This is a genomic window from Paraburkholderia sp. BR10936 (assembly GCF_040965735.1).
GTDB classification, from domain to species: domain Bacteria; phylum Pseudomonadota; class Gammaproteobacteria; order Burkholderiales; family Burkholderiaceae; genus Paraburkholderia; species Paraburkholderia nodosa_A.
Genome location: NZ_JBFRCM010000015.1, coordinates 56920 through 113460 on the forward strand (window position 1 = coordinate 56920; position 56541 = coordinate 113460).

Here is a 56541-nt window from a genome sequence, read left to right on the forward strand (position 1 = left end):
TGCCGCGGATGTGGGCGCCTCGACGGCCCAACTCTTTCCGAGCCTCTCGCTGACGGGCTCAATGGGCCGCGGCGGGTTCAGCTGGCCGATGTTGCTTTCCGGCGCGGGCGGACTGTGGGCTATCGGCGCCAGCCTGTCACAGCCCATCTTTCATGGTGGCGCGCTGTTCGCGCAGCGCCGCGCATCGATCGACGCGTACGACGCCGCCGTGCTGCACTACAAGGCGACCGTGCTGTCTGCGTTCCAGGACGTGGCGAATTCGCTCGCTGCACTGGATAACGACGCGCAGACATTGGCCTCGACGGACGAAGCCGCAGACGCCGCTCGCACGGCATTCGACGATACTGCGTCGCGCCATCGCCTGGGTGCGCTGCCTTCGGCTGCGACACATGCCAGTGAATCACGGTATCTCGACGCGCAGATCGCCGCCACGCGCGCCACAGGTCAGCGCATGAGCGATACGGCAGCGCTGTTCCAGTCGATGGGTGAACTGCCAGCCGCCCAGCAGACGGCAGCGATTACGCAATGAACGCGTGTTCGTGATATCGGCCAGTCGATCGTTCCCGTTGGGGCAAGCGCCGCAAGCAGGCGTTGCACCAGCGGAGGCAACCGCATTTCCCGCTAGATTCTCCATGGAATATCAGAGACTGATTGTCTGCCACGAATGCGATCTTCTGTTTCGCAAACCTCGCAGTGTCAGCGGCTACCGCGCTATCTGTTCGCGCTGTGGCGCGAACCTGACAGCGCTACCTGGCGCCGGACTGTCGCTTGACTGGATCTGCGCTGTGACGCTCGCCGCGTTGATCACCTTTTGCATAGCGCAGTCTTTTCCCGTGATCGAACTGCACGCCAACGGCATGACGTCGGAGGCGACGCTGTTTGGCGCAGTGCATACGCTTTGGACGGGCAACATGCGTGTCGTCGCGACGGTGGTGTTCTGTGCGTCGATGCTCTTTCCGTTGGTCGAACTGCTCGCACTCCTATATGTACTGGTGCCGCTTCGGCTCGGCAAGCTTGCGCCGCGGTTCGACGGGATGTTGCGCGTCGTGCAACTCGTCCGCCCATGGGGCATGGTTGAAGTTTTCATGCTCGGCGTGCTGGTGACGATCGTAAAAATGGTCACCGTCGCCCAGGTGGTCCCTGGGCCTGGACTGTTCGCATGGGGCGCGCTCACCGTCATGCTGGGCATAGTCGCCTCGTTTGACCCGAGCGGGCTCTGGGCCGTCCGTGACGAAATTTCGCTTTCTCGAATGGCCCGGGTTCGCTGGTCACGAGTGAGTTCAGGCCGTGGGCGTTTCACGCGTCCAGTGCGAATGCGCAAGGCCGGTGCGTCGTCCGCCATCACGGCACAACGTGCTGGACTCGTCGGCTGTCATGCCTGCGGTCTCGTTCAGACGCGTGGCGAAAGTCAGATCCACCAGCACTGCGCGCGATGCCGGCACTTGCTGCATGAACGCCGGCCGGAAAGCCTGACACGGACGGTCAGCCTGCTTCTTGCCGCCGCGCTTGCCTATATTCCGGCGAACCTGCTGCCCATCATGCACGCGACGTCACTGGGCCGTCAGGAAGACGACACCATCCTGGGTGGTGTCGCGTACTTCTGGACGTCTGGAGACTGGCCACTCGCCATCGTCATTTTTGTCGCCAGCGTTCTGGTGCCGATGCTCAAACTGGTGGTTCTCACGCTACTCACGGTTGCCGCCCATCGAGGTTCCGGACGGCGCGCCCGGGAAAGGGCAGGTCTGTACCGGATTGTCGAGCGCATTGGCCGATGGTCGATGCTCGATGTCTTTGTCGTTGCCCTGACGGTAACGCTGGTGCATTTCGGCTCGTTCGCCGTCGTCACTGCGGGGCCCGCCGCGCTCGCTTTCGCCGCGGTGGTCATCCTCACCATGCTCGCGTCGCATCAGTTCGATCCGCGGCTCATCTGGGACAACGCGGATGCCGCGCTGTCTCCCGTCTCGACGATGAACGATGAAGCGCTGGCTGCGCCTCTCCTCACACACCGGAATTCCTGAAACCGATTTCGAACGATGCATCTTTCCAATCTATCTCCTCCTGAACTCAAGCCGCGCAAACGTTGGCTGCCATCCCTCATCTGGCTGGTGCCACTCATCTCCGCATTGATCGGTGTCGCGCTGGTGGCCAGGTCCATTGCCGACAAGGGACCCGTCGTAACCGTCACTTTCAATAGCGCAGAGGGCATGGAAGCCGGCAAGACGAAGGTCAAGTACAAGGACGTCGAGATCGGTACGGTGCAAGGCATCAGGCTGTCCGGCGATTTGCGGCGCGTCCTCGTGAGCGTCCAGCTGGACAAGGACGCCGGGAAATTCGCGACGCAAGGCACGCGGTTCTGGGTGGTGCGCCCGCGCATCGGCGCAAACGGCATCTCGGGCCTCGGCACGTTGCTCTCGGGCGCGTATATCGGCGTGGACATCGGGCGCTCGACCACAAGCCAGACCGCGTTTCTGGGTCTCGAGAACCCGCCCATCGTCACGACCGGACAGCCGGGGCATCAGTACACGCTACGGGGCGAGTCGCTGGGCTCGATCGATATCGGCGCCCCCATCTTCTACCATCGTATCCAGGCCGGTCAGGTGGTCGGATTCTCGCTCGATCCCGGCGGTGCAGGGGTCATCGTGAATGTCTTCGTCAATGCGCCGTTTGACCGCTACGTCAGTGCCAATACGCGGTGGTGGCATGCGAGCGGCGTCGATCTGCGTCTCGATTCGAGCGGTCTGAAGCTCAATACGCAGTCGCTGGCGACGGTCGTTGTCGGCGGCCTGGCGTTTCGGTCTCCGGCAGGGCAGGACGCCGGCGAGCCCGCTGCCGACAAGGCCGTGTTCCGGCTTGCCGCGGACGAAGCCGACGCCATGCGCGAGCCAGACGGCCAGCCGCTCAATGTGGTGATGCGCTTCGATCAGTCGCTGCGCGGGTTGTCCGTCGGGGCACCCGTCGATCTGCGCGGGATCGTGCTGGGGCAGGTGACCGACATTGGCATCGAGTACAACGACGCGCAAAAGAGCTTCAGCATGAAGGTGTCGATGGCACTTTATCCGGACCGGCTCAGCCGGCGCTCCAGTGACGCGCTGCCCGCACCGGACACGCCAGGCGGTCACGAATTGCTGGAGCACCTGGTGATGGAGGGCCTGCGCGGGCAGCTACGGACCGGGAGCCTGATAACGGGCCAGCTTTACGTCGCCCTTGACATGTTCCCGAAGGCGCCTCGCGCGAGCGTCGATGTGCGTCGCAGTCCCATCGAACTTCCGACAGTACCGAATACGCTCGACGAACTCCAGGTGCAGGTGGCGGACATCGCCAGAAAGCTGGACCAGGTACCGTTCGACCGGATCGGCGCCAACCTGAATGGCGCACTGGAAAACGCCAACCGGCTGTTCGGGCACATGGACACGGAAGTCGTACCGCAAGCCCGTGACACGCTGGCTGCGGCCCAGAAGACATTCAGCACCGCGGAATCGACGCTGCGCGACGCCGCGCCGATGCAGTCGGATGTTCAGGATGCGATGCAGCAGCTAACGCGCACGCTGCAGTCGCTCAATGCGCTCGCCGATTACCTGGAGCGTCATCCGCAGGCACTGCTGTTCGGCAAGAAGGGAGACACGCCATGAACCTGATGCAACCCGCCTCGTGGCGCGCGATGGCGCGGACCGTGAGCACCATTGGCCTGGCCGTTCTGACGGCGTGTGCTTCGCCGGCTACGCGCTATTACACGCTCGGAACGGACGCGCAACAGACGATGGCGAGCAGCAAAGCAAGCCCTTCGTTGCGGATAGATATACGCCCGGTTCGGGTGCCGGCCGCCGTCGCGCGAAGTCAGCTCGTGGTGCAGGTCGACGCGACACAGGTCAAGGTGCTGGAGGATGATCGCTGGGCGTCGTCCCTGCCGGACGAGCTCCGCTATGCGCTGATTGCGGGCGTGAGCCAGCAGGCCGGCGGTGCGGGTGCACAGACGGTCATGCGCGATGAGGACAGCCCCGTGTATCAGGTTGCCGTCGACGTCCAGCGCTTCGAATCCTGGCCTGGCTCACATGTGCTGGTTGACGTCGTATGGACTGTGCGCACGTCGCCAGGCGCCGATACATTGACCTGTCACAGCGTCGTGAGCGAGCCCGTGGCGGATGGATATCAGGCGATTGTGGTCGGCCATCGTCATGCGATAGGCGCCGTCGCCGGGCAAATTGCCGAGGTCGTGCGCGGCCTCGCTGCGAGGCCGACTGGCAGTCGATTGCTGACTGCGGGGGCATCGCGCGGAGCGGAGAAGACGCCGCTCGCTTGCCCGCAATCCGGGGACAGCCCGCAAACGGCAGCCAACGGGGCAGCTGCGCGCTTCGAGCGCTAGCTGTTCGGCTTACCGATCTCAGTTTTCGTCGACAGCTTCGTCCACGACGGGCAATGGGCGCGCGGCGATCTTTTCCGCCTCCGCGCGTTTTAGCCCGAGCGTTTGCAGCAACATCGCGGCCGTGCGCTCCGGAAAGTGCTCGCCGCTGAAGCCGAGCTCCTTCAGCACGCCCGCGGCGCTTGCGCCCGGCACAACGAAGTTCAGTTCGGCCGCGATGGCGCAGAGAACCGTTCCGCCCACGGCAAGAAAGCCGATAAAGGGGTCGGCAACGGCGAACCGCTTGGCCGCAATGCCACTGCCGATGTCGCGCAGCAGCCGCTGGCCGAGGCCGCGACTCATCGCGCGGGCAGAAAAACCCTCGCGTATCAGAAAACGTCCCCAGACAGGATCAGTGCGCGCGCGCAGAACCGTATGGCGCACGGAGACCGCGACCACCTCGGCGGGGTCGGAAATGCCCACCGAAAGGCGGTCAAGCATGTTCGCGAACTCTTCGAAAACGTTGTCGACGAGCGTCGCGTAGATCGCTTCCTTCGATTCGAAGTGGTTGTAGAACGAGCCGAAGCCCACGTCGGCGGCCTCGGTGATTTCGTTGATCGCCACGCCCTCCATGCCTTTTTCCGCCATCAGCCTCAGGGCGGCGTCGAGCAGACGGGCACGCGTCTCACGCTTGCGGCGTGCACCGCGCGGCTCCCGTTCTTCGACAAGGGGGGGAGGGGCGACGGATGCTGCAACCGTGGCACGTTTGACTGCCCGGCGATTTGTCGTGGTCGTCATGATGGATCCTGATCTGGTCATATTCCGCAGTATAGATTCGAACGTCTATATTGACAAAACGATCAGTCATGAGTTTAATGTCATCAACGGCCTCGTAGACCGATCTAACTAGAACTGATGGAGTGACTGTGGAGACAGCAATCAGACATGGCGCCGCGCCAGGCGGCCTGCATCACGTTATCCGTCTGCCCATCCCGGCACCGGGACCCGCTATCCATTGCGCGTCGGTGAATTGCCGCCCGTGGAAGGCCGCCAGCGATCCAGCGGCTGGCGTTCCGCTCTATCGCACCGTCGGCGCGACATCTCTCGAATCCGCATCGGCCACCGCAACCGCCTGATTACGTTCCGCCATGAAACTGACTACTTCACAACCGGCTCGTCACCCCCATCCGACGGCGAAGGCGACCGCATTGGCCTATCTGGTATTCGATCGGTCAGATCTCGAGCAAGCCGAGCGTTTTCTCAATGACTTTGGGCTTCAAACCGTATCGCGGGACGAGGCGATGCTGCTTTTGCGCGGCACCGGACCTTCGCATTTTTGTTATGTAGTGCGTAGGGCATCGAAAGCGCGGTTTGTCGGATTTGGCTTGCAAGTCGGCGGCCGGGCGGAGCTCGATGCGCTCGCAAAGCTGCCTGATGCATCGGAGGTCGAACGCTCTGCGCTGCCGGGCGGCGGCTACGTGGTGCGACTCACGGACCCGTCCGGGTTCGCTATCGAAGCGGTATGGGGCCAGGCGCCAGCGTCAAGCTTGCCGCATCGGCTACCGCTGCCCTTCAATTCCGTCGATGCCACCGTCCGGGTCAACGGTACGCAGCGACCGCCCGAAAATGCCCCGGAAGTCATCCGGCTGGGGCATGTCGTGCTCGAACTCGCCGACTATCAGGAGACTTGTGCGTGGTACACGCGCCATTTCGGTTTTATCCCGAGCGATGTCCAGGTGCTTCCCGACGGGTCGCCGGCTGTCGCGTTCATGCGCCTGGATCTCGGCGACAGGCCGGCCGATCATCACACACTTGCGCTTGCCCAGGGCTTTGCGGCGACGTACAGCCACAGCGCGTACGAGCTCATCGACGCGGACGCGGTCGGTATGGGGCAGCGCGTACTGCGCGATAAGGGCTGGACGCACGCCTGGGGTATCGGCCGACATATCCTCGGCAGCCAGATTTTCGACTACTGGCAGGACCCGTGGGGCGACAAGCACGAACACTACTGCGACGGCGACCTGTTCACCGCCAACGAGCCGACCGGCATTCACGCCGTAAGCCGCGAGGCGATGGCTCAATGGGGGCCAACCATGCCGCGCAGTTTCACGAAACCCAGGTTCACGTTCGCGAGCATGGTGGCGCTTGTCAGAAATCTACGCCGCAGCCCTGACCTGACGCTGAGCAAGTTGCGGACGCTGGCAAAGCTTTTTGCCTGAATCACACCCTATTCACAGACTCCGGAGCATTCTGCAATGGCAATTCACGTCCTGCATTACCTTCATGACGGGCGCGCCCAGTGGGGTGTCGTCGCGGATGGCGTCATCACGCCGATTCCCGGCGAGTTCAGCTCGACAGGCGCATTTATCGCAGCCAATCCGGTAGAGCGGCTTATGACGCTCAACGGACCGTCGATTCCCGAAGCAAAAGTAGAGTGGCTATCGCCTGTGACCACCGACCAGCAGTTCATATGTCAAGGCGCGAACTATCGCCAACATATGATCGAGTCGGGCATGGACCCGGACGTGAAGAAATTCAACATGATCTTCACGAAGGCAACGAGCTGCATCGTTGCGGCCAACTCGGCCGTCGTGAAACCAGACGCGGTGCGCTTCCTCGACTATGAGATCGAGCTCGGACTCGTCCTCAAACGCGATATCACGTCCCGTGAAACGATCACCGACGAAAACCTGCATGAGTACATTGCCGGGGCGGTGATCGTCAACGACTACTCCGCGCGCGATATCCAGATTCCGCAGATGCAGTTCTACAAGGGCAAAAGCTACCGGACCTTTGGTCCTGTCGGTCCTTATCTTTGCCTGCTCGAGAAGCAAGACATGCCAAAGTTGAAAGAGCTCGTGCTGACGCTGACAGTCAACGGAACCGTGCGCCAGAATGACACGACTGCCGGACTGGTCTATGGCCCCGCAGAGACACTGTCTGAGCTGTCTGGCGTACAGGACCTGCGCACCGGGGACCTGCTCGCAACGGGTACGCCCTCCGGTTGTGCACTGAGCATTCCTTCACCTGAGAAGCAACGCGCTGCCGCGCAGTTGCCTGAAGCGGAGAAGTGGCGGCTTTTCCTGAAGATGCAGGAGGACAGGCCGCAGTACCTTCAGATCGGGGACGTTGTCGAGGCACAGATCGTCAGCTACGACCGCTCCATCAATCTGGGCACGCAACGTAACCTCGTTGTCGAAGAGGCAGCATGAAAGACGTCGCGAACGCGCAGGACGTCCTTGCTGTCGAAGCACAGGGGCAACTGGCTGACTTTCCGTCGAGTACCTACGAAATGATCCGCCGGGGCGCCGCCATCAATCCATCGGCGCCCGCGCTCTCTTTCTTCCTGACAGCCGACGACTATGCCAGCCCCGAGTGCTGGACGTACGGCGAACTGGTGCGAGATATCACGCGCACTGCCAACATGTTTTCGCGACTGGGCGTGCAAAAGGACACGGTCATTGCCTATTTGCTGCCGAATCTCCCGGAAACGCATTTCGTGATCTGGGGAGGAGAAGCAGCGGGGATTGTCTGCGCGATCAATCCGCTGCTCGAAAGCGATGCAATAGGCGAACTGCTCAATGCCTCCGGCGCCAGTGTGCTCGTCACCCTCGCGCCATTTCCTGGGGCTGGGACTGAACTGTGGCAAAAAGTGCAACCGGTATTGCATTGCGTCCCCGCATTGCGGGACCTGGTGCTCGTCAACCTGGCCGACCGGATTCCTGGCGAAAGGGGATTTGCGTCACGGATGCTGCAGCGTGGTGAGAACGCCAGGCTGCATGGCGAGGGTGGTATGCGAAGCGTGGTTCCAGCGCAGCTTCGGATTCACGATTTCGCGTCCGCTCACTCGAGCGAGTCCGGGGTCGTGCTCAACGGCTCACGTCGACCGAGCATCGATGATGTTTCGTCCTGCTTCTGCACGGGCGGCACCACCGGACTACCGAAAATTGCCATGCGCCGGCATCACAACGAAGTGGCCAATGCATGGAATGCGGGGCAATTCTTTGGCGAAACCATCGGCCCGGGTAAGACAATATTTTGCGGGCTGCCACTTTTTCACGTCAACGCTGTGATGGTGACAGGACTGCTGGCGTTTTCGCGTGGTGCCCACGTCGTCCTCGGCACGCCGCAAGGCTATCGGGGTGAGGGCGTTGTGAAGCGCTTCTGGGAAATAGTCGAGCATTACCGCATTAACTTCTTCAGCGCTGTTCCGACGCTCTATGGTTCGCTGCTGGAGGTTCCAGTTGGAGAGAACGATATCAGCTCGCTCGAGTATGGCCTGTGCGGCGCCGCGCCGATGCCGGTCGAGCTGTTTCGCAGTTTCGAGCTTCGTACAGGGATTCGCATCCTGGAAGGTTACGGGCTTACTGAAGGCGCCTGCGTCAGCAGCGTCAATCCGCCATTTGGAGAGCGCAGGGTGGGCTCGATTGGTCTGTGCCTGCCTGGCCAGGCAATGAAGGCCGTGATGGTGGACGAAGCGGGACGGTATGTACGGGACTGCGCGGGCGATGAAGTCGGCCAGTTGGTGATTTCCGGGCCAAATGTGTTTGTTGGTTATTCCAGGCCCGAGCAGGACAGCGGAATCTGGACAGACCTCGGCGACGGCGAACGTTGGCTCAATACTGGAGACCTGGGGCGCTGTGATGCCGACGGATACTTCTGGCTCACTGGGCGGAAGAAGGAACTGATTATCCGGGGTGGACACAATATCGACCCTGTGGCAATCGAGGAAGCACTGCATCGTCATCCGGCAGTCCAGATTGCCGCTGCGGTGGGGCGTCCCGATATGCACGCGGGCGAGCTGCCTGTCGCCTATGTCCAGCTCAAGCCCGGCGTCGCCGCAACCGAAGCGGAGCTTGCCGAGTTTCTGCGTGCCGGGATCAACGAGCGCGCTGCGCTTCCGAAAGGCATACGGGTCGTCGATTCGATGCCGCTGACGGCCGTCGGCAAGATATTCAAGCCGGCGCTGAAGCGCAGAGAAGTGGCAGACGCGTTACGGTCGGCACTCGTCGAGGCTGGCGTCGGTAATGCGACCGTGAACGTTGCAGATGACACGTCACGTGGGATTGCAGTTCACGTCGATCTCCCCGGTGCTGAATCAGAAGAGCTAGCGCGCACTACGCTAGGGCGTTTTCCTTTCTCCTTTTCGCTGTCTGTGTCGGCAGGTTTGGCAGGCGACAGTAAGAGCACTGAGCGGATCGAGACACGCTAAGCGCGCGTTCACGTGTATACGCTGCGCGTTTACTGAGGGGGCCTGACGATCATAAGGCAACGCTAACAGCAAGAAAGACCGCGGACCCTGCAACTGGACGATTTCTGTTTCGGTTCAGAAGGCAGCGCTAAGGAGGGAAAGATCGGAGAGGTCAGAGAATGGTCCCATTTAACTTAGCAGGACTACATAACACACTGGCCGGACATTACCGGTTGTGATTAAAACAGATGAATGCCGACACAACGCAGTGCCGTTCATTGAGCGGAACGTGACAACTGTGCGAGCAAAAAATCCCGGCCTAAGAGACAGGAGAAGACACGTGAGGAATGACAGGAGAACGATTCGCTGCGCCGGTCTGGCGGTTTGTATCTGCTCGGCTGCGCTTGCCGTTACTGCAAACGCCCAGACCGCTGGGAGCTTTACCGTGGCGACAGGGTGGCTTCACGTCGCGCCGCAAAGCAGCGCAACGCCGCTCACCGTGGAAAGCGTGGGCGGAATGACGGTGAATCAGCAGCTACCGGGTTCCGGAGCGCACGCGACGCCCACGGATACGCTGGGGATCACGACCGAGTACTACGTCACCGATCACATTGGCGTTGCCACGTTGATCGGGCTCCCGCTGACAGTGAATCTGGACGGTGATGGCGCGCTCGCGAAGTATGGCACCCTGGGCTCGACGCGGCCGATGCCGCCCGCTATCGTTCTTCGTTACCACCTGCTCGACGCCCAATCGAAATTCCGACCTTTTGTCGGGGTAGGCGTGAACTACACCTGGTTCACACAGGTTCGCACGACCAACAGTCAGTTTGTCACTGACAGCCTCGGTCCAGGCGGGTCTGCGCACGCATCACTCAGTTCGTCATGGAATCCGGTATTCGAACTCGGGGCGTACTACGCAATTTCAAACCACTGGTCCGTTGGAGCCAGTGTCGGTTACGTTCCCGTAAAGACTCACTTGACACTGGACGGGACGACGGCGAACGGGACGCAAATCGTTTCCCGGTCAACGATCCGGATCAATCCCGTGAATGTCTTCCTGAATGTCGCCTACACGTTCTAACCCAACACGAGCGACGTCCCAGGCGGACGCCTGCGAGGGTGGCAGCGTTTCACCATTAGAGATTTCAATGCACAGCACAGAGGTTGAAAGCGACCCTTCGGTTCAAGCAGTTGACGCGTGTCTGGACGTAGCTACGGTCAAGCATGCGTTTGTTTTTTCTCCCTGCAGCGATGTGTCATTCCGGATGAAACGATGAAGCGACAAGTACTCAAATCGATTCTGTTCGCGCTGCCGAAGGTACTCGCTCTGACGGCGCGCCGCTTCCCCGACTATCGTGAACGCCTCAAGGAGCGAGACCTGGTTGCCTGGATCGGGTTGATGGATCGGAGCCTCGGTCGCCTCATTGAGATCAGGAACGGTCGCATCCGGTCGCGAGCATGCTCGTATCAGGATGCGGAAGTGAGCATGCTGTTCAAGGACGTCGCCACGGCCCTCGAGTTCCTTTCTCCGCGCCAGGATCATGCCGACATTATTCATGCGGCGAAGAACTTCAAAGTCGTGACGGAGGGCGACGATGAACTGCTGGTGTGGTTCATGCAGACGCTCAGCATGATGCAAACCATCGGCCTGCCGATGGGCACGCCGATGCGAGATGGCACGCGCCGGTACACCACCTGTACGAACGGCGGGCCGCTGTTCGTCTACGTCAAGGAGGATCGCATCGTTCGGGTGACGCCTGTCGATCTGGACGACAAGGATGCTGCCAGTTGGGAGATAGAGGCACGCGGGCGCCGCTTCAGCCCGCCACGGCGAGGCCTCGTTGCGCCGCACGCGCTGGCGATCAAGTCGCTTGTCTATTCGGACAAGCGCATTCTTCGTCCATTGAAGCGGGTCGATTTCGATCCCGACGGGGAACGCAATCCGCAGAACCGCGGCAAGTCGGGCTATGTACCCGTTAGCTGGGACGAGGCCCTTGACATCGTCGCCAAAGAAATTAACCGGCAAAAACGCGTTCACGGTCCCGGTTCGATTACGTTCCCGATGTCGTCTCATCACCAGTGGGGCAATGTCGGCTACTACCTGAGCGCGCTAACGCGCTTTGCCAACCTGATTGGCTTCACCCGGGTGGCTGCGAACCCGGATAGCTGGGAAGGATGGTACTGGGGCGCGATGCATCACTTTGGCAATTCGATGCGCGTGGGCGTTCCGTCAGGCTATGGCGGCATCGAAGACTGCCTGAGGGAAGCGGAAATGATTGTCTTCTGGTCGTGCGACCCGGAAAGCACCAACGGGGCATATGCGGGATTCGAGGGCACGCCGCGGCGGCTATGGGCCAAGGAACTGGGTATCGAGTTTGTTCACATCGATCCGCACTGCAATCCGACCGCACAGTTGCTGGGTGGGCGCTGGATTCCCGTGCGTCCGCAAACCGACGCGGCCCTCGCGACCGCCATCATGCACGTCTGGGTCGTGGAGGGTCTGTACGACGAGGATTACGTTGCGACCCGCACGACCGGCTTCGATGAGTGGCGCGCCTATCTGCTGGGGGAATCCGATGGGGTCCCGAAGACTCCCGAATGGCAGCAGTCCGAGACTGGCGTGCCGGCGAAAGATGTGCGGGCGCTCGCGCGCCTTTGGGGAAAGAAGAAGGTCTATCTCGCGGTCGGTATGACAGGTGCGGGGTTCGGCGGCGCAGGACGCGGCGCGACCGGGGCGCAGTGGGCGCGCTGCATGATCATGATGATGGCCATGCAGGGATGGGGCAAACCGGGCGTCAATTTCGGGTGTCTGGAGCTCGGCGCTCCGCACGACCTGCACTTCTATTTCCCGGGCTACGCGGACGGCGGCATGTCCGGTGATCTCGCGTGGACCGCCAATGCGGTGAACAACTATCAGCGAATGCCGCACATTCTGACCATGAATCCCGTCAAGCAGATGGTTCCGCGGCAGCAGCTACCCGACGCCATCATCAACGGTCATGCAACGGGGTACCTGTGGGACGGTATGTCTCAGGAAGCGCAGTTCGCGCCGTTTACTTATCCAATGCCCGGCTATTCGCCGATCCACATGATTTATCGCTATGGCGGATCTGCTTTCAGCACGGTCACGAAATCCGGACGCTGGGCCGACGCCTACCGGCACCCCAGCATCGAGTTCGTGGTCAATCAGTCGATCTGGATGGAGGGCGAGGCGCAGTTCGCCGATATCATTCTGCCGGCGTGCACGTCCCTGGAACGATGGGATATTGGCGAATGGTCGAATTCGGGCGGGTATGCGCATCACGGCTTCAACACCGTCAATCACCGCATGGTGATGATGCAACACAAATGCATCGAGCCGCTGGGCCAGTCCCGCTCCGACTATGACATTTTCACAGCGATTCTGACCCGCCTCGGGCTCGGCGGCGTGTTCACCGAAGGATGCGGCGAACTCGACTGGGTCAAGAGGGTATTCGAATCGTCGGATCTGCCGGATCACATTTCATGGCGCAGCTTCTGCCGCAAAGGCTATTTTGTCGTCCCGCCCGAAAAGCCTGAACTGCGCCATCCGGTGGACATGCGCTGGTTCGCGGAAGGTCGTCGCAAGGATCTGCAGGAACCGCATCCGATGCCCTCGCAATACGCCGAAAAGTTCGGCATGGGGTTGCAGACGCCTAGCGGCAAGCTCGAGTTCGTGCCGGAGTTGCTGAAGCGGCACACCGCCGACAACCCCGAGCGGCCGCCGCTGAACCGGTATATCCCGTCGTGGGAGGGGCTGCGCAGCGAGCTGGCCCAGCGCTATCCGCTGCAACTGATTGCGACTCATAGCCGGTACAGCTTCCACACTCATTGCGACGGCAAGAATTCGTCGGTCAACAGCGTCGACGATCATCGCGCGTTGATCGGTGGGCATCGCTTCTGGCTGCTGCGGCTCGGCCCCGCCGACGCGGCGGCCCGGGGCATTGCCCATCGCGATCTCGTCAAGGTCTTCAACGACCGCGGCGCGGTTATTTGTGCGGCTGACGTGTCGCCACTGGTGGCCGTCGGCGTCGTGAAGTCATACGAGGCGAGCGCTGAATTCCAGCTCATCGAAATCGCCGGTGAGCGTGTCGAGATCGGCGGCTGCATGAACATGCTGACGCCTGACCGGCCCCAGACGGCCGGGACAAGCAGTATGAGCCCGAATTCATGCCTCGTGCAGGTCGAAAAGTGGAAAGGCGCCGACGCGTTCATGCTCGGCCGCGCAGCATGAGGAGCACACGGTGAGCAAGTGGAATCTGGTTATCAACGTCGGGCAATGTGAGAACTGCCAGAACTGCGTGATCGCTGCGAGAGACGAGCACGTGGGCAACGACTTTCCCGGGTACGCGGCACCCGCAGCGGTCGATGCCGAAAGCCCCATCCGCATCATGCGCCGGGTCCAGGGCGACTCGCACATGGTCGAGACGACGTACCTGCCGGTCATGTGCAATCACTGTGACGACGCGCCATGCATGCGAGTGGGTGGCGATGCGATCCGCAAACGCGCCGACGGTATCGTCATCATCGATCCAGAGAAGGCCAGGGGCAGAAAGGACATCGTGAAAGCCTGTCCGTACAGGGCGATCGTCTGGAACGAGGCACTGCAACTGCCACAGATCTGGATCTTCGACGCGCATCTGCTGGACGAGGGTTGGCAACAGCCGCGATGCGGGCAGTCATGTCCTACCGGTGTTTTCGAAACCATCAGGCTCGATGACGCTGCAATGGCACACAAAGCGCGACGCGAAGGGCTCAGGGTTCTGGAGCCCAAACTCAAGACAAAGCCCCGGGTGTGGTATCGCGGCCTCGAACGCTGGGATACCTGCTTTATTGGCGGCAGCGTCAGCGCACGGGTGGGGCAGGTAGACGAGTGCGTGGCTTCGGCCGCAGTCGCGTTGTATACGGGCGGCCAGAAGGTTGCCGATACCGTCACCGACGCGTTTGGCGACTTTCGGTTCGCAGGACTGGCCAAAGACAGCGGGCGCTATCGAATCGAGGTACGCCATGACCTCGGCGATGCGTCGCGTGACTGTCAGCTGGGCGAAAGCGTCTATCTGGGCGAGATCGAACTCGCCCGGTCGACCAATGAAGTCGAGGCCGCCTGACGCCACTATCTCTTTCGCTCACGCCCTCAATTTTATAATTGACTAAAAAATCAGAAGTGAGTGTAATATGCAAATAGAGCGATCCGAACGTGTGTTGACTCATTGAGAACCCGCCGCTGGCGCGCCTCGGTTCCGGTGAACGCAGAAGGCGTCGCTCGCCAGCGCTACATCATGAAGCACGAACGTTTGACACACGCACAAAGGAAGCGGCAGACCCGCGAGCGCCTCTTTGACGCTGCAAGAACCGTTTTCCTTGAGAAGGGCGTGGCCGCTACGAGCGTGGAGGACATTGCCGGGGCGGCGGGTTACACACGCGGAGCCTTCTACTCGAACTTCCGCGGCAAACGGGACGTGCTGGTTGAGCTGTTGCAGCGCGACGCAGTTCTGGCCCGCGAGAACATGCAGGCCTTCATTGAAATGGGCGGCACGCCCAAAGAGATGCTGGCACGCGCGATCGCCTGCTACGGCAATGGGGAATTTGACAGCGATTGCTTCCCCCTTTGGATCGAAGCGCAACTTCTCGCGCGTCAAGATAATTTGTTCGGGGAGCGTCTTGATGTATTGCGGCATGAGACGCTATTCCATATCAGCAACTGCTTGCGGACGTTCGTGCCTGATGCCGACAGGCTATGGTCTGGAGGCGCTGATGCGCTCGCGGTCGCTCTGATGAGCCTGTCTGAGGGACTTCAGTTCGTCAGGATGTGCAACACGCAGACGGTCAAAGGCCAGGTTCGCGGTCCGTAGTCATCGGTTCGCGATTCAGACGTCACAAGACGATGTCCTCAGCGCGACCGGCAATGCCGTAACAGAGACACCTGGTTTATCTCAACGATGGAATATATCGAAAGTTTGCGCCTTTTCCGCACCATCGTCGAAGTCAAAAACTTTCGGCGAGCTGGCGAAATGATGGGCCTGTCACCCTCGGTCGTCTCCCGTGCGATTGCGTCGTTGGAAGAGCGCCTCGGGGCGCGACTGTTTCACCGGTCGACTCGACAATTTTCGTTGACGGAAGCTGCGGAGTGCTTCTACGACGGGTGTTGCCGCGTCCTCGACGATCTGGATTGCATGGAAGCGAGCGCCGCGGACCACGGCCGGCTACCGACGGGAGTGTTACGACTGGTTGCGCACACGACGGCCGCCCTGACGTGGCTGCCGCCGTTGATTGCGTCGTTCAGACGGAAACACGCAAATGTCACGCTCGATATCACGCTGACTGAGCGGCCAGTTGACCTGACGGCCGACGGTTACGATCTGGGTATCGTGCTGCCATTCATGCTGGCGACGGATCTGGCAGTGACACGGCTTCTGCAGCGGTTACCGCTCGTCATCGTGACAACGGAAGCTTACCTTGGCACGCATCCTCGGCCACGGCATCCTGCTGATCTCGAGCAACATGCATTCGTGACGGTTCCGCCTTCAATGCACAAGCCGTTTGTCACGTTTCGGACAGGAGAGGAGAAGATCGCCGTCCCGATCAACTACGAGATATCGTCGAACAATCCGATCTTTAACCGCGACGTCATTCTGGAGGGATTGGGCATCGGTTTGCTTCCCATCGCGCTCGTGGAAGAAGACATCAAGTCGGGACGACTCATTCGACTGCTGGAAGACTTCGAGATCGCGGATACCGCGGCGGAGGTCCGGCTGGCATATATAGGGCGCGCGATGTTGCCAGCGAAGGTTAGAGCGTTTATCGATCACGCCGCGGCGTTCTTCGAGGTTAGTGAAGGCAGTGCCACTCGCCCACAGGTTGTCCGGGAACACCAATGATGCAGCAGACATTCGGAAAATTGATTTCTTGAGAGGGTTGAGTGTCTTGCGCATAATTGACACAACGATCAATATTGAAACTAATGTTATTAACAGTCTTTGCTCTTGTCCCGGTAGAGAGCGGTGTCATGGCGGAGTCGCATGCCAGGCGCGCAGTCGCGAGTGTGCGCGTACAACAGAAGGGAGTGTGAAGGCGAGGCGCTTAAGGCTATTGGATCACATGCCGCTGCCGACCGACTGCACGTGGACCTGCAATGTCCTGGCAAACACATTGGAGGGCAGGCGGCCCGTCGCCAATTGAATACGATGAATGCAACACTCTTATCAGCTACAGCGGCATTGTTCGGTGCAGCGATTGGCGGCCTGACATCTCTTGTTACTCAACGAACGCAGGCAAGGGCAGAGTGGCTCGCGCACGACCGCATCCGCCGACAGGACCTCTATAGAGAATTCATCGAGCAGGCATCGCAATGCTATGTCCACGCGCTACAGCACAAAGAGCCGGACGTTACCGCACTCGTCAGTCTGTTCGCGAAGATAAGTCGCATGCGTGTCCAATCCTCCACCGAGGTTTCCATTGAAGCCGATCAGATCGGGCGAAAGATTGTGGACACCTATGATGCCCCGGAGAAAACTTTCCTCGAACTGCGCGAAATGCTCGCCGATGGCTCGATCGACATTCTCAACCGATTCAGCGATCTTTGCCGCGACGAATTCGATTCGCTGCGGTCGGAGCAATTTTGAGTGAACCAATAGGCGTGAACAGCTCTGGCTTCCCGTCGACATTCGAGTAGAACGCGTCTCGAACAACTAGTGCGAAAGGTGCGGATATGACGACAGGTCGCTACAGGGCGGATAGGCAGTGGTTGATCGAGCATGATATGGAACTGGCGCGAAGTGCTTCCCACATCGCAAGCATGATGCATGAAGAAAGCATGCAGGCAGCCATCAGGGAAACCCTTCTTCAGTTCGAGGCCGCGCACGGACCTGAGGAGTTGAAAATATTCACGCGCGCACTCGCCAGGAAGCTGGAGGAGCGCGGAAACCTGAGAGCAGCCGAGGTAATCCGGGGGTTTGTAAAGCATGGCCCGTCGCCAGGGGCAACGCCTTAAACCTTCGCTTCGCTCGCGTTCGCGCAAGAGCGGATGGTTATGCAAAGCGCCCGTATCAGCATGTAAAGCAATGAGTTTCGAGTTTTCTCGAGTTGTCCAACAGTTCTAACGCGATTTTCGAGTGCGTGTAAAACGCGACTCATCGTAGCTGTACCTGAAAGCGTTTCGATCTACCAACGTAGCGCATGGGAGGCGGCAACAATGGCACAGCGAATTGCTTATGTAACAGGGGGCATGGGCGGAATCGGAACCGCAATATGCCAGCGGCTCCATAACGACGGATTTACCGTAGTCGCCGGCTGTGGGCCAAATTCATTGCGTCGCGAGCGGTGGCTGACCGAGCAGGCTGCACTCGGTTTTTCCTTCACCGCCTCGGAGGGCAACGTCGCGGACTGGGAATCAACTGAGGTCGCCTTCGCCAAGGTAAAGAAGGAGATCGGCGAGATCGATGTGCTGGTGAACAACGCGGGCATTACGCGAGACGGCGTGTTTCGCAAGATGTCACGTGAGAACTGGAACGAAGTCATTGCCACGAATCTGACCAGTCTTTTCAATGTGACCAAGCAGGTCATCGACGGGATGGTCGGAAGGGGATGGGGGCGCATCATCAACATCTCCTCCGTGAATGGACAAAAAGGACAGTTCGGCCAGACCAACTACTCGACCGCAAAGGCAGGCATTCATGGCTTTACGATGGCGCTTGCCCAGGAAGTCGCGACAAAGGGCATCACGGTGAATACGGTATCCCCCGGGTACATCGGGACGGATATGGTTCGGGCCGTTCGTCCCGAAGTGCTTGATGCCATCGTCCAGAGCATTCCAGTCAGGCGCCTCGGAGAAGCCAATGAGATCGCTTCAATTGTCTCGTGGCTCGCCAGCGATGAAGCGGCCTTTTCGACTGGAGCGGACTTCTCGCTGAATGGTGGGCTTCACATGGGGTAAGGATCTCAACCGAAGTCAATTTGCTCTCTCGCGGGTAACCGGGTGGCGGCGACACTCCCTCTCCGCCGCGTAACTGGTCGTCGGATCCCTGACCACTGCCAGTTGAGTCGAGGCCGCGGCACGAAAGGTCGCGGCGGCTTCGACATCGATTGATAACCACAGAACATCAATCGTTCAGAAAATTGCACTTATCGTTTTGCCGGCTCCGGGCGAATATGGCGAAAGCCACAATCGACCGGAACGCCGCGTATGTTCCAGAATTCAGGAGACACCTCGATGGACCCCTCGTCTAACCTTTCGACCAGACATTCAAAGGCCGCCGCGGTTTTCCGCGTAACAGGCGGGAATTTCCTCGAGCAGTTCGACTTCTTCCTGTTCGGCTTCTACGCCACGCAGATCGCCAACGTTTTCTTTCCCGCCAGGAGCGAGTTCGCCTCGTTGATGATGACGTTCGCGGTCTTCGGTGCCGGCTTCCTGATGCGGCCGCTGGGCGCCATCGTGCTTGGCGCCTACATCGACGACGTCGGCCGCCGCAAGGGCCTCATCGCTACGCTTTCCATCATGGCGAGCGGCACCATCCTGATCGCGTTCGTACCGGGCTATGCGACGATCGGACTTCTCGCGCCCGCGCTCGTGCTGCTCGGGCGGCTGCTACAGGGCTTCTCGGCGGGCGCCGAACTGGGTGGCGTGTCGGTGTATCTCGCCGAGATGGCCACGCCCGGCCGCAAGGGCTTCTTCACGAGCTGGCAGTCGGCGAGCCAGCAGGTCGCGATCGTCGTCGCTGCGGGCCTCGGCTTTGCGCTCAACCAGTGGCTGAGCGCACCGGCCATCGCCGCGTGGGGCTGGCGCGTACCGTTCTTCGTCGGCTGCATGATCGTGCCGTTTATCTTCATGCTGCGTCGCAATCTGGAGGAAACGCAGGAGTTCAAGGCGCGCCAGCATCGCCCGAGCATGAAAGAAGTATTCGGCACGCTGGTCCAGAACTGGGCCGTCGTCGTCGCCGGCATGATGCTGGTGGCGATGACCACCACGAGCTTCTATCTCATCACCGTCTACGCGCCGACCTTCGGCAAGACGGTCCTGCACCTGAGCACCGCCGACAGTCTGCTCGTGACGCTCTGTGTCGGCGTGTCGAATTTCGTGTGGCTGCCGATCGGCGGGGCACTCTCCGACAAGATCGGCCGCCGGCCGCTCCTCGTCGGCATGACGGTGCTCGCTATCGCGACCGCATACCCGGCCCTGTCGCTGCTCGCTCACGCGCCGAGCTTCGTCAACATGCTGCTCGTCCTCCTTTGGCTCTCTTTCATGTACGGAATCTATAATGGCGCGATGGTCGTCGCGCTCACGGAAGTGATGCCGGTGCAGGTACGCGTTGCTGGCTTCTCGCTCGCCTACAGTCTCGCTACGGCCGTGTTCGGAGGCTTCACGCCGGCGATCTCGACGGCGCTCATTCATATGACCGGCGACAAGGCCGCACCCGGCTACTGGATGAGCCTGGCCGCAGCGTGCGCCCTTTTGGCGACGTTCGCGCTCTATCGCCGCCGCGCAGTGACACTGACGCCGGCGCACTGATGCGTTTCCCCCGCTCGCATCGCAACCCAGCACGACCACGACCATGAGAAACCTGCTTCTGAAACTTTGCGCGGCAGCGCTCGTCGCAACCTCGGCCGCTGCGGCGAACGTGCAGGCCGCCGACCTGCACGTCATGAGCTCGGGGGGCTTCACCGCTGCGTACAAGGTGCTCGGCCCGAGGTTCGCTTCCCAGACGGGCAACGCGCTCGACACCGCGCTCGGCCCGTCGATGGGCAAATCGCCCGAAGCGATCCCCAACCGGCTCGAGCGTGGCGAGCCTGCGGACGTCGTCATCATGGTCGGCTACGCACTCGACGACCTGATCAAGCAAGGCAAGGTCATTCCCGGATCGCGGGTCGAGCTGGCCGATTCGCGCATCGGCATGGTCGTGCGTGAAGGTGCGGCAAAGCCCGACATCGGCTCGACGGAAGGCCTCAGGCAGACCTTGCTGCATGCGAAGTCGATTGCCTACTCGGACAGCGCGAGCGGCGTCTATATCGAGCGAGAGTTGTTCAGGAAGCTCGGTATCGAGGATCAGCTCAGGTCGAAAGCGAAGATGATTCCGCGCATTCCAGTGGCGTCGGTGGTGGCGAACGGTGACTACGAAGTCGGCTTCCAGCAGGTGAGCGAATTGCTGCCCGTCCAGGGGGCAACGTTCGTTGGCAAGATTCCCGAGTCTCTGCAGTCCGTCACGCGTTTCGCCGGCGGCATCCCCGTGGGCGCGCAGCATCCGAAGGAAGCGAAGGCGCTCCTCGACTATCTCGCATCGCCCGATGTGCAAGCCGAAGTGAGATCGACCGGGCTCGATTCCGTCTCCGCCCATTGAGGCGGAACCATGGGAAGGCTTGTCTCAGCCAGCCTCACGATGCGGTCTTCCTTCTCGTCTTCGCCGTCGTCGCGCTGTTGCCCACGGCATCACTGCGTGCGACGCCGGCACGCTTCGTCTCGATGATCGTCCGGTGAAACTCCTGTGCAGCCGGTGTGAGCGTCCGTCCGCGCCGTCTTACGATTCCCACGCGTCGTTTCACCACCGGTTCGACGAGCGGCACGCTCGTGAGGATTGGATGGTCATGTCCGGGCATGGCCATTGAGGGCACGGCGGCGACGCCGAGCCCCGCCTCGATCAATCCGAGCATGGTCGTCACGTGCCGGGTCTCGCAAACGCTCGGTGCTCGCGGCGCCACGGCAGTGAGCGCCTGGTCGAGCAACAGGCGGTTACCGGAAGTCTTGTCGACCGAGACGTAGTCGTGTTCGTAGAGCTCGTCCCAGGTCACGCGCTTCTTGCGTGCGAGCGGATGGTCGCGGCGGCAGGCAGCAACGAACCGCTCCTGCAGCAGGACTTTGAACTCGATCTCGGACTCTTGACTGCCCATGAAGCTCACGCCGAAATCAGCCTCGCCGCTGATGACGGCGCCAAGCACCTCGTTAGCGCTCGAATCGAGGAGCTTGACCCGGATGCGTGGAAAGCGGCGATGATAGCTCGCGATGACGCTCGGCAGAAAGTAATACGCCACCGAAGGCACGCACGCGATAGTCACATGACCCAAGTGGCTCGATGAAACATCGCGAATGCCAAGCAGCGCGACGTCAAGATCATCGAGCAGTTGTTCTGCGCTTTGGGCGAACACGCGGCCGACGGTGGTGAGCGTGACGCTGCGCGTGGTGCGCTCGATGAGACGCACGCCGAGCGCTTCCTCGAGCTTGTCGATCCGACGGCTCAACGCTGGCTGGGATATGCTCACCGCCTCCGCGGCCTTTCGGAAGCTTCCCAGCTCCACCACCGCCCGAAACGCCTGCAAGTCATTCAAGTCAAAGTTCACGCCCACAACCGGCCTCCGCATCCTGGATGCCGACTATTTTGCATGATTCAGCAGAGATCCCCACCACCCAAATGACGCCCGTATCCGCAGCTTTGGGACTGCCACCGACATGAGTGTGACGGACTGGATTCGCACAACGACATTCGTGTTCGCGACGCAGTTGTCTCTTTATGGCCGACCTCTGTCCGCGCTACCGCGCAAAACGTGCGGGCCGTGCCGGCCGCCGACGCGGCGAAGAATTGAGCATCCTCGTACAATTCATGCGGTGGCCTTGAGCTTCCTGACAAACCTGTCGGCGCAGCTGCATTAGTTTTCCTGCGTTCCGTTAGTGTCTCTGTGAGACCACTGTTCGGATTCGTCGTAACTCTGAAAAAGGAGAAAGAGAATGAAGGGTATTCAGGCAATCAAGCTGGCTGGTGGCGCACTGATCGTCGCCGCTTCGGTCAGCGCATGGGCGCAGGGGAACGATACAGGCACGGCGCCTGCCACTTCGCAAACGTCGAAGCAGGCCAACCACGCATTGGAAAAGAAAGTGCGTGCCGCACTGGATCACGCGAAGGACATCAAGCCGGAAAATATTGTGATTCGCGCTCGCGATGGCGTGGTGACGTTGGAAGGCACCGTTCCGGATTCCTCGCAGGTCGACAAGGCCGCTCAAGTCGCACAGGGCGTTGCCGGCGTGACCTCGGTCAAGAACGCATTGACCATCAAGGAAGTGGGTCAGTAACCCTGGCCTTTGGCGGGCCGCCCTTTCGTTTGCGCGAGGGTGCGGCTTCGCCGTTCCCCCGATATGGCCGCCCCACGGGCGGCTGCTGGCTGCTGTCCAGGATCAGTGGTCATCCGCGCCTTCGCGGCAGGCGGCACGTCCGGAGAACTCAGCTGGACGAAGCCGCGCGCGACGTCGACCATGTCAGTGTGAATCGGACGCTGCCGCGGGTGGGAACATAGAGCGCGCGAGTCCGCTCCACGCCGTCGAATGTGGCAACGACGCGGTAGTGGCCAGGGGGCAGCCGCGCGAACAGGTAGGGGCCGGCCGATGTGCCGGCAAAGACGACCTTCCCGTTGGACCCGAATATCTGCACGGCGACACCCGACAGGTACTCGCCCGATGCGGTGGTGAATGTTGCCCGCATGCTATAGCCGGGCGCGAGCCTGCGAAGCGTAGTGGCTTCATCCTCGCCCACGCCGCCCGTGACATAGGCGATACCGCGGTCGTGTCCGACCGGTATGTCGCTGGCTGGGATCTCCTGAACAGGCGTCTTGCTGGGCGGCGCCTCAGTGGGGGGCGTCTTGTGGTCGGGTGCCTGCCGCGCAGGCGCGACGGCATGTGCGTGGGGTCTGCTGATACCCGATTCGCAATCCAGTCCGGGTATGACGCCATTGGGGCCGCCGAACCCGTTCATCGGACGTCCTTCCAGCAACCAGCGTGGGAGGGAGAGATCTTGCGCTTTTGCGCGGGGAATGAGCGTACTGCGCATGCGCTCCACGACCATCCGACGTTCGTCGAGCGTCGACGCGCGGTGCATCTCTGCGCAGTACTCAATGCGTTCGTCGTCGCTCAGTAACAGGGAGGAAATCGATTCTGGGGGCACCTCTGGCTGCCTCGCGTGGCTGGCAAAGGCTGCTGTCGATGCAGTACACACAGCCACAACCAGGACGGTTCTCGACAGGCGGGAAAATGTCGTGAACATGATGAACCTCCGGGCCAATCTCGGGAGTGCGGCACCGGGTCCGTCCCGGAGGCGCCTGCGAGAGCCTCGACCTGCTTCAGACATTTCAGACGCTTCAGACGTTTCAGACGGGCAACGGAGATTGACGTGTCTTTTACGCGGTGAAATGCGCCAGGCGCAAGTACCACCGCAGTGTAGCAAGTCGGACGCGCAGAAGCCGGCCGGGCGGTCCCATCGAGTACGCGAGCGGTCGTGTGAGGCTGGACTCGATCCTGCGGCGAACTCTCGCAGAAAGCCAAATCCTGTGAACCGCGCAACAGAAGAAAGTATAGTTTCGCTTAATTCATTCCTTATACTAAAGCGCCACTGCCGCAGCGATGAATAGCTTGCCGCGTGCTCAAAGCGGCGCGGCGCATCAAGACCCGACAGCCAGGTCGTTTTCCCGAACATAGAGTTATCAGACGATTTGCACCTACCTGTCCCGGCACAGCAGATAAACAACACTCCGTAACGAATAGCTGTGCGGCAATGAAATGACACGCTACGCTCCCGTTCACGGCCTTTTGGTTCGAGCGCGAAAAGACTTTCCCAGTTACCCATCAATTACTGTGGATTGCCAATGAAAAAAATACTTATTTTTAGTGCCACTGGCGCGCTGTTCGCTGCAGCGGCGTCGTCGGCATTCGCACAAAGCTCGGTCACGCTGTACGGCATCGTCGATGAAGCCATTCGGTATCAGACGAATGCTGGCCCGGGTGGCAATGATCAGGTTGCGATGACGTCCGGCCCGGAAACCCACAGCCGCTGGGGCTTGAGGGGCAGTGAGGATCTGGGCGACAGCTGGTCCGCAATCTTCCGCCTCGAGAACGGCTTCGAAGCGTTCAATGGGCAGCTACACGTGCCCGGCACACTGTTCAGTCGGCAAGCTTTCGTGGGTCTGTCCAACAAAACGTGGGGCTCGCTGACCTTTGGCAGGCAATATGCGCCGGCCTACGACACCTTGGGCGATATCTTCGACCCGCTGACCGTTGGCAACTATTGGCAAAACAGCTGGATGTATAACGGCATCGGCCCTTACCTGGAAGTCAACAACTCGGTCAAGTACAAGGGCAGCTTCGATGGCCTGGATATCAATGCCCTTTACGGCTTTGGCAACCAGCCGGGCGCGCTCGGTCTCGGCGCCACCTATGCCGTGGAACTGACTTACACGTACGGCCCAGCCATGCTCAACGCAGGCTTCCAGCAGGTCTCCGTTCCGACATCTGCGACTGGCTCTTCGGTTGGCACCAGTGTCGGCAGCTCGATCAATGGCGCCAAGACCAACTTCCTGCACATCAGCGGCGCGTTTCAGATCACCCACGACATCCGCCTGCTGGCCGGCTGGCTGCGGGGGCAGGACCGGACTGGTTTGACTGATAGCTATATGCAGCAATCTGGCGCGCCGACACTGAAGGGTAGCGGCAGCCCCAACCGTATCGACGACACCTGGTACATCGGTGCGAACTGGCACGCCATGCCTGCGCTGCTGTTCACGTTCGCCTACTACTACGGGCAGACGCGCAATGCAGAACTGCTCGACGGCACCCTCGGCAGGGGGATAAACCAATCGGCTACCGTTCTCGCCGAATACTCGTTCACGAAGCGCACGGAAGTCTACGGGATCACGGACTTCGCGCGCGGCACAGGCGCCTTCTCCGCCGACTACCCGGGCGGGGTCAACGGCGAGGGCATTCCGACCAACACCATTGGCCGCACCAATCAGGTGGGCGTGGCAGTCGGACTTCGCACGATGTTCTAGAGACGCGTGCATACCCTCCGACACGGGCTCGGGCCGGCGTAGCAGCGTCGGTCCGCTGTCGAGCGCGCAGCTGACGCTCCACCGTTCGTGCGCAAGCCATCGTGGACGGCTCAGGTGGTCGTCTCTCGTACCGGTTTTTCCGGCAGGTCCTGCGCCTCATGCGGGCAAAAGTCCAGCTTTTCGATAGCTTTCGATGAGTGCGTCATAGAGAGAGATATCAGAACGGCTCTTCGCAATGAGCTGAGCGCCGGCGATGGCAGCAAAGATAGCGCGAGCGCGCTGTTTGCTCTCCCGGGAACCGACCACCGCCGCTGCGGACAGAACCTTGCTCAGCCACGCGACGTTCACGTCGGCAAAGGTCAGGACTTCATTCATCACGACATCCGGCAAGTCGTCAGTTTCGGCGGCCATGAAGCTGCAAAGGCATATGCGATTGCCGGTCTCAAGCGCCTTGCGGAATGTGTCTGGATAGTGACGCAGGCAGTGCAGCGGATCCTGCGATCTGGCCAGCATGTCATCGAGAGCCGCCGCGGAATCCTCCCAGTAACGCCTCGCTACCGCGGCGCCGAGATCAGCCTTGCTTTCGAAGTGGTGGTAGATGCTCGCGGCCTTGATACCAACCTCGTCCGCAAGATCACGATAGTTCAAACCGCCATAGCCGTGCGCCTGCGCGAGCCTCGTGGCGGCCGCCAGGATTCTCTCCCTCGAGTTTGAGCTCGCGTCATTTCTCACTGCTTCAGCCTCCGCAAACAGGAAATGGGTGTTGACACCGCTCATTGTACCTTCTATTGTTAACCTAACGAACGTTAGGTAGGGGCGTGAGTGACGTGTCTTTACAAGGCCCAATCCAATGCAATCGACTATGGAGCGAACCGGCAATGACTTCCAGTACCGTCAATTTCGAAGCAACCCAGATGCCAGTGATGAAGATTTACGACTTCCCGACGGGGCCGTATCCGACACGCGTCCGCATCGCGCTGGCTGAAAAGCGGCTGCAATCATGCGTCGAGTTCGTGATGGTCGACCTTTACAAGGGGGAGCACAAAAAGCCCGGCTTCATCGCCGCCAAGAACTATTCGGGGACGCTGCCGGTGCTCGAACTCGATGACGGAACCTGTATCGCCGAGTGCACCGCCATTACCGAATACCTCGACGCGCTCGACGGCGCGCCTACGCTCACCGGCAGCACACCGCGCGAAAAGGGCGTGATCCACATGATGAGCAAGCGCGCCGAGCTGGAGCTGCTCGACGCCGTCAGCGTCTATTTCCATCACGGCACGCCGGGACTGGGCCCCGACGTCGAGACGTATCAAAACCCGGAGTGGGGGTTCCGTCAACGCGATAAGGCGTTGAGGGGTATGCGCTACTTTGATGCCGTTCTGAAAAGCCAACCCTATGTCGCCGGCGAGGCTTTCTCGATGGCCGACATCACCGTCATCGGCGGTTTGGTCTTTGCGAAACTTGTGAAGCTACCGGTGCCTGTGGAGTGTGATGCGCTTCAAGCCTGGTACGCAAGAATGCTGGAGCGTCAGAGCGTCATGAATCAGCCGGTGTTCGCTGCCCTGACCCGGGCGTCACAACCGGCCGGGACGGACCAGTGACGCAACGAAAGCGGTGACCGGTTAGAACGGCCACGCGCACGGATGCAGTAAGAGGTTAGGCGGTCACTCCAACGCGCTCCCGCGCCACGGCGCTTCGCGCAGGGCATCACCCTGATAGAACGCGGGGAAGCGTTCGAGCTGGCGAAGGGCATCCGCCATGGACACGTCAGCGCTCAACACGGCGCTCGAAAACCCTGTTCGCTCCATCTGGAGCAGCTGATCGACGAGCACTTCGCCCGTCGCTCGCAGGTCGCCTTCGAAGCCGAGCCGTCGCCGGATCAGGTAGGCCTGGCTATAGGCGCGCCCATCGGTGAACGACGGGAATTGAAGCTCCACGCGCGACGCAGCTGCAATTTCGATGGCGTAGGCAAGCGGATCGGCATCGTTCGCGAGGATCAAGGTGGATGCCGAAACATCGCCGGCATGAGCCTCAGCGTCCAGAAGACGTATGCGTGAGGCGGTTTTCATGCCGTGCCCTCCGTCGTGGCTCGAACCCCATCGGCGGCCGCCTTGAACGGTTCGAGCCCCACGCGGCGCACCGTCTCGATGAATGTCTCGTTGCATTCGCCGCGCGGTTCGCGCAGCGCGACGTAAGCGCCGATCAAGGCTTCGATGACCTCTGGCACTTCCTGCGCGGAGAAAGACGGGCCGATCACCTTGCCTGGACGCGCATCGCCGCTGCGTGCCGACCCGTCCGAGCCGCCGAGCGTCACCTGGTACCACTCCGCGCCGTCCTTGTCGACGCCGAGTATGCCGATGTGCCCGCTATGGTGGTGGCCGCACGAGTTGATGCAGCCGCTGATATGCAGGTCGATCTCGCCGATGTCGTTCAGTTCGTCGAGGTCCTGGTATCGTTCCATGATGCTCTGCGCGACCGGCAGCGACCGTGCGTTGGCGAGTGCGCAAAAATCGCCGCCGGGGCAGGCGATCATGTCGGTGAGCAGGTGCACGTTCGCGCTCGCGAGGCCGGCCGCGTTCGCCGCTTGCCACAGGGCGAGCAGATCGTCGGCGTGAACCCACGGTAAAACGACGTTCTGCGTGTGCGTGACGCGCGCTTCGCCCGCGGAGAAGCGATCGACGAGATCCGCCACGCGTTCGAGCTGGTCGGCTGACGCATCGCCGGGCGCCTGCAGCTCGCGCTTGAACGAGAGCGTGACGATGCGCAGCGACGGGTCCCTGTGCGGCGCGACGTTGCGCTCGAGCCAGCGCCGCAGCTGTGGCGTGCTCGTGGTTGCAGCCTCGAGCATGGCGGGGGCATGCGTATCGACGACACGTGCCGTATCGAGCTTCGGCGGTTCGATAAAGCAACGGCGAACCCGCTCGAACTCGGCCTGCTCGATCGTGTGCGGGCCGCCGTCGATGTCGACGATCTGCCGGAACTCATCCTCGACTTCGTCCATGAAGCGCTGGCCCTCGGCCTTCACGAGGATCTTGATGCGCGCCTTGTACTTGTTGTCGCGGCGGCCGTACTGGTTGTACACACGTACCACGGCCTCGATGTAGTTCATGATGTGCCGCCACGGCAGGAACTCACGCATCAGCGTGCCGATCATCGGCGTTCGACCCATGCCTCCGCCCACGGTCACACGAAACCCCAGTTCACCCTGTTCGTCGCGCACGAGGCGCAGGCCGACGTCATGCCAGCCCGTCGCCGCACGGTCTTCCGTCGCGCCGGTGACCGCAATCTTGAACTTGCGCGGCAGGAAGGCGAACTCAGGATGCAGCGTGGTCCACTGCCGCATGATTTCGGCGAACGGGCGCGGGTCCGCGATCTCGTCGGGAGCGACACCCGCACGCTCGTCGCAAGAGATATTGCGGATGCAGTTGCCGCTCGTCTGGATGCCGTGCATGTCGACCGTCGCAAGCAGGTCCATCACGTCCGCCGCTTTCGAAAGCGGTATCCAGTTGAATTGAACGTTGGTGCGTGTCGTGAAGTGGGCGTGATGCGTGGGCAGCCGCCTCGTACCGAGCTTGCGTTGCGCATCGAGCGCGCTGCGGTATACCTCGGCCTCAGGTTCGTCGTACTCGCGGGCCACGCGAGCGAGCACGCGAAGCTGTGCGCTCGACAGTTCGCCGTACGGGACAGCTACGCGCAGCATGGGTGCGTGCCGCTGCACATACCAGCCGTTTTGCAGACGCAGCGGGCGAAACGCATCCTCGCTCAGGCTGCCTTGCTGCCAACGCTCGATCTGATCGCGGAACTGCGCCGCGCGGCTCGCCACGAAGGCCTTGTCGAATTCGTTATAGCGATACATGGTGAGTGCGGAAATGCCGTGATACGGCGGACAGAGAAAGGACGACGTTATCGCGTCCGCATCGGTGTCTCAAGAAGCAGATGCCGCAGAAATGAGCGCAGCAGAAGCGTTCCATTGGCGAAGCCCCGCACGACACGACAGTTGTCGTGTTGTTGTTCGATCAGTTGCTTGATTTCCCGCGCTGCCGTAGCGTCTACGCCGAGGCGATGTACCAGCACGTATCGGGTCACCAGTACGTCGCGTTCATCAACACCGCAGGCGGCGCATCGTCAACGGTGAATCAGGTCGCGGCAACGGTGGGCATTCGCACGCGGTTCCAACCCCCTTTGGGCGCAGCGGTCCGGCGCCGTTCAGACATCGGCAGGTCCACGTCACATCGTTGCGCTGCCGCTGCCAGTACCGCCGGTGCCGGAAGTGGGGGTGGACGTCGCGGTGAGCGGATGCGCGGCGCCCGCTGCCGACAGCAGCGAGATGGCGGCCGGGTCTGGCATGCCGTTCGCATCTATCGCGCCTGCTGCCGCCAGCGTGACTAGATCGCTATCGACACCTGCCTGGCCAACCGTAAAGGATGTCGTGAGAAATGCCGGTACCGTCAGCGTGACAGCATAGCGCTGCTGCAGATTCGTGACGACTGCGGATTGTGCAGCCTGCACGTCGGACGCGTTACCCAGTACCTGCTGGTACTGTGAGTTGGTCGGGAATCCCGCGATCAAACCACTCTCGCTCGTGCCGAGTTGTGAAGCGAGGTAGACGAGCATCAACTCGGTCTCCGGCGTCGTATTGAAGGTGCCCCCGGCAAACGCCACCGAATGCAGACTCACGCTGCCGGAGCTTACGCTGAGGATGCAGGCAGGCGTGGCATTGAACGTGATTGCGTAGTGTCCACCGCCATCGGACAGGGTGGACCCCGAGCCCTGAGCGCAACTGAGGTTGACCGTTGCGCTGGCGATCGCTGTGCCGGTCGCGGCCGTGCCGGAGATGGTGACATTCGGCGTCACGCTTGTGCCGCCGCAGCCATCGAGGCCAATGCATGCGTTTCCTCCGCAGGCGGCAAGCGTTGCTAGCGAAGCCGCGTACATTGCAGCCCGTGCCGTGCGAACGAAATACGCGCGCTGAGCGTTCATGGTAGCCACCGGTTCCGTCATTGACGCTCCGGATGGCGTAGTCGCGAATGATGCCGGCCATAAGACATATAGATCAGCATGCCGATCAGCAGCCAGACGATCAACCGTACCCAGGTGATGAGCGGCAGTCCCACCATCAGCAACACGCAAAACGCGATGCCGAGAATGGGGACAATCGGCACGCCGGGCGCGCGGAATGGACGGCTCGCGTCAGAGTCGCTGCGCCTCAGGTACATGACTGCGCCGCACACGAGCACGAACGCGAACAGCGTGCCGATGCTGACCATCTCGCCTAGTACGCCGATCGGCGTGAGGGCCGCCACGATGGCGACGACCGTGCCGATCATCATCTGGCTTCGATGCGGCGTGTGCAGGCGCGGATGGACGGTGGAGAACAGATGGGGAAGCAGTCTGTCCTCCGACATCGTGAAGAAGATCCGGCTTTGCCCGTAGAGCAGCACGAGAATCACGGTGGTCAGCCCGGTGAGCGCGCCGATCTTGATCAGTATGGAGAACCAGGTGAAACCAATGACGTCGACGCCCTTGGCGATCGGGTCTGGCACGTTCAGTTGTGCGTATGGAACGAGTCCGGTGAGCACGGCAGCCACGAGGATATAGAGCAAGGTGCAGATGACCAGCGAACCGAGGATCCCGATCGGCATGTCGCGCTGTGGCCGTTTCGCCTCCTGAGCGGCGGTCGATACCGCATCGAAACCGATGAACGCAAAGAACACGACGGCGGAGCCACGCAGAATGCCGCTGGCTCCGAAGCTGCCGAACGCGCCGGTGTTGGGCGGAACGAATGGATGCCAGTTGGCGGGATGCACGAAGAACGCGCCGATGGCGATGAAGGCCGCCACGACCGTCAGCTTGACTGCGACCATTACGTTGTTGATGCGTGCCGACTCGCGCGTGCCGAGCACCAGCATCGTCGTGAGAATCGCGATGATCAGCACGGCGGGGAGATTGATGATGCCGGCGACAGTCGAGCCGTCAGGCAACTGGACCGTCGTGCCGGGTGCGGCAGCAAGCGTAGGCGGGATGCTGATTCCGACGTTGCGCAACAGGCTGACGATATAACCTGACCAGCCGACGGCGACCGTCGCGGCACCCATGGCGTACTCGAGAATCAGGTCCCAGCCGATGATCCACGCAAATACCTCGCCGAGCGTCGCATAGGTGTACGTGTAGGTGCTGCCGCATACGGGGAGCATGGCGGCCAGTTCGGAGTAGCAGAGACCGACGAACGCACAGGCAACGCCGCCCAGCACGAAGGACAGGATGATGCCCGGTCCGGCAAATTGTGCCGCCGCCGTGCCGGTGAGGACAAAAATGCCCGCGCCGATAATGGCGCCGATGCCCATCGCCGTGATACTTGGCGCCCCCAGGGTCTTCGACAGCGCGCGGCCGCCTTCGGCTTCGGCGCTTCCCACTATGTCGGCGACGGACTTGCGCGCCATGTAGCTCGTGTCAGCCATGATAGGTTGCCCCATTCGACAGTGACTGGAAACGACTCGATTCGGCTTGCCTGACTTCTTTAGAATAGACACAGGCGCGAGCGGGCGATGGGTAAGTTTTCAGTTAACCGAACGACGACGACCGACGTGCGAGGGCAGAGATGTTTCGGAACGCTTCATGTGCATCTGCACGATGCGGGATCCGGGATATGCGCCACGCGTGTCGCGGGATGCGTCGGCATCATTGATGGTCCGCTGTCCAGGCAAAGTCCACGCTCGCGCGGGCAGTTAAGCAGGATGGCGGCCAGGAGAAGTGGAATGGACAACGACAAACCGTCGCCGCAGCGCGCGACGTATCAGAAAGGGATCCGGATCGGCGAGTACGGATGGTTCGGCCGGCTGGCCGCCGTCGTCGTGAGCACAATCGTGCTGGTGGTGGCAGCGATGCTGTCGCTGGTGCTGCTTGCCGTGCTGTTCGGCGTGGGCGCGATTGTCGTCGGCTATCTCTGGTGGAAGATCCGCTCGCTGCGCAGGCAGGCGCGCGAGTTCGGCGACGACGGCCGCACCGTCGACGTCGAAGTCGTCTATAAGGACTCGCACGGCGACGATATCGCGAAGCGCTGACCTGTGATGCCTGCGCGAGCACCTCCAGCGTACGCGTAAACGACAGTTGGAATCGTGTTTGCGCGAGTTATAAATACACAAGGCCGCGCAAGATATATCAAACGATTTCGGCCAATCGTAAGCATTCGACTTCCGCCACGCCTGTTCACGCGTGTCGGTCCAGCATGCATGCGCAATGCTGGACCATTCGCGTGAAAACCTTGCCTCTCTCGGGTTCGCCGTTCTTCAAGGGACACGGCGCGAGACTCCGCTTCCGCCATGTTCGCCACGGTCAGGAGATTCTACGATGAAGACTGGAAATATAGGAATGCTACTGATTGCCGGTGCGAGTGGCATGTTCGTCGGCGGAATCGCCCACAGCGATCCGCACGGCCCGCAACCTGGCCAGCGGGGCGCGGGCTTCATCAAGAGCTTTCAGACTATTGCTGCCGAACCGGCGTTTGGCGGTGCGACGCCTGCCGGCGCGGCTGGGCCATACGAGGTCATCACCGCCGTCGTGCACGGCGCCCTCGATCCGCGCTCTCCGCTCAATGCGGGTATTGTCAACATCAGGAACGCGCCGGTCGGCGTCGATGGTTACGTCGACTATTGGACCGATGTCGTGATCCTGCGTCCGCAAAGCGCGGCGAACGCCACGCGCGTGCTCTTCTACGACGTCGTGAATCGCGGCAACAAGCTCGCCGACGGGGCGTTCATTGGCGCAGGTGCGCTCGATACCGGGGCACCCCCGCCGTCCACATTTCCTTCGTTGCTGCGCCACGGTTATACGATTCTCTGGAGCGGCTGGCAAGGCGACATTCCGCTCAACGGGACGAGTACGCTGGCCGGCACGGGTCTGGTCGGCACGAGATTCCCCGTGGCCACCAACAAGGACGGTTCGCCGATGACTGCGCTATCGCGCGAGGAGTTCATTCCCGACTATGCGGGAGGCGACCCGACGACGATTCCGCTCACGTACCCGCCCGCCGATCTCAACGACACGGGCGGCGTGACCTTCACCGCGCGGCAATCGTGGCTATCGGCCTACGGCAGCATTCCGGGCGGCGTGCAAACCTATACGGCGCCTTCGACCAAGGTGACGGCGTGGAGCTATATCAGCACGCCGAACAATGTCTATGAAGGGAATTACTCGGTCAAGTTCACGCCGCCCGCGTCGGTGCCGGGTCCCAACGGCAGGACCGTCACGCCCGATGCGGGGACGATTTACAGCTTCGTCTACAAGGCCGCGGCGCCGACCATCGACGGCATCGGCTTTGCGGCGCTGCGCGATCTCGTCTCCTGGCTGCGCTACGACAGGGCCGATGCGCGGGGCGTCCAGAATCCGCTCAACGATCTGAAGGATGCCGCATGTGCAGCGTCGAAGTGCTCCCGGGATACGAACTTCGACGTCGCGATCGGGGAAGGCATTTCGCAGTCGGGCCGCTTCATCAAGGACTTTCTCTATCAGGGATTCAACGAGGACAAGCACGGAAGGATCGTTTTCGACGGACTGTTTCCGATCATTTCCGCTGCACGCCGCACGTGGACCAACGCCGCGTTCGCACAGCCGGGACGGTGGTCGAAACAGCATGAAGACCACTTCATGCCGGGGTTCCAGTTCCCCTTCACGTACGCGGTTACGACCGATCCGGTCAGCGGCGCGACCGATGGCCTGTTGAAGCGTTGCGAGGCCTCCGGTACGTGTCCGAAGATCATGCAACTCGACGGCGCATTCGAATGGTGGGGCGGGGCCGCGTCGCTGGTCGTCACCGATGGACGGGGCAACGACATCCACTTGCCGCCGAATGTGCGTTACTACCTTGTGCCGGGCACGCAGCACGGCGGCGGCAGCGGCGTGACCACGGGCAACTTCACGGTGCCGGCGACAGGCAGTCTGTGTCAGTTGCCGGGCTCGCCCGTGGAGGAAACGCCCGTCGAGCGCGCATTGATTCCCGCGCTGGTCGCATGGGCCGGCAAGGGTACCGAGCCGCCCGCTTCGCAATATCCGACCGTGGCATCGGGCAATCTGGTCGCGCCGACGCAAGCCGCGACGGGCTTCCCTGATCTCGAGAGCGTGACCGTGCCGAGCGGACCCGCCGCGACGCCGACAGCGCTCAGTCTCACGTTCAACGGCGAATACAATCAGGTCTTCGTGACCGACTACAGCAAGGCCGTGCCGGTCGTGAGCACTGCGCAGCCCTACACGATTCTCGTCCCCAAGGTCGACGCCAACGGCAACGAAACCACGGGCGTACTCGTGCCGGATGTGAGCGTACCGCTTGCAACCTACACCGGGTGGAACTATCGCGGTGCCGGCCACGCGATTGGCGAAGGCTGCATCTCCAACGGCGCGGCGATTCCGTTCGCGGTGAACGCGTCCGCGCAGACAGGCGGCGTCGATAGCCGGGCCACCCTGAACGCGCTCTATGGCGGCAGCCGCTCACGCTACCAAGCGGCGGTTGCGGCCGCGGCAAACGCACTCGTCAAGCAAGGCTATTTGCTGCAGGACGATGCGACGAATGTCTTCATCAGCAACGCAGCGCAGATTTCGCCGACCCTGCTGCCGAATCCTTGAACTGCGAACCAGCGTCGTCGCGTCGCGCAAGCGAGTTGGAACAAGCGCGACGACGCATCGGCATCGGTCTCTACTGCACCGTAATGGTCGCCTTCATATACGGGTGAATCCCGCAGAACACCTTGTACACCCCCGGCTTGTCGAACTTGAACTGATAGGTATCGTTCTGGTCGAGCGCGGCGGAGTGAAAGACGCCTGCATCGTTGACGACCGTATGCGGTTCGCCGTCCATATTTTTCCAGGTCACCGTGGTGCCCGCTTTCACGGTGAGAGCCATCGGCGAAAACATGAAATTCTTGATGTCGATCTCATTGGGCTCCTGCGCCTGGGCGGCAGGCACGCCAAGGGAGGCCCCGGCCATGAGCATCCCGATCCCGTAGAAGAGGGCGAACGCGCGACGATAGTGAATGGAGAGCATGGCTCGAATCCTTGTTCAGTGAGCGAGACGCGAGGTCAGGCGAGGGACGTGTCGGAAAGCGTCGCCGCGAGAGGATGGCGCGTGATCCGGATACTGGTGACGCCAAGCATTTTCGGCAGCTGATCGCTTGCCACCTTGAGCGGCCCGGGGCCGGGTCCGTCGCCGGCCGTCGGCTGCGGATAGGCGGTCGAGCGCGCCGTGTGGAACGTGATATTGCCCTCCACCTTGGAAACGATCTGATGTATGTGGCCATTGAGCACGGTCACCGAGCCGAAGCGCTTTAGGTAGTCCATGGCCTGGCCCGCATCGCCGGTACCCCAGCCCCATGGTTCGTAGATCGTCCACATCGGCATGTGCGTAAACACGACGATCGGCGTGCTCGACGTGCGGCCCTTCAGATCGTTTTCCAGCCAGGCAAGTTGGTCCTCGCCCAGGTTGCCCAGCCCGTTCGGCTTGAAATGCATTACGTTGACGAGCGCGATGAAGTGCACGCCATTGTGGTCGAAGCTGTAATACCCCCGGTTGTCCGACGCCTTGCCGAAGCGCTTGAAGTATTCGCCTTGCGGTCCATCTGTCACATCGTGTTCGCCGGGCGTGGTGTGCAACTCCGTAATGTCGAGACCGGAAAGGAGTTGCGCCGCCAGATCGAATTCCTCAGGTTTGGAGAGATGGGTGATATCGCCCGTGTGAATCGCCAGGGCGGGTTTGACGGGCATCGCGTTGACATAGTCGATGGTCTGTTTGAGCGTGCCCGCGACGTCGGGATTGGCTTCCTTGTTGAAGCCAATATGCGAGTCGCTGATCTGCAAAAAGAGCGGAACGCCGGCGTTTTCTTTGCTGCTCGCCGCCAGTGCCAGTTCCATGGGCGTGAGGACGCCTCCGGCCAGAACGAACACGGTGCCGGCGCCACCGAAGGCGAGGCATTTCAGGGCGTTGCGGCGTGACGGTTGGGAAGGAAGATCTGACGACATGATGTCCTCTCGACGGGGTTCAGAAAGTCGACCGCCGGCGCAATTCGGAGCGCCTCCAGGGCGGGCTTCACGTGCAATACCGCGAGCGCCGCTGTTTTATTCCCGGTTTTTTTGCGAGTCGAGCACGGGAATAACCGGCGTGGGTTCGCGGTATGGCAGGCGTGGCACACGAAATGGCGGAAACCAATATGGACATCGTCGACGTGACCCGTCGCCGCGCCAGCGAAGCGAGGATCAACGTTCAATTCTTGCTGCGCCGGCTTCAACTCACGTCGGGCCTCGTGATGCTGACGTATCTCCTTCTGCATCTGGTCAATCACGCGCTCGGCATCTGGTCGATCGAGCTTGCCGGACACGGTCTCGTACTCGCGCTGCGGCTTTGGCGCAGCGCGCCCGGCACGATCGCGCTGTATGGCGCCGCGTCGGTGCATTTCGCGCTGGCGCTGCACACGATATATGGGCGGCGCCACTGGGCGCTTCCGCCTGCGGAATGGATCCGCCTGTGGGCGGGGCTCAGCCTGCCGCTCCTGCTGATCCGGCATGCGGTGACGACCCGGCTTGCTTCTTCGCTCTATGGTTTCGAACCGAACTACGAGCGCGTCATCGTCGTGCTGCTCACGAGCGGCACGCAGGGGCTGCAACTCGCGTTGCTAGCGCCTGGTTGGATACACGGATGCCTCGGGCTGTGGTTCCGGTTGCGCCACCGTGCGTGGGCGCGTCGCATGCGGCTCACGCTGCTGATCCTCTTCGTCCTGTTGCCGCTGCTTTCGGCAGCGGGCTTCATCCACATGATGCGAGCCGTCGAGGGGGCGGGCCACCTGCTTCCGCCTGTCGACGCCGCGCTCGTCGTCCATCAGGCCGCCCTCAACGGTGCACGTCACGTTCTCGTCACGCTCTATCTCGCGCTGATTGCCGGCACGCTGATCCTGGGTCAGTTGCGCAACGCGCTGGAGCGCCGCAGGCTGCGCAGAGAGTCGGTGGGCGTCCGTTTGCTGGCCCGCAGTGCATCGTGCGAACAGGATGTTCAGGAATGACTTGCGATGTCTGAGCGGGTCAAATGGCGTCCGCTCCTGCTGCCAGGACGTTCACGATTTATCATTCGTGACGTGAGATGCCAAAATACACAGATAACCCGTAACGAGGCGGTGACCCGCCGGCCGCGCGGGATGATCCGCCCCTCTTTGCCGGGCCGCACGCCCGCACATCGAAAACGGCCGGACACCCTTGAGACCAGGACGCCGAATCCCATTTACCTGTCGTGAACCAGCGTATCCGTCCCCCCTTGCCGCCCGAATGGCCGTTTCCGCCGTATCGCGACGTGTCCGGCCGCGCCTTCGGCGATCTCGTCGCGCTTCAATATCGCGGCGCGGGCATGTGGCTCTGGCGGTGCCGCTGCGGCGCGCACGTCACGGCCGCGCTGGATGCGGTGGAGGGCGGCCAGACGAGGGATTGCGGCTGCGGCGAGCAGCGCCGCGTGTGGCGGTCCCGGCCGGGCTCGCCTGCGCTCAAAGGCGGCGAGGTGTTCGGCCAGTTGACGACGGATCGCTATGCCGGCGATGGCAAGTGGGTTTGCCGGTGCGATTGCGGCAATGAGGTGACCGTGAGCGCCGGGCGTCTGCGACTGGGCCAGGCGCGTTCGTGCGGCCGTTGCCTGGGCGCGTTAGCCGGCTGAGCGATGCGCACGCATCACGACTTGACCGGAACCCCGTATGAAAGCGCTTCATGATGGGCTCCGTGATTGTTCGGCACATCGTAAGCCGCGCGCAGCCGTATGAACAGTTCAGCAGCCGTTCTGGTATGCGGACTACTCGTCATGCTCCCGCCAGGCGAGCCAGGGTTTCGCCCTCGCTTTCGCGCTCCAGAAAACCCGCCACGGCCGAAGCTTCCATCGGGCGCGAACAATAGTAGCCCTGAATGAGCGTGGCCCCGAGCGCTGCGACCGTTTGCAGTTCGGCCGCCGTTTCCACCCCTTCCACAATGCAGTCGAGCGACATCTGCCGGCTGAGATTGAGCAGCGTGCGAACCACTGTGAACGCCGTCGTGCGCTCCTTGAGACCGCTCACGAACATCCTGTCGATCTTCAGGCGCGTGAGTGGAAGTTTGCACAGGTACGAGAGGCTCGAATAACCGGTGCCGAAATCGTCGACTGACAAACCGCAGCCCAGCGCGCGCAGGACCTTGGCCGCTTTCTGGACCTGGTCGAAGTCCTTGGCCATCGCGGTTTCGGTGATCTCGAAGTCGAGCCGGGCCGGGTCGATGCCGCTGCTGACGATGCACCGGGCCAACTCTTTCACCGCGGACTCACTGGCGAAATCATGCGCGGAAAGATTAAAGGACAAGCGAATATGCGCCGGCCATTGCTTCGCGCAGGCCAGGGCCTGGGTAAACAGCGCGAGGGTCAAGCCGTTGATGACGCCGTTGCGCTCCGCGGCAGGAATGAATTCACCGGGCGGGACCGTGCCGAGCAACGCGCTTCGCCAGCGCGCCAGGGCTTCGAAACCGACGGTGCGCCGGCGTTCGAGCGAGTAGATCGGCTGGAACGCAAGGTCGAGTTCGCCGGCGAGATCGGGGGAGCGTAGCGCCTGGGCAATCTGCGACTCGCGAATGATGGCGTTGCGGTGCGTCTCCGAAAAGATCGTCACCGAGCCGCGCGAGCGGTGCTTGCCTTCGTAAAGCGCGTAGTCGGCTGTTTCGAACAAATCCGCCTTGTTGCGTGAAATGTGCGGATAGGTGGAGAAGCCGATCGTCGCTCCGAGGCGAACCGAAATCTCGCCGACCAGTATGGGACATTGGAAAACATCGCAGATGGTACGGCCGAGTTGCGAGAGGCCAGCGTCCGTGCAGTCGTCCGTGACGATGATGCCGAATTCGTCGCCGCCCAGCCTCGCAAGCGTGATCGTGCCGCGCGCCGCGTTGGCGAGACGCGACGCGACATCGGCCAGCACGTGGTCGCCCAGCGAGTGGCCGTGAATATCGTTGACGGACTTGAAGCCATCGAGATCGACGAGGCCCACCGCGAGCCGCCCGCCCGATGCCATGGCGGCATCGAAATGCTTGTCGAGCGAGGTGAAAAAGGCCCGCCGGTTAGGGAGATTCGTGAGGCTGTCGATATTCGCGAGCCGTTTGTTTTCGGCTTGTGTGGCAACGAGATCCGAGAAGTTCTTGAATTGTGTGAAGGCGACGATCAGCATCGCCAGCGAAACCAGCGACGTATCGATCGCGATCGCCTCGAATACGCCGTTTCCCGAACTCAGGAACGTGACGACGAGCGCGCCGTTGACAATGGCGGTGACGGTGAACGCCGCCTTGATGACGTTCATCAGGCAGAAGATGACGCCGATGACCGTGATGGCCATGTAAAACGCGACATGAAGCTTGAATGCCGCGCCACCATGAGGCAGCAGGGACAGCGACCATGCCGTGAACGAGATGGAGAAGACCCAGGCGAGCCTGCCGGAATTGCGCAGGATCGTAGCCGCGTCTTCCGCACTCACATGGAGCCTCGAAAGCCGCAACCACGAGAGCACGCGTACGAAACACAATGCTGTGAGCACGAGCGGACAGATTACGCCCTGCCAGGCGGGAATCACGTTCTCGTGGGGCAGCACCATGCCCCACGTGTTGACGACCAGCAGCCCATACATCATGGGAAGCTGATAGATCATCACGCGCAACTGCGCCAGCTTCAGGGCCGCGCTGTTTCCGGCGAGGAAAGTGTGCCGAATCGTTCCCCAATACTGGGCCAGAACGTTGAACATGGTCTTGCGAGTCGGGGCGGTCCCGTTGCAACTGCCGGGAACGAAATGTAATACCCCCGTTTACGACCGCTCGCGTTATTTCTGGAGGCAACGCGCGGGCTTTTCATCGTCGACGCGCGCCTCATTCTTCGGGGCTTTCAACGTGCCCTTAAACCGGTCTTCCCCGCACCAGGGCGGTCAATCGCAATGCAATGATTTCGGCGCAAACGTTTGGCGTCCTCAACTATATGGACGTGCCGCCGTTCGCTTCGTGGGCCGGCCTAAAGTTCGCGTATCCGTTGCCGAAATACCGTCCATGGCGCGCAAACATCCCGACTATCCCGACAAACCTCCCATCTGGGCAGAGGCGCGCGCGCTCGAGGCAAGCATTCGCGCCATCCGCCGTGCGCAAGGCAAGAAGAACCCCGAGGACTTCCCGGCGGGAAGTCCTGAATGCACGGCCGCCATGGATGAATTCGTGCGCGACGTCTGCCGCGCCCTCGAGATCGATATCAACACGCTCGGCAAGGACTCCGGCGACTTTTAAGGTGCTGGGGCCATTCGTTCCCTTCTCGCGCGGGAATGCGATTTGCGAGCTTCGCAAGATCGATGACGAGTTCACGAGGTTGCGCGTGAAAACGACTTTTATGCTCGCGTTGTCGTCATGTCTCGGCGTGGCGTTGCTCACGACGCAGCCCGCACATGGCGCAGATCCTACCCTCACGCCCACGCCTGACGCCGCGCCGCCGTGCGGCAAGCTAGTAGGAACAAACGCCGCCGGCGGCTTCGCACTGCGCAGCGGCGAACCGGTCGATTTCGTGTCGGAGGGACAGGCCACGCATGGCACGCTGCTCGTCTTCAGCGATGGACCCGTATTTCGCGCGTACTGGCAACCCCAAGGCAGCGAAGAGAAGTACGCACTAGCCAACGCCGGTCCAGACAGCGTGCGCCTCGTTTCGACGCCTCCGCAGGGCACACCGACCGGTGGCGCCCAGCCCGGGGTCGCGACACAGCCGCTGCAAGTGCTCTCGTGTCCGAGGCTTTAATTCCGCTGTCATGCCGTTTGCGGTCGATGTCCCACCATGTGAACCACCCTTTCGTATCGCGTTGCGAGCGACTAGTCTTTAACGATTCCAAACGGACGAACGGTCCGGCCCGTGATTGGCGCACCGCGCAGCGGAGCCGGCCTCGAAGGAGACAGAAATGGAGCTTGAAAACCGCACCATGGCGCGCGTAATGGCAAGGCTCGTGCCGTTCCTGATCCTTTGCTATTTCGTGGCGTATCTCGATCGGGTCAACGTCGGTTTTGCTGCATTGCAGATGAACAAGGCACTCGATCTTTCCGCGAGCGCGTTCGGCTTTGGCGCAGGGATCTTCTTCATTGCCTATTTCTTCTTCGAGGTGCCGTCGAACCTGCTGCTCGAACGTTTCGGCGCAAGGCGCTGGATCGCGCGCATCATGTTCACGTGGGGCATCATCGCGGGCGCGATGGCGTTCATTCCGGACCTCGCCCGCTTCACCGGCATGTCGAACGCGCACGTATTCTATGGACTGCGTATCTTGCTCGGTATCGCCGAGGCGGGTTTCTTCCCCGGCATTATCTTTCTGCTGACGCTGTGGTTTCCCGCCAAATACCGCGCGCGCGTGGTGGGCTATTTCATGGCGGCCATTCCGTTGTCGACGGTGATTGGCGGCCCGATATCCGGATCGCTGCTTTCGCTGGACGGTAGAGGGGGGCTGGCGGGCTGGCAGTGGGTCTATCTGATCGAGGCAATTCCTGCGGTCGTGCTCTCCGTGGCCGTGCTGTTCTATCTGACCGACAAACCCGCCGACGCCGGCTGGCTAGCCGACGACGAGCGCCGCTGGCTCGTCGATCGCCAGGCGCAGGAGCGCCGTCATCGGGAGAAGGTGCGCTCGTTCAGCGTGCTGGAGGCGCTGATCAATCCGCGCGTGCTGGCGGTGGCGCTGATCTATTTCGGTGCGAATGCAACCAATTACGGCCTGAGCTTTTTTCTGCCGCAGATCGTCAAGGCGTTCGGGCTCTCGAACGTGCAGACGGGCTTCGTTACTGCGCTGCCCTACGCGGTGGGCGTCGTTTCTATGGTGCTGTGGGGTCGGCATTCCGACCGTCGGCTGGAACGCAAGCGTCACGTCGCATTTGCGCTGGCCGTCGCGGCCGCCGGTATTGCGGCTGCCGCGGGACTCGATAATCCGGTGCTCAAGATGCTCGCGCTTTCGATTGCGGGCTTCGGTATTTTCGGCTGCCTGCCAGTGATCTGGACACTGCCGGCCGCGTTCCTTTCAGGCGCGGCCGCGGCCGGCGGCATTGCCGCCGTCAATTCGCTCGGCAATCTGGCGGGCTTTTTCGGCCCCTACGCAATGGGCTGGATCAAGGACAGCACGGGCGGCTTCGGCGCAGGCCTGCTATGTCTTGCGGGAGCCGGGCTCGTGGGCGCGGGCGCGGCGCTCGTCCTCCCTCACAACCCGGCGCTGGAAAAGCTCGACGATTCGCCGCAAGGCGAAACACACGGGGAGGGCGGTGCGGTGAGGCCGTGAGCGGCGCCTATGCATTGCACGCTACTCATCTCAGGCGCGCCATCACAAGGGTCGTGAGTTTTCGATAGACGCGCCTCGCCTGGGCCCACGACAACGCCAGCTCGATGAGCCGCCCGCGTGCGTTGAGCACGACGATGCGCGATTCGTGCTTTGTTTCGCGATCCGCCCAGCGCACCTTGTAGTCCCCGTGCAGCGGCCGAAAGTCGAAATCGCGGCCATGGGCCTGGGCCCATTGCGCGATGGATTCGATCAGCAGGTTTCCCACCGAAAACACGCTGAACGCCTCGTCATAAGTGGTGATCAAATACTCGACGCTGCGCGCGCCAACGAGATTGACGGATGCCGCCACCGGCTGCCCATCGACCTGCACGTAGGCGACGAGCGGCTGGGTGGTCAGATCGGTTCGCCTGGCAAGCTCGATGAAGAAATCGCGTACGCGGTCGTCCATCAAATAGGGCGACTCAATTCCACGCTTGAGCGCCCATTGGCGCTTGTTGGCGAATAGCCACCTCAATACGCGCTCGGTGTCCTCGGCGTTGCTGCACCATCCAAAACTGACCTCGCCTTCGCGCCGTAGCCGCTTCGTACTCGAACGCAGCGCGGCGCGCAGCGTCGAGTGCCGCGTGGCGAGGAAATCGTTCCATGTGGGCGCGGCGCGCAGGTTGATCGAATAGCCGGGCATCACGCGCCAGCGCTGCGGCAGCGCACGCTGCACCCAGGACTGCGGCGCGGCGTCGAGCGCATGTTGCAGCGCGCTGCCGTTTTCGAGCATCGGAATGTGGAGCACGTCGGCGTGAATCCGCAAAACGGCCCGGACTGCCGCATCGTAAAGTTCCGCGCGCCGGGTGTCGGCGATCAGCGGGCCGCCGTATTCCTCGCCGCATCCGCAGCCCAGCGCCCGGGCCGTTCGCCACGCGCCTTCGCGCGTAATGACAACGGGCCATAGCGCCAGAAGGTCACGCGCGTCGTGCACCGTCGCGACTTCGACCTTTGCGCCGCTCTTCAGTGCCGCCGCGACGGCTGTCTCGCAGTAGGCAAAGCTGATGAATGGCGAGTGCGCCTCGGTTCCGGATATAAGCGCACGCCATTGGGGCTCGAATGCACGAAACGCATCGACGGTCTCGCACGTGCGCAACGCGTACCGGAAGGAAGCAGCCGGCGACGACTCGTATATCGCCACGACGGAGGTCGGCACTTGCGTCTCCTGAATGAATTCGTGGTGCTTGTGATTCAGCCTTCAATGGACGTGCTGAGGCGGTCTTTAGTCGTAATGCGGCGATTGCGGTCGGCGAATGTGTCAGGGCGTGCGCCGCGCACGCTTTGCCAGACGACGACGTTCTCGTGGTCCTCAGGTCCGAAGCCGACTTCGTCGCGATCGTACGGAAATACGCCGGCGAACCAGCGCTTCAACTGGCGGGAGCCGTCGAAGACTTCGCCGCACACGGGGTTATCGTAGACGATGAAAAGATGCTCGATGGTGCCGCTCGCAAGGCCCGCTTCGAGTTTCTCGAGCAACGACGCCATCAGCTCGGGCCCGAATGGATTGAACAGAAAGACGACCACGTTGCCCGACGGCACCTGCAGATCGGCGACATTGGCGTGCAGCGCGCGAATGGGCGGCCGTTGTGGGAAGCGCCGCGCCACGACGGTCGCGTTCGCGTTCGCCGTTCGCACGAGGTCCGCGCTGATGTCGTAGCCCAGCGCCAAAGCAAACGGATACTCGGAGGCGACGATCATCGGCCGGCCTTTACCGCAACCGATGTCCATGAACGTATAACCGGTGATATCGCCCAGGGTGTCGAGCGCGCGGCGGATGATGGTCGGCTGCGAGCCCATGTAAGGCCTGAGTTGGGCGGCAAGATCGCAGTCGCGCTGCAGCGCGTTGGAATCGACCAGTCCGCTCGTGTTCGTGCCGTACAGGAGATCGATGGGGTGGCGCCGCAGACAGCCGGAATATACTGCGCGCAATACCGGGACGCGAATGCAGATGCGCCGTATCGGCGGAATGAACATCGCGCGCTGCACGCTGTCGGGCAACCGGGCCACGACATTCAGCAACGGTTGCTTCAGTGCGCGTCCGAGCGCGAATCGGGGGCCGCCGTGTGTCGTTGTTCGCATGGATCGATACGTTGTGAACCTTCTGGAAAGGGGTTGCCGATCCACCATCATCTCGCAGCGCGTCGCCAGGTCGCCGCCATTCACCGGTTGTATTTCGACAAAAGGCTCGAATTCGTGGCTTACTAACGAGTGTCATATGGTCGGCGTAATCTGGTGAGTGGTGAGCAGAGAGCCAGATCGTCATGGGTGGCGTGCCCTTTTTCCCGTTGTCCGGCGAAAGCGCTTTCATGGCGACTGCGTCCATACTCTCCCTGATGTTTCCGCCATTATTTCCGTGCCTTAATGAGTGTTCTCGCCTGGTTCGGCGGGAGTCATGCTCCGGCTTCGCAAGGTATCGGTGCAGGCGGGTCTCCAGGTTTTGTCTACGCAATACTCAATCGGAAGAGGCGAGACGATGAACGCGCGAGTAGATGCTGAAGCGCGCCGTAAGCGGTATGCAATGCACCGCCTTGGCCTGGCAATGAAGCGGCTGATGAACGCCGAAGCAGAACCCGATAAATTGATGGCGACGCGCTGGGTGAATGCCTGGAGCGCTTCCGTCGGCGAGCGGTGGTTCGCGGCAAGCCCCTATGGCAGGCTGAGTCAGGCGGCGTTAATGCGTGCCCCGTTAAAAGGCGCGACAGGTTCCCGTAATGTGCGGAAATCGGGAAGGCAATCGTCAATATGAAACAAAACGCATATTTAATTGACCAATGGTGCCGCGAAACGATATTGTCATAATTTAGACATTTCCGCGTTTACCTTGGCTCTTGCAGAATACGAAACCACCCATCCTTTGAGCGTTGAACTGGATGGCGTGAACTACGCGGGTACTTACCGCGTCATGGCCGGAAGCGTCATCGTCTACTTCGAAAGCGAAATCAAGTTCGCGCAGTACGGGACGAATCGCCCCGAGATCATCGCGCGCTGGGTGTTGACGGACCTCTGCCGTAAATCCGATTCCCGCAGGCGCAAAGCAGGCAAGCGTTGATTCGCGCACGCCGTCACAGAACTTCGCCCACGTTTTTCATCTACCCAGGCAACGCGCTTGTTGACGCTACTGCGCGCTAGCGTCCTTCGGTGCGACGTCGTCGCTCTTGCCGTCGTGCCATTGCGCGCGGATTTTCGTCACGACTACGGCCGGCAGCGGAATATAGTCCAGTGCCTGGATCGTCGGCTCGCCGTGCGTGAGCGCCCAGTCGAAGAACTTCAGCGTTTCAGCGTTGCGCGCAGAGTGATCCGGTGTCGCCTGCAACAGCACGTAGGTCGCGCCCATCACGGGCCATGCGTCCTTGCCCGGCTGATTGGTCAGCACCTGAAAGAGCGAGCTTGACCAGTCCGCATTCGCGGCCGCTGCGCTGAATGTGTCGATGCCCGGCTCCACGACCACGCCCGCCGCGTTGGTCATCGCCGTGTAGGTCAGACGATTCTGCTTCGTGAAGTCCCAGGCGACATAGCCAATCGCGCCGGGCAGGTAGCCCACGAACGTGGCGACGCCCTCATTACCCTTACCGCCTATCCCCAGGGGCCAGTGAACGTCGGTGCCTTCGCCGACCTTGCGTTTCCATTCGGGGCTCACCTGCGAGAGATAGTGCGTCCAGATCAGCGTCGTGCCCGAACCATCGAGACGCCGCACGACTGCGATCGGCGTGTTGGGCATCTTGATCTTCGGATTGAGCCGCACGATGGCCGGGTCGTCCCAGAACAGGATCTTGCCGAGAAAGATCTGGCCCAACACCTCGCCGTTCAGCATCAACTGCCCGGCCTTGATGCCCGGGAGATTCACCACCGGCACCACGCCGCCGATCGCGGTAGGAAACTGCCGCAATCCGTCCTTGCTCAATTGCTCGCTCGTGAGCGGGGCGTCGGAGCCGGCGAAATCGACCGTGTGCGCGACGATCTCCTTGATGCCGTCCGTGGAGCCTGTGCTGCGGTAGATCACCTTACCGCCGCCGGATTTCTGGTAGGCGGTGGCCCAGTGGGAGTAGAGGGGGGCGGCGAGCGTGCTGCCGCATCCGGTCACGTCTTCGGCGCTGGCCGACAACGTGCAAATGCCGCAAACGAGCGCGGCAATCAGGGGGCGCAATGGTCTCACGAGCCTCTCCCGTTATTCATGTTTTCTGGGAAGTCGCGGAGTCTGTCTGGTCCGCGTACTGTCAATTACAGGATGGTGACAAGCAGGATTCAAATTGAATCCTGCTATCGTGCGGCGGTTTTATGACGAAGCGTTACGTGCGTGCGCACGAACAGATGATGAGGATAACAAACGAAATTAGTCCGCATCGGAAAACAGGCTGAGCCGTTCGATTTCCGCAGAGGAAATCGCGTGAACGAAGCCGCATTGCCTGCAACGAATCTTTCACAAAATTTCGCTACGGTAAGCAGGATTGACCCCGCGTTCGTCCTGACAAAACGCTTGTAATTCCTTTCGGAGACGCTACAGATGGCCATCAATACCCTTCGCCCAGTAGTTCGCGGCCCTTGTTTTGCCGCACGTCCTTCCCGACTTGCTATTGCCGCTGCCCTGGTTTGCGCCAGTGCAGGCGCATCCGCTTCCGCGCAAGATACCGACGCATTTTTCGGCGGTTCGGGCCTGCTCGTCGTGAGCCGCAGTGTCTACGACAATGTGTCGAGCAACGTCACCCCGGGCATGACGCTGCCGCCCAATTGCAATAGCGCGCAGGCGAGCTGCCCCACGGGCGGCGCGCCCACTGACGGCACGTATCCGGCCGTCTGGAACAACGCGCTCTACGATCCGAGCTTCGGCATCACGGCGCGCATTTTCCTCGATACCATTACGCCGGGCGGCCAGGTCGTCCACACGCTGGAAGTGCCCAACAGTCTGCATCCGGGCCATGGCCACGACCAGCTCGTAACGAGCTTCAGCTCCAAGTCCGAACTCGGGCTCAACCTCTCGCGCGACGGCCGTTACCTGACTTTCATGGGCTACGTTGCGCCGGTCAATACGATCGACGTATCGAACTCGAATACGCCGGGCGCGATCGATCCGACGAATCCGGATGGTCAGGCGTTCTATCGCGCCGTCGCGCGGCTCGATGCCGAAGGGCACTTCTCTTTTACGGAGACGAATGCATACAGCGGCAATAACGGCCGCGCCGCATTGCTCAACAACGGCAACGACAACGGCGAAGGCAATGGCGTTTACTTCACGGTGGGCAACGCAGGCAACGGTTCGAATCCGCAGCCGGCAGGTGTGATTCTCGGTGCAGGTGCGCAATTCATCGAGGCGACGCATCAGCATGAGGCGCAGCAAACGCCGGGCACGCCCACGCCGCTCGCGAGCTTTTCGGTCACGCAACTCGGTGCGAAGGCCGACAAGGTCGGCAAGGACGACAACTTCCGCGGGCTCACCGTCTTCAACAACGTGGTGTACTTCACGAAGGGCAGCGGCGGCAACGGCGTGAACACAGTGTACTTCGTCGACACCACGGGCAAGGCGTGCCCTTCGGGCGGCGTAGGCGTGCCGGTGGCGGGCGCGAAACTGCCGTCCAACCCGCTCGCGTACGACGCCTCCACGTTGACGACCAGCGGCTTGCCGAGCAACGTATGCGTGCTCGCGGGTTTCCCGGCTACGCCGAACAAGACGGCGACGACGCTCTCGTATCCGTTCGGCCTGTGGTTCGCCAACGCCAATACGCTCTATGTGGCCGACGAGGGCGATGGCTATTCGGGCGGCACGGACCTCTACACGCACGCCGCGCAGCAGACCGGTGCAGGCCTGCAGAAGTGGGTGTACGACGCCGGAACGAAGTCGTGGAAGCTCGCCTACACGATCCAGAACGGTCTGAATCTGGGGACGTCGTACACCGTGGCCGGTTATCCGGTGGGCACGAACAGCGCGACCAGCCTGCCGTGGTCGCCCGCCACCGACGGCTTGCGTAACATCACGGGCCACGTCGAGCAGGACGGCACGGTCACGATCTGGGCGATCACCTCGACGGTGAGCGGCAACGGCGACCAGGGCGCGGACCCGAATCGCCTCGTCGCCGTGCGCGACGTGCTGCGCAACACCACGGCTTCGGGTGCGGCGAACGAGCGTTTCGTGACGCTGCGCAACGCGGGCTTCGGTGAAGTGCTGCGCGGGGTGTCGCTTGCGCCGGGCGGCCAGTTCGGCAAGTGGTTCTGATCGCCGCGCAGTCATGCACTAAAGGCCGGGCGTGCGTAGCGCCCGGCTTTTTTGTCACTGCGGCGTGCACGCTATTGGCTCTTGAATTTCGCAACGAGCGGCCCGAACACGTCGCTTAACGCAGTCATGCCGAAGCGCCGCTCGCTGCGGCTCGCTTCCACGTCGATGCGGCCGGTGTTGTAAACGTCGTACAGATCGGTGATGAGCCGGCCGTGCTTCTCGCTGAGTCCGGCTTTGAGAAGCATCGGTGCCCACGATTCGCGCGGCAGCGCATGAGGCGTGATCGTGCGGCCGCTCGCAATGCTCAATGCCGTCGCGATGTCGTTCACGCTGACCCTCTGCGGTCCTTCAACGCTCACGATTCTCGGCGTGCCGGACTGATGCGATTCGAGCAGCAGTTCGGCGCTCGCCCCGCCAACGTCCTGTGCGGCAACCGTGGGAAAGCGGCGCTCCAAAGGCAGATGGAGGCTCGGCAGCGCACCGGTTGCGAGCGCGCCGGGCAAGAACGCCGCCCAGTTCTGCATATGTTCCGCCGAGCGCAGCAACACCAATTGCGTGGCAATGGGTTTCAGCTGCTTTTCCAGGTAGTGATAGAGCCGCGTGATGCCGGTATTCAACGGCAGCTCCGCGCCATAGTCGGAAATGGCGAGCAGCGTGGCGGGCGGGTTTTCGCGCAGGGCATCGGTGGCGACGTCGATCGTCGTGCGCATGGTCGCTTCGGGATCCGTATCACCGGATGGAACGGGACATAGCAGCTGGACGGCGTGTGCGCCCTTGATCGCGGCCGCGACCGAGTGCGCGTCTGTCAGGTCGGCGAGTGCGATTTCGCAGCCCAGCGCCGCGAGACTCTCGCCCTGACGAGCGTGGCGCACCACGGCGCGCACGGGCTTGCCCGCACGGCGCAACGCGGCGGCGGTGACGCGCCCGGCTTTTCCCGCTGCTCCAAAAATCACGAACATGATCGCTTTCTCCTGGTGTGCGTGGTCTGCATCATCGTAGGCAGACGAACGCCGTATGGCGCGCAGGAACGGATGGCCTTGGACAGAAACGGATGATTGAATACGTCCACCATGGCGCGGTGCGCGAGCGTGGCCCGAATCCAGTAAACTGGCCGCAAACATCGCACGAATTCCCGCACGGCTTGAGCGTCGAAAAGGATTGCCATGAGCGCACTGACTGCAGATCCGCACCGGCACGCTGGAACAAGCGTCAGCCTGCGTTCGAGCGCCGGATTGGGCTGGCAGGGCGGTGGCGCCGAACTGCTGCGTGTGAGTGCGGGGCAGCATCGCTTTCCCGCCATGGCGTACCACCGCCTAGGCATTCATGTCGGCATGCCGGTGCGTGCGCGATGCGCCTGCGACGGCCGCCGTCAATCGCGGCTCCAGGCGCACGGCGACGCGGATGTGGTGCCTGCCGGGGTCGAAGGCGAATGGACCGATGATGCGGACTGCATGATTCTGCGCGTGTGGTTCGACGACCGCTTCGTGCGATCGATTGCGGAGCAGATGGAGAACCCGTGGGGTAAGTGCGAGATCCGGCCGCATCTGCAGTTGCGCGACCCGCGCATCAATTCGCTGGCTGGCGCGCTGCTGGCCGAGATCGATGCGGGAACGGCTTGCGATCCGCTATTTGCCGAGAGCATTTCCACGGCAATGGTCGTGCGGCTGCTCGGCGGCACGGGCGCATCAGAAGGCCGGGGCGCAACCATGCTTGCGACACACAAAGCGGCGCGCGTGACCGATTACATCGAGAGCCATCTCGATCGACGCCTCACGCTCGGCGAACTCGCGGCACTCGTCGACCTGAGCGTGCCACATTTCAAGGTCCTGTTTCGCGAAACGCTGGGGATGCCGGTGCATCAATACGTCGTGCGGCGGCGCGTCGAACGCGCGAGGGCGCTGCTCATCGAAGGCAAACTCAGCCTGAGCCAGGTGGCGCTCGAAGCGGGCTTCGCGCATCAGAGCCATATGGCGCACTGGATGACGCGGCTTCTCGGCGTCACGCCGCGCGCGTTCGCGAATCGTTCGTGAACGCGGCGACATCGTGAATCGTCGAATCGCCGCGGCTGTGCACGTTACCGGTTGACGTCCACCACGAGCCGCCCGCGCACATGTCCGGCGAGCAGATCGCTTGCGGCGGCAATGGCCTCGGCCAGGCCGATTTCTCGCGTAATCATGTCAAGCTGCTTCAGATCGAGCGTCTCTCCCAACGCGTGCCAGGCTTGCTGCCGCTGCGCAAACGGACGCGTGACGCTATTGATGCCGAGGAGGCTCACGCCGCGCAGAATGAATGGCGCGACCGTCGCGGGAAGATCCATGCCTTGTGCCAGGCCACAGGCAGCCACCGCTCCATCGGCGCACAGGCTTGCGCAGACATTTGCCAACGTGTGGCCGCCAACCGAATCGATCGCGGCGGCCCAGCGCTCTTTTTGCAGCGGGCGGCCCGGCTCCGATAGCGAGGCGCGGTCGATGACTTCGACGGCGCCAAGTTGCTTCAGATACTCCGCCTCTTGCAGCCTGCCGGTCGACGCCACCACGCGATAGCCTCGGCGCGTGAGCAGCGCGATGGCAAAACTGCCCACGCCACCGCTCGCGCCCGTGACGAGCACGTCGCCGTGCGCGGGCGTGATACCGTACCGTTCCAGCGCGAGAATGCAGAGCATGGCCGTGTATCCGGCCGTGCCGACTGCCATCGTTTGCCGCGGCGTGAAGCCCGCCGGCAGCGGAATGAGCCAGTCGCCCTTGACGCGCGCCTTCTGCGCGAGCCCGCCCCAATGTTGTTCGCCAACGCCCCAGCCGTTGAGCACGACCGCGGCGCCCACCGCGTAGGCAGGGTTCGCGCTTTGCGCGACCGTCCCCGCGAAATCGATACCCGGAACCATGGGGAAGCTGCGAACGACCGGGCCTTTGCCCGTGATTGCGAGGCCGTCCTTGTAGTTCAGCGTGCTATAGCCGACATCGACGAGCACGTCGCCTTCCGGCAGGCGCGCTTCGTCGAGTTCGGCAACGCGCGCTTCATACGATCCGGATTCCTTATCAATGAAGATGGCCTTGAACATGATGCATCTTGCTCCTGAAACGGTGAACGGTTGGCGTTGCCGCGGCTCACGCGCTCACGCGCGAGGCAACCCCGCGATGAAACCCCTAAAAAATGTCTCGAGTGGAGCCGCGCTGCGCACGAGCCTGGCGCGCAGCACGGCGCCTTCCCAGCCTATCCAGAAGAATGCGGCGAGTGACGCAAGGTCGATTCGCTTTGCGAGTACGCCTTCGCGCTGGGCCTCGTGCAGGCACGCCACGATGCGCGCTTGCCAGCCCTGCAGAATGCGTTCGAGCGTGTCGCGGAAGTCGTCGGGCAGGATGTCCACCTCGACGCCGAGATTGCCCACGAGGCAGCCGCGTGTATAGCGGTGGCGGGCCATGCCTTTGCTGGCGTCGTCTACGAAGGCGCCGAGCCGCTCGAGAGCAGGGCGCGTGTCGTCCTGCAGCCAGCGGTCGAGCTTCGCGCAGAAGTACGCATCGTACGCGCTCATCAACTCGCGCCCGAATGCTTCCTTGCTGTCGAAGTAGTGATAGAACGAGCCCTTGGGAATGTTCACCCGCTTGAGCAGGGCATCCAGCCCCGTGGCCGCGAAGCTCTGTTCGGTCAGCATTTCCATGCCGGCGCGAATGAGCGTGTCGCGTGTGCCGGCGTGCGCGCGCGGATCTTTCGGCGGCCTGCCGCGGCGCGGTTTGGCGACGATCGGTTCCATGTCGCTGATATTAGACCGATCGTCTATAAAATTCAAGCACGCAGTTGTGTTCGAGCTGCTAGCGGGCCAGCGCTTCCAGTTCTCCCCGCAGCACGCCCCACAATGTGCGGCCGGCCAGCAGGAACAGCAGCGGCGTGACCGTCGCGAGCAGAAAGATCGCGATGCCGTGCGTGAAGGGGCTCGGAGCATGGTCGGCGTAACGCTCGGCGCAACTCACCGAGCCCGCGAGCGGAAAGCTCACGGCCCACCACGAGAGCCGGAAGGGGCAGGTGATCGCGAGATAGCGCAACCGGCCGACGAGCACAGTGAGCAGGAACAGCGTGAGCATGTAGAGCGCATCGGCGAAGCGGTCCACTTCGCCCGTCACGGTCACATAGGCCGAAAAGCCCACGGCGAACGGCGCGAGCAGAATGAGGAGCGTCGGCTGCAGATTGTTGGCCATGGGCTCCTCGAACATGAGGCGCGAAAAAATCAGCGTGAAGAGCGGCACAGCGAAAAAGAGCCCCACGGCGAGCGCGAGCATCAAGACGCCGTTCACGCCCGTGATCTGGATGGCGGGCGTGGCGAGCGGGATGTCGATGAGCCCTACGACGGGCACGATCCACGCGGGTGTGGCATGGGACGGATGCTGACGCTGACTGAGCCAGCGCATGATCACGAACCACGCAAACACGATCATGCCGATGGCGCCGACGATCCACACCGCGCGCGCGAACGGCACGCTCACGTCGGCAAGCGGGATGGGCAGCAGTAACAGGCTGATGAACAGCGTCCCGAAGAGATTGCTCGCAATGGGATGATTGAATTCGGCTTTCACGGCATCGGGGCCGGTGACCCATTTCACGGCGTACCCGAAGCCGATCATCAGGAACGCCAGCACGGCGAGCACGCCGATCAACTGCGCGATCCACAGCGGCACGCCGTACATGCGGTGCGCGAGCCGCCACGCCGACGAGAGCCCGGCAAGCCCCATGACCGAGCCGAACAGCGCGACGGGCAGGTAACCGAGTCGTCCGGCTTGCGCGGTCGCCTTGGGGCTGCCAAATGATGCCGGCGTATCGAGATCGCTCATGCGTGGCTCCTGTGCCGCTTGAAAACACGCCAATAGATGTTTTCAAATATATGCAATGCGAAATATTTGTGGCGATTTCACACCACACGCGAATCATAGCGGCCTGATCGCGTTGGTGCGCTTACGCGAGTTCGCGTGCCTTAATCGTGTCGCCGGCGCGCACGAAATTGCCGGCCCCCAGATGGTGGATCGTGTGCAGGTCCGCGTTGCTGCTGTCGAGTTCCCAGTGGCCATTGCGGAAGACACGCGGCTCGGCCGCGGCAGCGATCACTTCGGCGAAGCACGTATCGTAGGCGTCTTCGGTGTGCCGTTCGGGAATCAGGCGGCATTCCATCCACGCGCAGCAGCCTGCTTCGAGCAGGGGCAAGCCGAGCTTCGGGCCCGTAATGGCGGCGATATCGAAACGCTGGAACTTGTCGGTCTCGCGGCCGCTGACGCTGCCCACGGCGTAGGTCAGATCGATTGCGGCGGCGCCCGGAATGATCACGCCGAACTTGCCGCTCGCGTTGATGAGTTCGCGCGTGAACGTGCGCTTGTCGATCACGATGGCGATGCGCGGCGGTGTGAATTCTACGGGCATCGACCACGCGGCCGCCATGACGTTGCGGCGCTTGCCGTCGCTGCTGGTGACGAGCACGGTGGGGCCGTGATTGATGAGGCGGCTCGCGTGTTCGAGCGCTACGGGCGTAAAAGTCGAGAGGGTTTGCATCGGGTGCCGGATTCGAGGTGAGTCGGAACCCGAGCGACTTTACCTCAGAAAGCGCAGGCGTGCGGCGAGACGCCGTCACGCCAACCGAAAGACCGTAGATGCCGCGTAATTCGGGTACTTTGTTGATCGAATCAGGAAACCCGAGCGCCGTTTGCGTTGGCGGCACGACGGCCGAAAGCCTGGCGGACCCAGCTTTGGGCGTTCACCACCAGCAGGCCGATCAGCACGAGCGCCGAGCCAAACAGGAACGCGGGCTCTACGCGCTCGTGCAGCAGCGCGACGCCGAACGCCACGCCGAACAGCGGCGTCATGAACGACAGTATGCCGAGGCGAGCGGCCAGATAGCGGCGCAGCAGCCAGAACCACACGAGATAGCTCACGAACGAGACGAGCAAGGTCTGGAATGCGAGGGAGGCGAGGGCGAGCGGCGTGCCGTGAAAATGCGCCTGGCCGGTCAGGAACGAGAACGGCACCAGCGCGACGAAAGCACCCGCCAGTTGATAGAAGAGCGTTTGCGTGGCGGGCGCCTCGCTCAGGCGGCTCGTGCGCACGACGACAGTGGTGAGCCCCCACGCCGCACCCGCGCAAAGACCCATGAAGTCTCCGAGCAGCCACAACGGCGAGCCCGGGATGTCGGCGCCCAGCAGCGCGGGCCCGAGGAACGTGATGGCGATGCCCGCGAAGGCGATCGCAATGCCGCCCCATTGCAGCCGCGCGAGGCGTTCGTCGGGCAGGCGCAGATGCAGGCCGATTGCCGCGAACATCGGCGCGGTATAGAGAAACACGGCCATGTGCGAGGCATTGGTCCAGCGCAGGCCCATGGCCACGAACACGAATTCGAGCGCGAACAAGCCGCCTGTGACGAGCCCCGCGCCGCGCGCCACGCCCGGCAGCCAGCGCTCGCGCGAAACGAGCTGGTTGAAGAGCCACACGAGTGCCGCCGCCACGCCCGAACGCAGCCCGATCTGCAGCATGGGCGGGATGTCCCCGGCCACCGCCTTGATCGCGACCTGTTGCAGACCCCATGCGAGGCAGAGCGCCACCATGATGGCCACGGCCGTTGCGTCGACTTGCTTTCTCATTGCGGGCTCACTGATTTGAAGGATTCGGCTGAAGTTTGTTGGCAGTGGGCGTAGTATTGATGCGACGGGATGCGCGCATATAGCGCAAAACTGACAATCGATAGCCCCAGACCGCCATGCCCAAAACACCTGCCCGTGCTCGCCCGGCGCGCTACCTGCGCCTGCCGCCCTTCACCGACGTGCTGCCCACGCCCGTGTTCTTCCGCATGGAGCACATGCCTTCGCATGCCACCTATCCGCAGATGTGCCACCCGTGGGGCGAGTTCGTCTACGCGTTCAGCGGCACGACCGAGGTGAAGGCGGGGGACGAGCACTACATCACGCCGCCGCATCTCGGGCTGTGGATCGCGCCGGGCACCGAGCACGTGGGCTTCAACGAGCAGGAGACCGTGCATTGCTCGGTCTACATCAGCCGCGACCTGTGCACGCGCATGCCGGCAACGAGCTGCGCGGTGATGGTGTCGCCGCTCGTGCGCGCGATCCTCGAGCATCTGCGTGTGACGCTAGCGGAGGAGGAGGGCGAAGCGCAGCGCGCGCGTTTGTTGCGCGTGCTCGTGGATCAGCTGTCGACCTGCGCGACCACGGGCAGCTTCGTGCCGCATACCGACGACGCCGATCTCAACGCGATCCTCCAGGTGCTGCGCCAGAACCCCGCCGACAATCGCTCGCTTGCAGAGCTTGCCGATGCATTTCACATGAGCGAGCGCACGCTCATGCGCCGCGCGCAAAACGAGCTCGGCATGTCGCTGACGGAATGGCGCCAGCGCATCCGGCTCGTCAACGCGCTGCCAATGCTGCATGCCGGGCGCAGCGTCGAGGCCGTGGCGCTGGATCTGGGGTACGCCACGTCGTCGGCTTTCATCGCAATGTTCCGACGATTGACGGGCACGAGTCCCGGACAGTTCGTGGCCCGTACGCGTTGAACATAGGGCTGCGCGTAACGATTACGAAGCCTTACGAAACCCCACAAAACCCTAAAGATTCCCTGTGCGCGCGCCGTTAGAGCAGGCATGAAAGCCCTACTCACCCAAACCGACGCACGCTTCATCCTG

Annotated in this window: 53 protein-coding genes and 1 pseudogene (2 of these 54 cut by a window edge); 34 read left to right on the top strand and 20 right to left on the bottom strand. The window is 62.0% G+C overall.

The features are described from left to right. The 4 genes from AB4Y36_RS27715 to AB4Y36_RS27730 all read left to right on the top strand — a co-directional run. Nucleotides 1-529: the 3' end of an efflux transporter outer membrane subunit gene (locus AB4Y36_RS27715; RefSeq protein ID WP_368684702.1), read on the top strand. It extends 935 nt beyond the left edge of the window; the window shows 529 of its 1464 coding nt (coding positions 936-1464); the start codon falls outside the window, past its left edge; the stop codon is at nt 527-529. Nucleotides 530-632: 103 nt separating this feature from the next. Then, nucleotides 633-2018 carry a paraquat-inducible protein A gene (locus tag AB4Y36_RS27720; protein ID WP_368684703.1) on the top strand — a complete coding sequence of 462 codons (1386 nt, stop codon included), beginning with the start codon at nt 633-635 and terminating at the stop codon, nt 2016-2018. A 15-nt stretch (nt 2019-2033) separates the two neighbouring features. Further along, nucleotides 2034-3629: an intermembrane transport protein PqiB gene (locus tag AB4Y36_RS27725; RefSeq protein ID WP_368684704.1), complete on the top strand. Its 1596-nt coding sequence runs from the start codon at nt 2034-2036 to the stop codon at nt 3627-3629. Then, nucleotides 3626-4360: a membrane integrity-associated transporter subunit PqiC gene (locus AB4Y36_RS27730; RefSeq protein WP_368684705.1), complete on the top strand. Its 735-nt coding sequence runs from the start codon at nt 3626-3628 to the stop codon at nt 4358-4360. Before AB4Y36_RS27725 ends, AB4Y36_RS27730 begins: the two co-directional genes overlap by 4 nt. 18 nt (nt 4361-4378) lie before the next feature. On the opposite strand, the gene AB4Y36_RS27735 is transcribed toward AB4Y36_RS27730, so the two are convergent. Then, nucleotides 4379-5134, bottom strand: a complete 756-nt coding sequence (locus tag AB4Y36_RS27735; protein WP_368603014.1) for a TetR/AcrR family transcriptional regulator — start codon at nt 5132-5134, stop codon at nt 4379-4381. 350 nt (nt 5135-5484) lie between these two features. On the opposite strand from AB4Y36_RS27735, the gene AB4Y36_RS27740 reads away from it, so the two are divergent. From AB4Y36_RS27740 to AB4Y36_RS27800, 13 genes are all read left to right on the top strand, one after another. Next, complete coding sequence (locus tag AB4Y36_RS27740) at nt 5485-6555, top strand: VOC family protein (protein ID WP_368684706.1); 1071 nt, start codon at nt 5485-5487, stop codon at nt 6553-6555. A 36-nt stretch (nt 6556-6591) separates the two neighbouring features. Further along, nucleotides 6592-7548: a fumarylacetoacetate hydrolase family protein gene (locus AB4Y36_RS27745; protein ID WP_368684707.1), complete on the top strand. Its 957-nt coding sequence runs from the start codon at nt 6592-6594 to the stop codon at nt 7546-7548. After that, the gene (locus tag AB4Y36_RS27750) at nt 7545-9548 is read left to right on the top strand and encodes an acyl-CoA synthetase (RefSeq protein ID WP_368684708.1); all 2004 of its coding nucleotides are present in this window, start codon (nt 7545-7547) and stop codon (nt 9546-9548) included. The genes AB4Y36_RS27745 and AB4Y36_RS27750 overlap by 4 nt, the downstream gene beginning before the upstream one ends. Before the next feature lie 319 nt (nt 9549-9867). After that, a complete protein-coding gene (locus AB4Y36_RS27755; protein ID WP_069266309.1) occupies nt 9868-10608 on the top strand; it encodes an OmpW family protein in 741 nt (246 codons plus the stop codon). A gap of 192 nt (nt 10609-10800) precedes the next feature. Beyond that, entirely contained in the window at nt 10801-13779 is a 2979-nt protein-coding gene (locus AB4Y36_RS27760; protein WP_368684709.1) for a molybdopterin-dependent oxidoreductase, read from the top strand. Nucleotides 13780-13789: 10 nt separating this feature from the next. Continuing rightward, nucleotides 13790-14653: a 4Fe-4S dicluster domain-containing protein gene (locus AB4Y36_RS27765; RefSeq protein ID WP_368684710.1), complete on the top strand. Its 864-nt coding sequence runs from the start codon at nt 13790-13792 to the stop codon at nt 14651-14653. Nucleotides 14654-14788: 135 nt separating this feature from the next. Continuing rightward, complete coding sequence (locus AB4Y36_RS27770; protein WP_368684711.1) at nt 14789-15397, top strand: TetR/AcrR family transcriptional regulator; 609 nt, start codon at nt 14789-14791, stop codon at nt 15395-15397. Between the two features lie 87 nt (nt 15398-15484). After that, nucleotides 15485-16423, top strand: a complete 939-nt coding sequence (locus AB4Y36_RS27775) for a LysR family transcriptional regulator (RefSeq protein WP_069266312.1) — start codon at nt 15485-15487, stop codon at nt 16421-16423. 306 nt (nt 16424-16729) lie between these two features. Further along, the gene (locus tag AB4Y36_RS27780) at nt 16730-17167 is read left to right on the top strand and encodes a hypothetical protein (RefSeq protein ID WP_069266313.1); all 438 of its coding nucleotides are present in this window, start codon (nt 16730-16732) and stop codon (nt 17165-17167) included. 86 nt (nt 17168-17253) lie between these two features. Continuing rightward, nucleotides 17254-17535, top strand: coding sequence for a hypothetical protein (locus tag AB4Y36_RS27785; protein ID WP_368618423.1), 282 nt, complete (start codon nt 17254-17256; stop codon nt 17533-17535). A 201-nt stretch (nt 17536-17736) separates the two neighbouring features. Then, entirely contained in the window at nt 17737-18477 is a 741-nt protein-coding gene (locus AB4Y36_RS27790; RefSeq protein WP_069266315.1) for a 3-ketoacyl-ACP reductase, read from the top strand. 276 nt (nt 18478-18753) lie between these two features. Beyond that, nucleotides 18754-20049, top strand: a complete 1296-nt coding sequence (locus AB4Y36_RS27795; protein ID WP_069266316.1) for an MFS transporter — start codon at nt 18754-18756, stop codon at nt 20047-20049. Between the two features lie 43 nt (nt 20050-20092). Continuing rightward, complete coding sequence (locus AB4Y36_RS27800; RefSeq protein ID WP_368684712.1) at nt 20093-20875, top strand: substrate-binding domain-containing protein; 783 nt, start codon at nt 20093-20095, stop codon at nt 20873-20875. 34 nt (nt 20876-20909) lie between these two features. On the opposite strand, the gene AB4Y36_RS27805 is transcribed toward AB4Y36_RS27800, so the two are convergent. Next, complete coding sequence (locus AB4Y36_RS27805; protein WP_368684713.1) at nt 20910-21875, bottom strand: LysR family transcriptional regulator; 966 nt, start codon at nt 21873-21875, stop codon at nt 20910-20912. Nucleotides 21876-22254: 379 nt separating this feature from the next. Here AB4Y36_RS27805 and AB4Y36_RS27810 point away from each other — a divergent pair, with 379 nt between their 5' ends. Next, entirely contained in the window at nt 22255-22596 is a 342-nt protein-coding gene (locus tag AB4Y36_RS27810) for a BON domain-containing protein (protein WP_069266319.1), read from the top strand. A 148-nt stretch (nt 22597-22744) separates the two neighbouring features. Here AB4Y36_RS27810 and AB4Y36_RS27815 read toward each other — a convergent pair whose 3' ends face one another. Then, nucleotides 22745-23560: a hypothetical protein gene (locus tag AB4Y36_RS27815; protein ID WP_368684714.1), complete on the bottom strand. Its 816-nt coding sequence runs from the start codon at nt 23558-23560 to the stop codon at nt 22745-22747. 598 nt (nt 23561-24158) lie between these two features. On the opposite strand from AB4Y36_RS27815, the gene AB4Y36_RS27820 reads away from it, so the two are divergent. Continuing rightward, complete coding sequence (locus AB4Y36_RS27820; RefSeq protein ID WP_368684715.1) at nt 24159-25337, top strand: porin; 1179 nt, start codon at nt 24159-24161, stop codon at nt 25335-25337. Between the two features lie 156 nt (nt 25338-25493). Here the strand turns inward: AB4Y36_RS27820 and AB4Y36_RS27825 are convergent, their stop codons facing one another. After that, on the bottom strand, nt 25494-26069 hold the full coding sequence (locus tag AB4Y36_RS27825; protein ID WP_176732930.1) for a TetR/AcrR family transcriptional regulator: 576 nt from the start codon (nt 26067-26069) through the stop codon (nt 25494-25496). A gap of 146 nt (nt 26070-26215) precedes the next feature. Here AB4Y36_RS27825 and AB4Y36_RS27830 point away from each other — a divergent pair, with 146 nt between their 5' ends. Continuing rightward, nucleotides 26216-26938 (top strand): glutathione S-transferase, encoded by a 723-nt coding sequence (locus AB4Y36_RS27830; RefSeq protein WP_368684716.1) that lies wholly within the window; start codon nt 26216-26218, stop codon nt 26936-26938. Nucleotides 26939-27001: 63 nt separating this feature from the next. On the opposite strand, the gene AB4Y36_RS27835 is transcribed toward AB4Y36_RS27830, so the two are convergent. After that, nucleotides 27002-27406, bottom strand: coding sequence for a DUF934 domain-containing protein (locus AB4Y36_RS27835; RefSeq protein ID WP_368618428.1), 405 nt, complete (start codon nt 27404-27406; stop codon nt 27002-27004). After that, nucleotides 27403-29193, bottom strand: a complete 1791-nt coding sequence (locus AB4Y36_RS27840; protein WP_368684717.1) for a nitrite/sulfite reductase — start codon at nt 29191-29193, stop codon at nt 27403-27405. Before AB4Y36_RS27840 ends, AB4Y36_RS27835 begins: the two co-directional genes overlap by 4 nt. A gap of 191 nt (nt 29194-29384) precedes the next feature. On the opposite strand from AB4Y36_RS27840, the pseudogene AB4Y36_RS27845 reads away from it, so the two are divergent. Next, nucleotides 29385-29510, top strand: a pseudogene (locus tag AB4Y36_RS27845) (porin); the annotation flags it as partial. Between the two features lie 54 nt (nt 29511-29564). Here AB4Y36_RS27845 and AB4Y36_RS27850 read toward each other — a convergent pair. Together AB4Y36_RS27850 and AB4Y36_RS27855 are read right to left on the bottom strand one after the other, a co-directional pair. Further along, nucleotides 29565-30317: a hypothetical protein gene (locus AB4Y36_RS27850; protein ID WP_368684718.1), complete on the bottom strand. Its 753-nt coding sequence runs from the start codon at nt 30315-30317 to the stop codon at nt 29565-29567. A 17-nt stretch (nt 30318-30334) separates the two neighbouring features. After that, complete coding sequence (locus AB4Y36_RS27855) at nt 30335-31795, bottom strand: amino acid permease (RefSeq protein WP_368684719.1); 1461 nt, start codon at nt 31793-31795, stop codon at nt 30335-30337. Between the two features lie 297 nt (nt 31796-32092). Here AB4Y36_RS27855 and AB4Y36_RS27860 point away from each other — a divergent pair, with 297 nt between their 5' ends. Both AB4Y36_RS27860 and AB4Y36_RS27865 read left to right on the top strand, forming a co-directional pair. Next, entirely contained in the window at nt 32093-32398 is a 306-nt protein-coding gene (locus AB4Y36_RS27860) for a hypothetical protein (protein ID WP_069266327.1), read from the top strand. Nucleotides 32399-32705: 307 nt separating this feature from the next. Then, nucleotides 32706-34952 (top strand): alpha/beta hydrolase domain-containing protein, encoded by a 2247-nt coding sequence (locus AB4Y36_RS27865; RefSeq protein ID WP_368684720.1) that lies wholly within the window; start codon nt 32706-32708, stop codon nt 34950-34952. A gap of 70 nt (nt 34953-35022) precedes the next feature. Here the strand turns inward: AB4Y36_RS27865 and AB4Y36_RS27870 are convergent, their stop codons facing one another. Both AB4Y36_RS27870 and AB4Y36_RS27875 read right to left on the bottom strand, forming a co-directional pair. Beyond that, nucleotides 35023-35319: a cupredoxin family copper-binding protein gene (locus AB4Y36_RS27870; RefSeq protein ID WP_069266367.1), complete on the bottom strand. Its 297-nt coding sequence runs from the start codon at nt 35317-35319 to the stop codon at nt 35023-35025. An 86-nt stretch (nt 35320-35405) separates the two neighbouring features. Continuing rightward, nucleotides 35406-36341: a metallophosphoesterase gene (locus tag AB4Y36_RS27875; RefSeq protein WP_069266329.1), complete on the bottom strand. Its 936-nt coding sequence runs from the start codon at nt 36339-36341 to the stop codon at nt 35406-35408. Between the two features lie 284 nt (nt 36342-36625). Between AB4Y36_RS27875 and AB4Y36_RS27880 the strand changes: the two genes are divergently transcribed. Further along, entirely contained in the window at nt 36626-37375 is a 750-nt protein-coding gene (locus AB4Y36_RS27880) for a hypothetical protein (RefSeq protein ID WP_368618494.1), read from the top strand. Between the two features lie 224 nt (nt 37376-37599). Further along, nucleotides 37600-38013, top strand: a complete 414-nt coding sequence (locus tag AB4Y36_RS27885; RefSeq protein WP_342946376.1) for a hypothetical protein — start codon at nt 37600-37602, stop codon at nt 38011-38013. A gap of 139 nt (nt 38014-38152) precedes the next feature. On the opposite strand, the gene AB4Y36_RS27890 is transcribed toward AB4Y36_RS27885, so the two are convergent. After that, nucleotides 38153-40099, bottom strand: coding sequence for a putative bifunctional diguanylate cyclase/phosphodiesterase (locus tag AB4Y36_RS27890; protein WP_368684721.1), 1947 nt, complete (start codon nt 40097-40099; stop codon nt 38153-38155). A 295-nt stretch (nt 40100-40394) separates the two neighbouring features. On the opposite strand from AB4Y36_RS27890, the gene AB4Y36_RS27895 reads away from it, so the two are divergent. The 3 genes from AB4Y36_RS27895 (at nt 40395) to AB4Y36_RS27905 (ending at nt 42634) form a co-directional block, all read left to right on the top strand. Further along, on the top strand, nt 40395-40625 hold the full coding sequence (locus tag AB4Y36_RS27895) for a hypothetical protein (RefSeq protein WP_069266332.1): 231 nt from the start codon (nt 40395-40397) through the stop codon (nt 40623-40625). An 85-nt stretch (nt 40626-40710) separates the two neighbouring features. Further along, nucleotides 40711-41124: a hypothetical protein gene (locus AB4Y36_RS27900; RefSeq protein WP_368603030.1), complete on the top strand. Its 414-nt coding sequence runs from the start codon at nt 40711-40713 to the stop codon at nt 41122-41124. Between the two features lie 157 nt (nt 41125-41281). Further along, complete coding sequence (locus AB4Y36_RS27905; protein WP_069266333.1) at nt 41282-42634, top strand: MFS transporter; 1353 nt, start codon at nt 41282-41284, stop codon at nt 42632-42634. Nucleotides 42635-42659: 25 nt separating this feature from the next. Here the strand turns inward: AB4Y36_RS27905 and AB4Y36_RS27910 are convergent, their stop codons facing one another. Together AB4Y36_RS27910 and AB4Y36_RS27915 are read right to left on the bottom strand one after the other, a co-directional pair. Further along, nucleotides 42660-43829, bottom strand: coding sequence for a GNAT family N-acetyltransferase (locus tag AB4Y36_RS27910; protein ID WP_368684722.1), 1170 nt, complete (start codon nt 43827-43829; stop codon nt 42660-42662). A 35-nt stretch (nt 43830-43864) separates the two neighbouring features. Continuing rightward, on the bottom strand, nt 43865-44752 hold the full coding sequence (locus AB4Y36_RS27915) for a class I SAM-dependent methyltransferase (protein WP_141710754.1): 888 nt from the start codon (nt 44750-44752) through the stop codon (nt 43865-43867). Between the two features lie 394 nt (nt 44753-45146). Between AB4Y36_RS27915 and AB4Y36_RS27920 the strand changes: the two genes are divergently transcribed. After that, on the top strand, nt 45147-45419 hold the full coding sequence (locus AB4Y36_RS27920) for a hypothetical protein (protein ID WP_141710755.1): 273 nt from the start codon (nt 45147-45149) through the stop codon (nt 45417-45419). Nucleotides 45420-45437: 18 nt separating this feature from the next. Further along, entirely contained in the window at nt 45438-45722 is a 285-nt protein-coding gene (locus tag AB4Y36_RS27925) for a hypothetical protein (protein ID WP_141710756.1), read from the top strand. A gap of 66 nt (nt 45723-45788) precedes the next feature. Here the strand turns inward: AB4Y36_RS27925 and pstS are convergent, their stop codons facing one another. After that, nucleotides 45789-46826 carry a phosphate ABC transporter substrate-binding protein PstS gene (gene pstS / locus AB4Y36_RS27930; RefSeq protein ID WP_069266337.1) on the bottom strand — a complete coding sequence of 346 codons (1038 nt, stop codon included), beginning with the start codon at nt 46824-46826 and terminating at the stop codon, nt 45789-45791. 507 nt (nt 46827-47333) lie between these two features. Between pstS and AB4Y36_RS27935 the strand changes: the two genes are divergently transcribed. Further along, entirely contained in the window at nt 47334-48878 is a 1545-nt protein-coding gene (locus AB4Y36_RS27935) for a hypothetical protein (protein ID WP_368684723.1), read from the top strand. Between the two features lie 71 nt (nt 48879-48949). Here the strand turns inward: AB4Y36_RS27935 and AB4Y36_RS27940 are convergent, their stop codons facing one another. Continuing rightward, entirely contained in the window at nt 48950-49837 is an 888-nt protein-coding gene (locus AB4Y36_RS27940) for an NAD(P)H-binding protein (RefSeq protein ID WP_368684724.1), read from the bottom strand. A 204-nt stretch (nt 49838-50041) separates the two neighbouring features. On the opposite strand from AB4Y36_RS27940, the gene AB4Y36_RS27945 reads away from it, so the two are divergent. Then, complete coding sequence (locus AB4Y36_RS27945; RefSeq protein ID WP_368684725.1) at nt 50042-50908, top strand: helix-turn-helix domain-containing protein; 867 nt, start codon at nt 50042-50044, stop codon at nt 50906-50908. 44 nt (nt 50909-50952) lie between these two features. Here the strand turns inward: AB4Y36_RS27945 and AB4Y36_RS27950 are convergent, their stop codons facing one another. From AB4Y36_RS27950 to AB4Y36_RS27970, 5 genes are all read right to left on the bottom strand, one after another. Continuing rightward, nucleotides 50953-51936, bottom strand: a complete 984-nt coding sequence (locus AB4Y36_RS27950; RefSeq protein WP_368684726.1) for an MDR family oxidoreductase — start codon at nt 51934-51936, stop codon at nt 50953-50955. A 54-nt stretch (nt 51937-51990) separates the two neighbouring features. Beyond that, entirely contained in the window at nt 51991-52626 is a 636-nt protein-coding gene (locus AB4Y36_RS27955; protein ID WP_368684727.1) for a TetR family transcriptional regulator C-terminal domain-containing protein, read from the bottom strand. 58 nt (nt 52627-52684) lie between these two features. After that, entirely contained in the window at nt 52685-53698 is a 1014-nt protein-coding gene (locus AB4Y36_RS27960; protein ID WP_368618442.1) for an SLAC1 anion channel family protein, read from the bottom strand. Between the two features lie 121 nt (nt 53699-53819). Then, the gene (locus AB4Y36_RS27965) at nt 53820-54407 is read right to left on the bottom strand and encodes a flavin reductase family protein (RefSeq protein ID WP_368684728.1); all 588 of its coding nucleotides are present in this window, start codon (nt 54405-54407) and stop codon (nt 53820-53822) included. Nucleotides 54408-54538: 131 nt separating this feature from the next. Further along, nucleotides 54539-55489: a DMT family transporter gene (locus AB4Y36_RS27970; protein ID WP_069266345.1), complete on the bottom strand. Its 951-nt coding sequence runs from the start codon at nt 55487-55489 to the stop codon at nt 54539-54541. A 116-nt stretch (nt 55490-55605) separates the two neighbouring features. Between AB4Y36_RS27970 and AB4Y36_RS27975 the strand changes: the two genes are divergently transcribed. Next, a complete protein-coding gene (locus AB4Y36_RS27975) occupies nt 55606-56412 on the top strand; it encodes a helix-turn-helix domain-containing protein (RefSeq protein ID WP_368603040.1) in 807 nt (268 codons plus the stop codon). A gap of 87 nt (nt 56413-56499) precedes the next feature. Continuing rightward, nucleotides 56500-56541: the start of a hypothetical protein gene (locus tag AB4Y36_RS27980; protein WP_028207581.1), read on the top strand. Its footprint extends 177 nt past the window's final position; the window shows 42 of its 219 coding nt (coding positions 1-42); its start codon is at nt 56500-56502; the stop codon falls past the right edge of the window.

Bases quoted from the DNA above. Each gene is read 5' to 3' on its own strand.
- AB4Y36_RS27975 (WP_368603040.1), top strand. From the start codon at position 55,606: ATGCCCAAAACACCTGCCCGTGCTCGCCCGGCGCGCTACCTGCGCCTG.
- AB4Y36_RS27880 (WP_368618494.1), top strand. From the start codon at position 36,626: ATGCTGACGTATCTCCTTCTGCATCTGGTCAATCACGCGCTCGGCATC.
- AB4Y36_RS27895 (WP_069266332.1), top strand. From the start codon at position 40,395: ATGGCGCGCAAACATCCCGACTATCCCGACAAACCTCCCATCTGGGCA.
- AB4Y36_RS27820 (WP_368684715.1), top strand. From the start codon at position 24,159: ATGAAAAAAATACTTATTTTTAGTGCCACTGGCGCGCTGTTCGCTGCA.
- AB4Y36_RS27745 (WP_368684707.1), top strand. From the start codon at position 6,592: ATGGCAATTCACGTCCTGCATTACCTTCATGACGGGCGCGCCCAGTGG.
- AB4Y36_RS27905 (WP_069266333.1), top strand. From the start codon at position 41,282: ATGGAGCTTGAAAACCGCACCATGGCGCGCGTAATGGCAAGGCTCGTG.
- AB4Y36_RS27945 (WP_368684725.1), top strand. From the start codon at position 50,042: ATGAGCGCACTGACTGCAGATCCGCACCGGCACGCTGGAACAAGCGTC.
- AB4Y36_RS27815 (WP_368684714.1), bottom strand. From the start codon at position 23,560: ATGTTCACGACATTTTCCCGCCTGTCGAGAACCGTCCTGGTTGTGGCT.
- AB4Y36_RS27920 (WP_141710755.1), top strand. From the start codon at position 45,147: ATGAACGCGCGAGTAGATGCTGAAGCGCGCCGTAAGCGGTATGCAATG.
- AB4Y36_RS27950 (WP_368684726.1), bottom strand. From the start codon at position 51,936: ATGTTCAAGGCCATCTTCATTGATAAGGAATCCGGATCGTATGAAGCG.
- AB4Y36_RS27790 (WP_069266315.1), top strand. From the start codon at position 17,737: ATGGCACAGCGAATTGCTTATGTAACAGGGGGCATGGGCGGAATCGGA.
- AB4Y36_RS27970 (WP_069266345.1), bottom strand. From the start codon at position 55,489: ATGAGAAAGCAAGTCGACGCAACGGCCGTGGCCATCATGGTGGCGCTC.
- AB4Y36_RS27785 (WP_368618423.1), top strand. From the start codon at position 17,254: ATGACGACAGGTCGCTACAGGGCGGATAGGCAGTGGTTGATCGAGCAT.
- AB4Y36_RS27795 (WP_069266316.1), top strand. From the start codon at position 18,754: ATGGACCCCTCGTCTAACCTTTCGACCAGACATTCAAAGGCCGCCGCG.
- AB4Y36_RS27730 (WP_368684705.1), top strand. From the start codon at position 3,626: ATGAACCTGATGCAACCCGCCTCGTGGCGCGCGATGGCGCGGACCGTG.
- AB4Y36_RS27725 (WP_368684704.1), top strand. From the start codon at position 2,034: ATGCATCTTTCCAATCTATCTCCTCCTGAACTCAAGCCGCGCAAACGT.
- AB4Y36_RS27955 (WP_368684727.1), bottom strand. From the start codon at position 52,626: ATGGAACCGATCGTCGCCAAACCGCGCCGCGGCAGGCCGCCGAAAGAT.
- AB4Y36_RS27860 (WP_069266327.1), top strand. From the start codon at position 32,093: ATGGACAACGACAAACCGTCGCCGCAGCGCGCGACGTATCAGAAAGGG.
- AB4Y36_RS27780 (WP_069266313.1), top strand. From the start codon at position 16,730: ATGAATGCAACACTCTTATCAGCTACAGCGGCATTGTTCGGTGCAGCG.
- AB4Y36_RS27960 (WP_368618442.1), bottom strand. From the start codon at position 53,698: ATGAGCGATCTCGATACGCCGGCATCATTTGGCAGCCCCAAGGCGACC.
- AB4Y36_RS27890 (WP_368684721.1), bottom strand. From the start codon at position 40,099: ATGTTCAACGTTCTGGCCCAGTATTGGGGAACGATTCGGCACACTTTC.
- AB4Y36_RS27735 (WP_368603014.1), bottom strand. From the start codon at position 5,134: ATGACGACCACGACAAATCGCCGGGCAGTCAAACGTGCCACGGTTGCA.
- AB4Y36_RS27875 (WP_069266329.1), bottom strand. From the start codon at position 36,341: ATGTCGTCAGATCTTCCTTCCCAACCGTCACGCCGCAACGCCCTGAAA.
- AB4Y36_RS27865 (WP_368684720.1), top strand. From the start codon at position 32,706: ATGCTACTGATTGCCGGTGCGAGTGGCATGTTCGTCGGCGGAATCGCC.
- AB4Y36_RS27800 (WP_368684712.1), top strand. From the start codon at position 20,093: ATGAGAAACCTGCTTCTGAAACTTTGCGCGGCAGCGCTCGTCGCAACC.
- AB4Y36_RS27870 (WP_069266367.1), bottom strand. From the start codon at position 35,319: ATGCTCATGGCCGGGGCCTCCCTTGGCGTGCCTGCCGCCCAGGCGCAG.
- AB4Y36_RS27810 (WP_069266319.1), top strand. From the start codon at position 22,255: ATGAAGGGTATTCAGGCAATCAAGCTGGCTGGTGGCGCACTGATCGTC.
- AB4Y36_RS27830 (WP_368684716.1), top strand. From the start codon at position 26,216: ATGACTTCCAGTACCGTCAATTTCGAAGCAACCCAGATGCCAGTGATG.
- AB4Y36_RS27720 (WP_368684703.1), top strand. From the start codon at position 633: ATGGAATATCAGAGACTGATTGTCTGCCACGAATGCGATCTTCTGTTT.
- AB4Y36_RS27740 (WP_368684706.1), top strand. From the start codon at position 5,485: ATGAAACTGACTACTTCACAACCGGCTCGTCACCCCCATCCGACGGCG.
- AB4Y36_RS27750 (WP_368684708.1), top strand. From the start codon at position 7,545: ATGAAAGACGTCGCGAACGCGCAGGACGTCCTTGCTGTCGAAGCACAG.
- AB4Y36_RS27915 (WP_141710754.1), bottom strand. From the start codon at position 44,752: ATGCGAACAACGACACACGGCGGCCCCCGATTCGCGCTCGGACGCGCA.
- AB4Y36_RS27940 (WP_368684724.1), bottom strand. From the start codon at position 49,837: ATGTTCGTGATTTTTGGAGCAGCGGGAAAAGCCGGGCGCGTCACCGCC.
- AB4Y36_RS27855 (WP_368684719.1), bottom strand. From the start codon at position 31,795: ATGGCTGACACGAGCTACATGGCGCGCAAGTCCGTCGCCGACATAGTG.
- AB4Y36_RS27965 (WP_368684728.1), bottom strand. From the start codon at position 54,407: ATGCAAACCCTCTCGACTTTTACGCCCGTAGCGCTCGAACACGCGAGC.
- AB4Y36_RS27840 (WP_368684717.1), bottom strand. From the start codon at position 29,193: ATGTATCGCTATAACGAATTCGACAAGGCCTTCGTGGCGAGCCGCGCG.
- AB4Y36_RS27775 (WP_069266312.1), top strand. From the start codon at position 15,485: ATGGAATATATCGAAAGTTTGCGCCTTTTCCGCACCATCGTCGAAGTC.
- AB4Y36_RS27760 (WP_368684709.1), top strand. From the start codon at position 10,801: ATGAAGCGACAAGTACTCAAATCGATTCTGTTCGCGCTGCCGAAGGTA.
- AB4Y36_RS27835 (WP_368618428.1), bottom strand. From the start codon at position 27,406: ATGAAAACCGCCTCACGCATACGTCTTCTGGACGCTGAGGCTCATGCC.
- AB4Y36_RS27850 (WP_368684718.1), bottom strand. From the start codon at position 30,317: ATGAACGCTCAGCGCGCGTATTTCGTTCGCACGGCACGGGCTGCAATG.